The organism is Cohnella luojiensis (genome assembly GCF_004564235.1).
GTDB classification, from domain to species: domain Bacteria; phylum Bacillota; class Bacilli; order Paenibacillales; family Paenibacillaceae; genus Cohnella; species Cohnella luojiensis.
This window is the reverse complement of sequence record NZ_SOMN01000008.1, coordinates 1-57,671: the sequence shown is the minus strand read 5'-3', so window position 1 is coordinate 57,671 and position 57,671 is coordinate 1. Positions and strand designations below refer to the sequence as shown.

Here is a 57,671-nt window from a genome sequence, read left to right as displayed (position 1 = left end):
TCAAGTTCGGAATCGAAATGGGCGTCGATTTCATCGCGGCTTCCTTCGTTCGCCGCGCTAGCGACGTGCTTGAAATACGCGAGCTTCTGGAGCGTCACGAAGCGCGCCACATTCAGATCATCTCCAAGATCGAGAATCAACAAGGCGTCGACAACCTCGACGAGATTCTTGAGGTTTCGGACGGACTAATGGTTGCCCGCGGAGACCTTGGCGTTGAAATCCCCGCGGAAGAAGTGCCTCTCGTTCAGAAGCTCATGATCGAGAAGTGCAACCGCGCAGGCAAACCGGTCATTACCGCTACTCAAATGCTCGATTCCATGCAACGGAATCCTCGTCCGACCCGCGCGGAAGCTTCCGACGTCGCGAACGCGATCTTCGACGGAACGGACGCGATCATGCTGTCGGGCGAGACGGCTGCGGGCAAATATCCAGTGGAATCCGTTCTGACGATGTCCCGTATCGCGGAACGCGCGGAATCCGCTTTGCACTATCGCGAGATCTTCACTAAGCAAGCGAAAGCGCAACAAACATCGGTTACGGAAGCGATTAGCCAGGCTGTGGCGAATGCCGCATTGGATCTGGATGCGAAAGCGATCGTAACCTCCACGGAGAGCGGCTATACCGCGCGCATGATCTCCAAATACAAACCGAAATCCCATGTCATCGCAGTAACGCCTATTGATCAAGTATTGCGCCGTCTGCAGCTGGTATGGGGCGTTATCCCTGTGAAGGGCGTAACTGCGACGACAACGGACGAAATGTTCGAGATCGCCGTGAAAGGCGCGATGGACACCGGACTCGTGCGCCTTGGAGATACGATCATTATTACTGCGGGCGTACCGGTTGGCCGCTCGGGCACGACGAACCTAATCAAGATTCACAACGTCGGCGAACTGATCGCCAAAGGACAAGGAATCGGATCGCAAAGCGCTACCGGTAAAGTCGTTATCGCGAATACGCCCGAAGAAGCGCTTCGCAAGATGACTAAGGGAGCGATCTTGGTCGCGCCTTCCACGGACAAGGAATATATGCCGGCGTTCGAGAAAGCGGCGGCGGTCATTACGGAATGCGGAGGCATTACTTGCCATGCCGCGGTAGTAGGACTGAACCTGGGCATCCCGGTTATCGTCGGCGTTGACAATGCCATTCAGTTGTTGAAGGACGGCATGGAAGTCACGGTTTACGCGGAGCACGGCGTGATTTACTCCGGGCAAGCTAAAGTCATGTAAGTTATCGAACGATGAAATAGAATTCCCCGCAGCGTTGCTGTGGGGGATTTTTGTATCCAGTCGCCATCCTAAGGATGACGAAGCCGTTTATTCGGGAGGAAGTCATATGGCAACTTGGTTTTTGCACCCTTTACGCGTCAGATATCAGGAAACGGATCAGATGGGCGTCGTCTATCATGCCAACTATTTGAACTGGTTCGAGATTGGCCGTACGGAGTGGGTTCGTCAGGCCGGAATCGCCTATAAGGAAGTGGAAGCCCGGGGCTTGCTGTTGCCGGTAACCGACGTTGAAGCCTCATTCAAACAGCCTGCCTTATACGACGATTGGATTACGGTATGCACTCGGGTAGCGGAGATGACGAGCATTCGCGTTCGTTTCGAATCGAGAATCGTTAGCGGCGATATGTCCGCTAGTCATGGAATTCGTTATGAAGGTGAAGACCCGCCAGGATTGCTCCTCGTGCAGGGAGGAACGAGTCACGTTTGGGTAAACAAAGAATGGAAGCCCGTTCGCTTCGCGCGGGAAGCTCCGGATTTGTATCAACGAATGATGGGGCTAATTGGTTCGAAACCGTCTTGAGCGTTCGATCGTAATGGTTAGTAGGAGAGTGATGATGATGCAGAAAAAGCAAAGCAAACTTCCATTGGCCGTTTTCCTTCTCGCGCTAATGGAATTATGGTTTATATTCATGGTGGGCAAATGGATCGGCGGCTGGGCGACTTTGGCATTGCTGATCGGATCTGGGGCGTTGGGGGCATGGCTTATCAAGACGGAAGGACGCAAAGTATGGCAGCAAGCCCGGCAGCAGATGGAAGCAGGCCAAGCGCCCGGCCATTCCTTGCTGGAAGGCCTGTGCGTTCTGGCAGGCGGCATCCTCCTCATAGCTCCGGGATTTCTATCCGATATCGTAGGGTTGACGATGCTTCTTCCTTTTACTCGCCCTCTGTACCGGTTATATATATACCGATGGCTTGAACGCAAAGTGCGCAACGGTCAGTTCTCGATCTACGGAGGATCGAATCGCAGATAAGCGCGGATTTAACGGTTCCCGTGCCCAATGTATTTGCCGATATCCCGGAAAACGTTAGCCCTATGGCAAGCCATCAGCACGACGACGATGATGGGACCAATGATGAGTCCGAATATCCCGAACAGCTGAAGGCCTGCGAACATCGCGATCAAGGTAGGCAGGGGATCCAAGCCGACGCTGGAGGCAAGCACCTTCGGCTCGATGAATTGGCGGGCAATCAGGACAATCCCATAAAGAATGGATAAACCGGTTCCAAGCTGCCAGTCGCCAATGAGGAACATGTAGCCCAGCCAAGGAATCATTGCCGCGCCAACGCCTAAGTAAGGGAGCAAGTCTACGACGCCGATAAGCAATCCGATTGACAATGCATTTTCCACCCTTAGGATTAATAAGCCGATAATGACGACAACCATCGTAATGGAAATCATAATCAATTGCGCCCGCATGTAGCCAAATAAGGCGTGCTGCAAACCCTTCCAGACCGAACCGACCCTTTGAACCATGGCTATGGGAAACCATTCCTTCATGAGTATCCGATAACGGTTCCAATCCTTGCTGATGAAGAAGGAAGCAAGGAAGACGACGATCGCAATGGTAGCGATGGTAGGCAAGGAATAGAGAATGCTTACGATTCCGTTGAAGAATAAGCTGATCAGGCCGGTACCCGCTTGAGTGATGACTTGCGCCGTGTCGGAGATGCTGCTATTGATGGTTTCTTCGTAGTTGGGATTTTGTTTGTAAAAGTCGTTGATCCGGTTAATGAGGCCTTGAATGTCCGGACTGGCCAGCAGATCGTTGAAGGAATTTTCCACCCACGTCACCAAGTCCTGAAGCGAGCCGGACAAATTCATAACCTCTTCGACAAGACGCATGATTAGAGCGGAGATGATCGTAATCATTGCGGAAGCAAATAACAGCAAGGTGACGGTGACCGCTAGCCATCGGGGAAAACGGGCTCTACGGTGCAGCAAGTCCACCAACGGATTTAAGGCATATGCAAGAAGCCATCCGAGCAGGAAAGGATACAGGAGCGGAAGAGACCACCACGCCAGCATTAGGATCACGACACAAAGCGCAATGACGAGAAGTAATCTTAGCAGTTGACCGACGATTTTCCGATCCAGAGCAATCTCCCTCTTTCTCCTGCATATCCATTTCATTAAGAGTACTATTCCCATTATAAACCATGGCGACTTCATTTCGCGAAGGGTTGTCTTTCATTTAACCGTGCGTTAACGATTAGTTAACGTCTAGTTTACAATCGGGCAACATAATGAAAGAGAATGCCGGATCGGGTTATATGGTCATAGTCGCATGAGCAATGAACAGGGGGAAGCAACGTGTCTAGCTCCAAAAAATATATTAACCGTGATTTAAGCTGGCTGGAGTTCAATCGGCGCGTGCTTGAAGAAGCGGAAGACGCAGGTACGCCGCTTTTGGAGAGGCTTCAGTTTCTTTCCATCGTGCAAAGCAACCTAGATGAGTTTATGAGCGTTAGGGTCGCCGGATTACAAGCGCAGAGCAAAGCGGGGTTTATAAAAACCGATTTCACGGGATACACGCCCCAAGGCTTGATTAAACGACTGATGAAGCGCACGACGCGAATGGTTAAAGAACAATACCGTACTTACCGCGATTTACTTCGGCTATTGGCCAAAGAGGGCGTCTCGCTTACTGCCTTCCGGGAATTGAACGACGAACAGAAGACAACGATGACCTCCTATTTCAAGCAAATCATATATCCGGTGCTCACTCCGATGGCAGTCGACCAAAGCCGTCCTTTTCCGCTTCTGCATAGTAAAGAACTTTACCTGGCCGTTGTTCTGAAGCCGGAGGGCCAAGGCGTAACGGAAGGCGAAGAGGAGAAGACGTTCTGCGCGATCGTTCAAGTGCCGTCGATTCTTGCCCGCACAATCCTCGTTCCAGGGAGGAAAAACAGTAGAAAACTCTCTTATTTGCTGCTGGAGGACTTGATCAAGGAGCATATCGGACTCCTGTTCAGCGGATACAGGACGGTAGCGGTTCATGCGTTCCGCGTGACGCGGAATTCGGACTTGACGTTGAACGAGGAAGGCGCGGAGGATTTACTGCAGGAGATAGAGAAGGAGCTGCGACGGCGGCGGCGCGGATTGCCCGTAAGACTCGAGGTGGAAAAAGGAATCCATTTGGACGCGCTGGAGCTGCTTAGCGACGAACTGGAAATGGAAGGCGAGGCTTTCGACGAAATAGATGGACCTCTTGATCTGGGATTTCTGTCTAAGTTCGTGGCCATGCTTCCGAACTATGAGCACCTTCGTTATCCTAAGCACGAGCCGGTCTATCCCGCGGAATTCGACGGAGAGGACGATATGTTGACCGTACTTCGCGAGAAGGATGTCCTCGTCTATCATCCCTATGAGTCATTCGAGGTCGTTAACGATTTCATTCTGGAAGCCGCGGCAGACCCGAACGTGCTTGCGATAAAGATGACGCTTTATCGCGTGAGCGTGAATTCCGTGCTCATTCAGGCATTGTCCAGCGCGGCGGAATCGGGGAAGCAAGTCACCGTCGTCGTAGAGATCAAGGCTAGGTTCGACGAGGCGCGCAATATCGCATGGGCGCGCCAGCTCGAGAAGGCCGGCTGCCATGTCGTCTACGGACTGGTCGGGTTGAAGACTCACGCCAAGATCACTTTGGTCGTTCGCAGAGAAGCGAATAACTTGCGGAGATACGTGCATGTCGGAACCGGCAATTATAATGAAAATACGGCACGTTTGTATACGGATGCGGGGTTATTCACGAGCCATCCGGACATCGGGGCGGATGCTACCGCATTGTTCAACGAGATGACGGGATATTCGACTCCCCATCTATGGTCGTCCTTCGCCGTCGCGCCGATCGGCTTAAAGCCGAAGCTGTTCGAACTGATCGATCGGGAGATTGGTCATGCTTTGAGCGGGCGCCCTGCCCGGATAGTCGCGAAGATGAATTCTTTATCCAATCAATCGATGATCGATAAGCTCTATCAAGCCTCGCAGGCTGGCGTGAAAATCGAATTAATCGTTCGGGGAGTATGCTGTCTCAGACCCGGAGTGCCGGGATTAAGCGAGAATATCCGAGTGATCAGCATCGTCGACCGTTATCTCGAGCATGCCAGAATACTCTCCGTAGCGGGGGGCGGGGACGATGAGGTCTATATTTCGAGCGCGGATTGGATGACGCGGAACTTGAGCCGCAGGGTTGAATTAATGTGCCCGGTATACGATCCCGGTCTTCGAAGCACGTTGATGAACATATTGGAAATGAATTTGCTGGATAACGTCAAAGCGCGGGAACTGCTATCGACCGGCTCCTATGAGCGGGTGAAGAGCCCGGAGCCTCCATTGCGCAGCCAGTTCCAAGCGGCGGATATTCCGCTATGGAAGTCCATAGCGGCAGCGTTTGAGTAGAGTTAACGGGGGAATTACTTTATCCGGACCGAAAGTTCGGGGGTAATCCCCCAATTTTTTTTCATTTCCTTGGCGATGTTCTCTACTTCCATCTGCTCTACGGGAAGCGGATGGCGGGCATCGGCAATTAATCGAAGCTTGCTTCCTTTCACGGAAAGCTCAAGGGTCGTTATGGCCTGGGCTTCGCTGCGGTCGAGCGCGGCAGCCAGCTGCAGCAAAGAGCCGAGCTTGGCGATCGCTTCGAAATCGCCTTCCTCCAGCATTGAGCGGTACGCGGCTAGCTTTCTTCTAAGAGGATTGGAACCTCGATAAGAAGCGATGGCAGCCGTCAGAATCGTTTCCCTGTGGGATAAACCGTTCCAATTGGTATGCAGCAGCATATAGAAGGTATGGTCCGCGCAGTCGTTAAAATCGATTGTCGCTCCGATCCGGAATAGACGGGCAGCGGTTTCCAATAACCGGCGACTGGAAGCCGGCAATTTCGTATCCGCTGATAAGCGGTCATATAACGTTAAGGCTAATCTGCGAACTTGCTGAAGATGTTCTTCAGGCGCGACCGGATATAAAGCGCTCAGGTTACGAATGCTTTCCTCCAGAACGGAGTTTTCCGAATCGGAACGATGGAGGGGGAGGCAGGTTTCGTAGAACAATCCATCCCTTAGTCCCGCGCCGCATACGACGAGTCGAGAAGTATGGATATGCCCCATGACCCCAAGAAGAATCGCAAGTCCCGGCACGATGACGTCTCCGCGGTCTTTGGACAAGCCAGGAAGCTTCCGTCGTTGTTCGACCGTAATCATGGCCAGGTTATCCAAGGCCAAGCCGAGATCGGGTCTAATCATTTCATAGCCGTGCAGGTGGGGAAACGGATAATTCGTCTCCCTTTGACGAAGCTTGGCGAGGGCACGAACGGTGCCTCCCAATCCGATGAGGGGAAGCCCGGGGTGACTAGAAATCCACCGCTCCTTACCGAGCAAACGCCACACCTCCGATTGAATCTCGGATAGCATGGATTGGGGGGCAGGGCCTTCGCCTATCCCGTATTTGCTAGAAATGTTGACGCAGCCAATCGGGAAGGAAGCGGCAGACACGACACTCCTATTCTGAATGAGCGTGATCTCGGTACTTCCTCCGCCAATGTCCACGACGAAGCAATCGGCAAGGTTAAGGCTGTTCAGCATGGCTCTGCTGCCGATTCGGGCTTCGTCCTCCCCGGACAGTATCTCGACGGATAAGCCGGTTAAGTCGTATAGCTTCTTTATGATCGCTTCTCTATTAACGGCTTGGCGGATCGCGGCAGTCGCAACAGCCCGGATGTGCTCCGCGCCGTGCTTCTGGCATATGCGGCAAAAGTGCCGCAACACTTCCGCAAGCTCATCTATGGTTTCCATGGGTAATGTGCCATCCGAAGTCATTCGTTGGCTTAAGCGAGCCGGCCAGCGTCCTTGATCCACTACGCGATAAGCCCCGTTGTCCGTTAATTGATAAACGGACAATCGAACGGTATTGGAGCCGATATCGATGATTCCGGTGATCTGGTTTGTGGTTAAGTGCATTAAGTGGACCTCCTGCCGCGCAAACGCTTCGTTTCATTGTATCACAAATTAATTATTGGAATAATTAGAGGGTTTAAGCAAATGACTAAAGCTATGTGGATTCAAGAACGAATACTTATGGTGCCGATAAAACAATTTGATGCCCGTTTCGGTTCCATTCCCTGTAAAAATCGATTATCATTAAAAAAGGTCAAAAAATGTTAGGTTATTCGCGGTTTGCGTTCATTATTGAGCCGGGAGTGCGTCTTGCTCTCGCGCAGACTTATCTTGAGCGATTCGGCAGCACACATAGACAAGCCGATTGATCTGAATTTTCGGGACAAAGGAGAGAGAAAATATGACAGTAACCAAAGGCCTTGAAGGTATCGTGGCGGCGAAGTCGTCGATTAGCTCCATCATCGACGGCGTCTTGACATACCAAGGCATTAACATCGACGAATTAGCGGAAAAGGCCACGTTCGAAGAAGTAGCATACTTACTATGGCACGGCAAGCTTCCGACTAAAGCGGAACTGGACGGGCTGACCGCGAAGCTTGGAGACTATGCATCCGTTCCTGCCGAGGTTATCGATGGCTTGCGTTTGTACCCTAAAGCAAGCAATTCGATGGCTGCTTTGCGTACGGTCGTATCCAGCTTGGCATTGTACGATAGCGAAGCTAATGACATGAGCGCGGAGGCTAACTATCGCAAAGCAGTGAAGCTGCAAGCGCAATTGCCTACCGTCGTAGCGGCATACGCTCGTATTCGCGAGGGCAAAGAACCGATCGCTCCGAAGAAAGGCGTAAGCATCGCCCATAACTTCCTGTATATGCTTACCGGAGAAGAACCGGCACAGGTCGCTATCGAAGCCTTGGACAAAGCGCTCGTTCTGCATGCGGACCATGAGTTGAATGCCTCCACTTTCGCGGCGCGCGTAACGGTTGCGACCTTGTCGGATATTTATTCCGGCGTAACGTCCGCGATCGGCGCTCTGAAGGGGCCATTGCACGGCGGAGCTAATGAAGCGGTTATGGTCATGCTTGATGAAATCGGCTCCGTAGCTAACGTAGAGCCTTATATTCAGAACAAGCTGGACAACAAAGAGAAGATCATGGGCTTCGGTCATCGCGTCTATAAGAATGGCGACCCTCGCGCTAAGCACTTGATGCAGATGTCGCGTCAACTCGGCGAGTTGAAAGGCGACATGACGCTTTACGACATGTCCATTAAGATCGACAACCTTGTAACGAGTCAAAAAGGATTGAAGCCGAACGTCGACTTCTACTCCGCTTCTTGTTACACGATGCTTGGCATCCCGCGCGACTTGTTCACGCCGATCTTCGCGATCAGCCGCGTATCCGGATGGTCTGCTCACATCTTGGAGCAATACCAAGATAACCGCTTGATTCGTCCGCGCGCCGAATACGTCGGTCCGGTGAACCAGCACTACGTTTCAATCGAGAAACGCGTCTAAATTAAATGCTATTGCCGGCGGGTTGCCTCCAATGCCGTAAGGCGGAGGCAAGACGCCGGTTCTTTGCGAAAAATAACGTGAAAATCAGGAGGAGAAACAAACCATGAAACTCGAAAAATTCACAGCGCCGACTTCCGGCGAGAAAATTACGGTAGACAACGGCGTGTTGAAGGTTCCTAACAACCCGATTATCCCTTTTATCGAGGGCGACGGCACCGGCCGCGACATCTGGAAAGCATCCAAGCGCGTGCTTGATGCGGCAGTAAAGAAAGCATACAACGGCGAAAAACAAATCGCTTGGTACGAAGTTTTCGCCGGCGAGAAAGCATTCAATACTTACGGCGAGTGGTTGCCTGCCGATACGTTGACGGCCATCCGCGAAATGTTCATCGCAATCAAAGGACCTTTGACGACGCCAATCGGCGGCGGTATCCGTTCCCTGAACGTTGCGCTGCGCCAAGAACTGGATCTCTACGTATGCTTGCGTCCCGTTCGTTACTTCGACGGCGTACCTTCCCCGGTTAAGCGTCCCGAGCTTGTGGACATGGTTATTTTCCGGGAAAACACCGAGGACATCTACGCGGGCATCGAGTACCAATCCGGTACCGAGCAAGTGAAGAAAGTGCTCGAGTTCTTGCAGAAGGAAATGGGCGTTAACAAAATCCGCTTCCCGGAAACTTCCGGTATCGGCATCAAACCAGTTTCGGAAGAAGGCTCCAAACGTCTTGTTCGCGCGGCTATCGAGTACGCGATCAAACACGGCCGCAAATCCGTTACGCTCGTTCATAAAGGCAACATCATGAAATATACCGAAGGCGCGTTCAAAAACTGGGGTTACGAAGTAGCTGAACAAGAATTCGGAGACAAAGTATTCACGTGGTCCGAATACGACAACATCAAAGCGGACAAAGGCGAAGAAGCGGCTAACGCTGCCCAGAAAGCGGCTCTTGATTCCGGTAAAATCCTGATCAAGGACGCCATCGCCGACATCGCGCTTCAACAAGTTCTAACTCGTCCAACCGACTTCGACGTTATCGCTACGTTGAACCTGAACGGCGACTATCTGTCCGACGCATTGGCTGCTCAAGTCGGCGGAATCGGTATCGCACCGGGCGCTAACATCAACTACCTGACGGGACATGCCATCTTCGAAGCGACTCACGGTACCGCGCCTAAGTACGCGGACAAAGACGTCGTGAACCCGGGTTCCGTTATTCTTTCCGGCGTTATGATGCTGGAGCACTTGGGATGGTTGGAAGCTGCCGAGCTGATCTACAAAGGTTTGGAAACCTCGATCAACAACAAAGTCGTTACTTATGACTTCGCTCGTTTGATGGAGGGTGCTACCGAAGTAAAATGTTCTGCGTTTGCGGACGAAATAATTAAACATTTCTAACCCCCTAAGTCCCCCTTTCCAAGGGGGATTCCAAGGGCCTGCTGCCCTCTGGACACCCGCCTTCGAGCGAGGAGTTACCGACGAGCGGTCTGAGCGGGGCTTGTGCTGGGAGTTGCCCATCTTCTCGGATGTGCTGGTGCGACTCGCTTCGCTTGTCGCCCCTCCATCCGAATGATGGACTAGTGCGAGTTTATGGCTGTCGAGCTGCCTTCGCGCTCTCAAGGTCAAGTTCAGAGCTGCTGCGCGCTCTCAAGGTCAAGTTCGGAGCTGCTGAGCGCTCCTGGTGAATAGCTGCATATTTACAGTTATTCTATTGAGGAAGCTATTTTTCGGGAATACTTGATTCGCCTTCAAAATGGTTCATTCGCCTAGGTGCGGAAAGCACCGGGCTTAAGATTAAGGAGGAATTATTAAGTGGCAATCAAACGTGCGAAAATTACAGTTGTCGGTGCTGGATTCACTGGCGCGACTACTGCGCTTATGTTGGCTCAGAAGGAGCTTGGAGACGTCGTTCTTCTGGACATCCCTCAGTTGGAGAACCCGACTAAGGGTAAAGCGTTGGACATGATGGAATCTACGCCGGTGCAAGGAATTGATTCCAATATTGTAGGAACATCGAATTATGAAGATTCCGCTAATTCCGATGTTGTTATTATTACGGCCGGTATTGCCCGCAAGCCGGGTATGAGCCGCGATGACCTCGTGAACACGAACGCTGGGATTGTGAAATCGGTTTGCGAGAACGTCAAAGCGACTAGCCCGAACGCTTACGTGATTATCCTTTCCAACCCGGTTGACGCGATGACTTACGTGGCTAACAAAGCGCTGGGCTTTCCGAAAAACCGCGTGATCGGACAATCCGGAGTTCTGGATACGGCTCGTTACAACACGTTCCTCGCGCAAGCGCTGAACGTATCGGTTGAAGACGTTCGCGGAGTCGTGCTCGGCGGCCACGGAGATGACATGGTTCCGCTCGTTCGTTATACGACGATCGGCGGAATTCCGGTAGAGAAGTTGCTTCCTAAAGAGCAAATCGACGCCATCGTTGCCCGCACTCGCGTAGGCGGCGGAGAAATCGTTAACTTGCTGGGTAACGGCAGCGCGTACTTCGCACCTGCTGCTTCGCTCGTGCAAATGACGGAAGCGATTCTTAAGGACAAGAAACGCATTCTACCGATTATCGCATTGTTGCAAGGCGAGTATGGTTACGACAACCTGTTCATGGGCGTTCTAGCTGTTCTTGGCGGCGACGGCATCGAGAAAATCATCGAAATCGAGTTGACCGGCGAAGAGAAAACGGCGCTTGAGAAATCAGCGGAATCCGTACGAAACGTCATCAAGATCGTTGAGAACGCGTAATTCAACTAAACGAATAACGAAAGGGAGCCTGCGGGCTCTCTTTTTAACTATCAGGAAGTTTAATTTTTGACGGAACCGTTTTACTTGTTGTGAAAGATTCATGTTCTTTGTCCCGCCAAGGTTTTGTTCGCGTCTCTTTTTGTGTATACTGAGTTTGTCTCAGTCTGTTAACTATTGGAGGGAACGGCGAATGTTAACTGTTATGTTGTTTTTGCACGTAGTCGGTGCGGTGGGTATGGGAATTTATGCAATTATGCCTTTTGTAGTAGGGAGATTTAAGCAATTATCGGGAACCGCGCAAGAAGGATTGGCCAGCGGATTAATCCTGGGCGGAAGATTAGGCCAATATTCGCTCGTGTTGCAGTTGCTTACCGGCGGTTATTTGATCTCCAATTCGGAAATGCCGGATTATACCGTTGCTTGGATGGTAACGATTATCATCTTGTTCGTGGCGATCGGAGCATTGACGGGGATCGTGCAAGCTCCGCTTAAGAGAATTGCGGCTTCCTCCGTTAAAGGAGAGAGCGCGAGCAGTTCGATTGCAAGAGTTCAGACGCTTAGCTCGATCATCTTTGTACTGTTCCTTGTCATGATTTGGTTGATGCAAGATCCATGGATTGTAACGAATTAACGGAATCAATACTTTAAGAATGGCTGTCGAACCCTGCCTACGCATGTCGTAGACAGGGCTTTTTTGCTTAATAATGTACTAATTTCGTGTGCTATAATGATGCCTACAACTTCTACATAAGAACAGAGGATCAGGATGAAAATTAATTTTATTATGAATTTATTAGGAAGATACGATGGCGGGATATGGATTCGGGTGCTCGGAGCCGCCTTAACGACCATTACCGGTTTCATGATACGGCCATTTCTAGTGCTCTATCTGTACGATCAAATGGAGGGCTCGGTCATTCTGCCGATGATTATCGTCGGTTTGCAGCCGCTGTGCGGCTTGTTCGTAAGTTGGTTCGGGGGTGGGTGGAGCGATAGATACGGGCGAAAACCACTGATTATAATTGCATTATTCCTCCAAATGCTGTGTATGCTCGGTTATGTTTTCGCGGAAGATGTCTGGCAGTACGCTCTTATTTCCATTATAAACGGCATCGGATTTGCGCTTTATATGCCTGCTGCGAATGCTCAGATTACGGATATGGTGGCGGAAGAAAAACGCGCGGAAGTGTTTGCGTTGATGCATACGGCGTTTAATGTCGGAGCTGCCGTCGGTCCCGTGCTGGGATTGCTTATGTTCGGTTGGAATCCATCGGCCGTATTCCTCCTGTCCGCATTTTCCTTCGTACTCTATGGGCTGCTTGTCTGGTTCAAATTGCCGGAGACCGCTCCATTGTTAAAGGGTGAAGGATCAGGATCTAAAGCGATAGCCGCGCAACCTAAGCCTAAATTCTCTTGGGTCGAGCACAAAACCTTGCTGCTTATAACCTTGCTTAGCTTGCCGGTCGGACTGTTGTACGCGCAAGTGGAATCAACTTTTCCTTTGCATTTGCAAACTAGCTTCGACAATTACCGTACCGTGCTGGCGTCGATCCTTACTTTTAACGGGATCATGGTAATCGCCATGCAAATCTGGATAGCCAAGCGCACGGAAGCGATGCCTTCGCATCTTGTTATTGGATTGTCTTATGTTCTATATGCTATCGTATCTTTGGGCTATGGCTATTCGAGCATCATCGTATTGCTATTCGTGGCCGAATTTATCTTTACGATCGGAGAGATGATCTTCGGTCCCCACATCCAGAAGGCGGTTTCCGTCATGGCGCCGGTAGAGCAACGAGGTTTCTACTTCTCCGTATATGGGACCAGCCAGTTGCTATCCCGCGGAATCGGGCCGATATTGGGCGGCTTGGTGCTTAGTTGGAGCAATGGGGAAACGTTGTTCGCGGCGATTGCGGTATTGCTCGTTGTCGCTGGTGTCGCTCAGGTCAGGGTTCTTAAGAAATATGCTTTCGCAATGAACATTAATTCAAGGAGCTGACGATCGAATGAGTAAGGGTGACACGGCGCTGTTAATTGTGGATGTACAGAAAGCGATGTTTTCTTATGATTCGCGGTTATTCGATGAGGAGCTCGTGATGGATAACATCGAGATGCTTTTGTCGAAAGCCCGAGCGTCGAACGTTCCGGTCATTTTCATCCAACATACGAGCCATGAGGCGGGGGATGAATTCCTGGAAGGAAGTCAAACATGGGATATCCATCCTAGAATCCAACCTTTCGAATCGGAACCGGTTATCCAAAAATTCACCTGCGATTCCTTTCATGAGACGACGCTTGACGAGGAGCTTCGGAATAGAAACATTCGAAAACTTGTCATTGCCGGCATGCAGACGGAATTCTGCATCGATACGACTAGCAGAAGGGCGTTTAGCCTAGGATACGAGGGTACGTTAGTTAAAGATGCCCATAGCACATTCGATAGCAAAAACCTTTCGGCAGCCCAGATCGTGGAGCATCACAATTACATTTTGGGCGGGGGATTCGTTCGGCTTAAGGCGACTAAGGATATCGAATTTTAAGGATAAGGGGTAGACGATTAGACATGAGTCTGATCATCTACCCCTTATTATTTTAGTTATTCAGAATTTATAAGTTTCAAGTTTATCCATTTCTGAATAACCTCCGACATAAACGTATTGTCACCATCGCTAAGGACGGCGACAGACGTTTATGCTTATGCCAACCATTCATCCCAGTGGCGCTCGAGATATCCCTTCATCCACAAGCAAACTTCCCACAAGTCGGAAACGGGAACATTGGTGAAAGGCAAAGTTTGGAGATAGCCGGGAGGGCCGAATTCCGGAACGATAATGAGCGATTCCGCACCCTGATCGCGTCTGCTGCGGGCAATGTCCCGCCACCACGCGGAATGCGCGGCGAGTGCTGCGGCATGCTCAGGCGCGGCAGGATGATTAACCTGCGGACCTTCCTGGTACCCGACGCGGGAATGGACATGGATGGCTCGTTTTGAGGCTATTTGCATCCTTGGACCTTGGTCCTCTAAGAGGGACTCGCATACGCAGCACCAATGGCTGAAATCCGCGCAAATGCTCAATTCGGGTACGTCTTTAAGCAATTGCTCCGTCACCCAAGGCGTAAACATCGCGCGGCCGCGGTGGGTTTCATGAGCGATGGGGATACCGGCTTCGCGTTCGACATTCACCGCATGACGGTAGAAGTCCAACTGTTGCTCGTAGGGCGCGTCGTCCTTGGAACTGTGAGCGTTAATCATGACCGCAGAGAATGTGGCCGCACGCTCGACTTGCTCCTTGAAAGATTGCTTGTGATCGCCCCCAGTGAAAACCATGGCGGAATATTCCAGTCCGTATTGCGCGAGTAGATTGCGGAATAACGTTTCATTCGCGGGCTCAGGCATCGGCGATTCAATGCCCGCGTAACCGGCTTCGGAAATTTGTTTGAATTGTTGCTCAAGCGGCAGACGTTCCATCCCCCAAAGGGCTTTGAAAATTTTCAGCTTCATGACAACACGTCTCCTTCTTCGATTTCTGAAAGCTCATCAATGGTTTTCTCGAACCCTGGCGCCAAATGGGTCAGAAACCATTCGACTTCGGGCATGTCGAGCTTCCTCAGCTTCTCTTCGCTTTGGCGACGAGCCGTCGTAAATTCCTGGTTTCCAGCGGAAATCTCGCTAATGCATTTTATGTAGGCATCGATCAGGTCTGCTGCTTTCAATAGCTTCTCGAGCTCCGGGTTAGTTGGCTTGCCGATCAGCAACGGGCGATAGGTTTCTTCCAGTTCCGGCGGGACTGTCGCGAGCAGCCTTTCAGCAGCCAGCGCCTCGATCTCGCGAAAATTGGCTAATAGGCGAGGATTATGATGTTTGACCGGCGTAGGAATATCTCCCGTAAACACTTCCGTGGCATCATGGAATAAAGCGTACGTGACTACTTCATCGGGATTAATGTCTCGCTTGAATATTTCCCGCGCAATACTGCCTAACGCGTGCGCGATGAGCGCGACATGATAGGAGTGTTCCGCCACGTTCTCGCTTGTCGTGTTGCGCATGAGACTCCAGCGTTCGATATACTGCAGCCGGTACAAATAAGCCAAATAATGATTTGCCATGAACTTGACTCCTTTTCTCCCTCCACATATCTGTATGCTATTATATAATGAATAGAGTATAACGAACAGAGAGGGGATTCAGCACTTATTATGTCTTCAACTTTCGAACAAAGCGTCTATCAACTTATCGTGGAAACCTCCACTAACCTTCCGGCGGACGTACGCCGTGCCATTACCGCTGCCAGAGAACAGGAAGATCACGCTACTCGCGCAGGATTGTCCTTAACGACGATTGCCCAAAATATCGAAATGGCGGAATGCAACGTTTCGCCTATTTGCCAAGATACCGGTATGCCGACTTTTGTCGTACATACCCCCGTAGGCGCGAATCAAATCATCATGAAGAAGGAAATCAAGAATGCAATCGCTAGAGCAACTAAGGATGGCAAGCTTCGTACGAATTCGGTGGATTCCCTGACAGGGGCGAATACGGGGGACAACTTAGGTCCCGGCACGCCGGTCATACACTTCGAGCAATGGGAGCGGGATGAGGTAGACGTTCGTCTTATTTTGAAAGGCGGCGGCTGCGAAAATAAAAACATCCAGTATAGCCTGCCTTGCGAAGTCGAGGGATTAGGCAAAGCCGGACGGGATCTGGACGGAATCCGCAAATGCGTGCTTCATGCGGTGTATCAAGCGCAAGGCCAAGGCTGCAGCGCCGGATTTATCGGCGTTGGCATCGGCGGAGACCGCACGACGGGGTACGAGTTGGCGAAGCAGCAATTGTTCCGTACGGTCGATGACGTGAACCCGATTCCTGAGCTTCAGCAGCTCGAGGAATATATTTTGGACAAGGCTAATCAGCTTGGCATCGGCACTATGGGCTTCGGCGGCAACGTGACGTTGCTCGGTTGCAAAGTCGGCGTGAATAACCGTTTGCCGGCCAGCTTCTTCGTATCCGTTGCTTACAACTGTTGGGCATACCGTCGCCAAGGCGTCGTATTGGACGGTTCCACGCATGAGATCAAAAGTTGGGTGTACGAAGGCGGTTCCGCGGTTTCGATGGCCGATGCTGCAGGGGATACTGTCGATGAGGCGGTCGACGTAGCTTCCAAGCCTAAGGAAATCGTGCTCCAGATGCCTCTGACGGAGGAAGACGTTCGCGGACTTAAGGTCGGCGACGTCGTTATCCTCAACGGTGAAATGCACACGGGACGCGATGCCCTGCATAAGCACTTGATGGACCATGACGCTCCGATCGACCTGAACGGCGGCGTTATCTATCACTGCGGACCCGTTATGCTTAAAGACGATTCAGGGTGGCATGTTAAAGCCGCAGGACCGACGACAAGCATTCGCGAAGAGCCCTACCAGGGAGATATTATGAAAAAATTCGGTCTTCGTGCCGTAATCGGCAAGGGCGGCATGGGGCCGAAAACGTTGGCCGCCCTTCAAGAACACGGAGGCGTTTATTTGAATGCCGTTGGCGGAGCCGCCCAGTATTACGCGGAATGCATCAAGAACGTTAACGGAGTAGATTTTATGGAGTTCGGCATTCCCGAAGCTATGTGGCATCTGCAGGTTGAAGGCTTTGCCGCGATCGTGACCATGGACTCCCATGGTAACAGCTTACATGCCGACGTTGACAAGGATTCCAAAGCGAAGCTAGCCCAATTCAAGGATCCGGTATTTGTATAACTCCGAAGGAGCCGCTATCCGCCCATGACTAAATTTCGATTGAAGCTGACTGCCTTGTTCGTCATCATGATAGGATTATCCGTGTTGGCCGCTGGGTTGCTGATGGGAAATTCCTATCAGAAAAATCATCAAGCCGCCTTGCGGGATCATATGATACGGGAACTGCATGTCTTGAACGCGGCGGTGCCATGGCCGGATAAGGTGGATGAGGCCGGGCAAATATCCTATTTGCAGGAGCAAGCCCAGCGGTTCAAGAAAATAGCGGGCATGCGCTTGACCTACATTCGACCGGACGGCAAAGTCATGGGGGATTCCGATCATGACCCGGCATCGATGGACAATCACCTCAATCGCGAGGAGATTCAGCAGTCGCTGATAGAAGGAACCGGAAGCAGCATTCGCTACAGCGATACTTTGAATCAGAACATGATGTATGTTTCGATTACGGTAAAAAAAGCCGACAGCAACGAAAAACAGGGCATTATTCGGCTAGCCATGAGCTTAGGCGACGTTGAACGCAGTCTTAATAATATGTGGATCGCTCTCATATTCGCATTGCTTTTGTTGTTCATTGTTGCTGGAATCGTGAGTTATCGCGTCGCGCTCAGCGTCACTCGCCCCATCGAACGAATGACTTCCGCGGCCAAGAGAATGGCGAGTATGGATTATGCCATTCGCGTGCCTGATGGCGGCAAGGACGAGGTAGGAGAGCTTGCCCGCGCGCTAAATGCCATGGCGGGAAGCCTGCAGGAGCAATTGCATGAAATTAGGCAGAACGGTACACGTTTGCAAAGCGTCTTGGACAATATGACAAGCGGAGTCGTCATGATTGCTCACGATGGGCGGATCATTCTGTATAACCGCGAAGCCGAGCTGCTGCTCGGCAGCACCGTTCGGGAGCGAGTGGGGAGAAGCTATACGGAAATCAGGCAGCATTTCGAGCTGGTGGGATTGATACGGGAAGGGCTTGAAAACCCGGTTACTTTACACGAGGAATTGACGGTGTATTATCCGGAGGAACGACTGCTCGAGATCAACCTCGTTCCGATGACGATGAGCGGGGAAGAGGAGCCTGGACTGTTACTCGTCCTGCAGGACGTATCGGCTATTCGGCGATTGGAGCGGATGCGCAGCGAATTCGTGGCCAACGTATCCCATGAGCTGAAGACGCCGGTAGCGGCCGTTAAAGGGTTCGCCGAAACTTTGCTGTCCGGAGCCATGAACGATCCGGAGACGGCAAAATCCTTCCTCACGATCATTCAAGACGAGAGCGAACGGCTAAACCGGTTAATCGGCGACATTTTGGAATTGTCCAAGATTGAATCCAGGAGATCGCCGTTGCAGTTCTCGCCTATCGATCTGCCGATATTCCTAGGAAGAATGCAGGAGCTGCTGTCCGCGGAAGCCGCGAAAAAGAATATCGAGCTGGACGTTCATGCGGAAGAGGGGTTATTCCTCGAGGCGGACGAGGATCGATTAGGACAGATTATGATGAATCTCATGCAGAACGGGATCAACTATACGCCTGAAGGCGGCAGAGTAAAAGTCCGTGCGGAAATTATCGAGGCGGACGAAGACAATGAGGAGCTTGTGCGGATTACCGTTTCGGATACCGGAATCGGCATTCCCAAGAAAGATATCCCGCGGATCTTCGAGCGGTTCTACAGGGTTGATAAAGCTCGTTCGCGCAGCTCGGGAGGAACGGGTCTGGGATTATCTATCGTCAAGCATTTAACCGAGCTGCACCATGGGACGATCCGCATCGAAAGCACGGTTGGCGTAGGGTCGAAGTTTATTTTGGAGCTGCCTCTGATACAGCCGTAACATACGGTTTTACCGATTTTACGCTGCGATAACATTTGCATGATGTTGCGTTTACAGTGGTATGATAAAACTAACATGAGAGCCCAAATAGGCAGGACTGCCTGCTAGACCGGAGGAACGCATGTCGGACAAAGTACTGATAATCGAGGATGAACCGACACTTGCACGTCTAGTTATCTATAATCTCTCACAAGAGGGGTATGAGACTGAAGTCGTCGGGAACGGGGCGGAAGGACTTCATAAGGCGATTCATGATCAATACGCGATTATCTTTCTTGATTTAATGCTCCCGGGCATGAATGGATTCGAAGTGTTGCAGAAGCTGCGTCAGAACGGAGTTAAGACGCCCGTCATCATTCTGACCGCGAGAAACGCGGAGGAAGAAGTAGTGCAGGGGCTGAAGCTTGGCGCCGACGATTATATTACGAAGCCGTTCGGAGTAGCGGAACTGCTTGCCCGTACATCCGCCGTGCTGCGGCGCTCCCGCAACGAAGAGAGCAAGTCTTCCACAGCCTCGGGAGGAGATAAAGTAATCGTCCTCGGGGATCTGCAAATTTTCCCGGATAAGTACGAGGTCTTCTCCAACGGTCAATGGATCACGCTGCGTCCTAAAGAATTCGAAGTGCTGCTTTATTTGGCGGAACGTCCGGGGATCGTCATCACGCGAGACGACCTAATGAACGTCGTATGGGGCTTCGACTACATCGGCGGCCAGCGTACGGTCGACGTTCACGTGAGCTCCCTTCGCAAGAAGCTCGAATTAAGCCAACAAACCGTCCAAATCGACTCAATCCGCGGCGTCGGCTACAAATTGTTCATCAACCGCAAAGCATCCTCGTCCAGCCGTTAGGCTTGGATCTTTCAATTAACGACCCGTTCAGCCGAAAAAGGCGATGGACGGGTCGTTTGTTGTTTTCAAGGGTAATGTTATTATTCATGAGAAAAGTCTATTGGGATGACTTTGTAACGTACAACTCTAGAAGAGCCATTATTCTGAGGGACCAGTAGGCCTTTTTTAGACAATGAATGGAGATACTTGGCCGCTGTTCTTCTATGTACTCCCAATAAGGAGGCCGTGGAGGTAGGGGTTACCGGTTGATCGCTTGCGCAAGCGGAAAAGTAAATGACCTTCTCAATGGGTGAGATTTCGATACCGCGAATATTGCTTGCGCTGCTTAATCTCCCTAACAATTGTTGAATCACTTGCTGGCAACGACGCGGTTTCTCCATAATATCATCCAAAGAAAATCTTAATACTATCCACCCATCAATGACGAGATGATTCTGGCGCATGAGATGATCCGCAAACTGATATCGATTCAGATCCCGTCCGTGAGGGCCAAAACCATCAATTTCAATACAGATCTTGTAACCTTCGGTTATTTAAGCGAAGTCAATATACCTCCAGCCATCCTTGAATTTTCTTCAAACTCTGCTTGCAGACTAGAGAAGTGTCGGAAAGAAGGCCACCATACGTGCTGGATAAACATTTTCTCCGCATGATTGGCTGCCTCCGCTAACCTGCGTTTCCGCTCGCCCTTACTAGTTCTCTTCTGTTTGTCCATCCAGGATACGTAAGACGTTTCAAAAGATTCACTCATCATTCATTCTCCTCCGCCAATTTGATTTAAAAACAAAAGCCGCCCAGTCCGGACGGTTCCGGATTGAGCGGCGTGTGCTTCACGACCGATTAATAGATTGTTTTCTATGATCAAGATAACATATGAAATATTGATTAACAAGGAAATTTTGTTATTTTTTTCTTCTCAATCTCTCACAAAGGACAAAAAAGTGCCTTTGAGGGGCGGGCTAGTAGAGATGGAATGGCGCGGAGGCTAAAAAAGTGCCTTGGCAGAGCGAGTGTGTGTTGGGGTAATGGCGCGAAGGCTAAAAAAGTGCCTTGGCAGAGCGAGTGTGTGGTGGGGGGATGGCATGAAGGCCAAAAAAGTGCCTTGGCAGAGCGAGTGTGTGGTGGGGGAATGGCGCGGAGGTTAAAAAAGTGCCTTGGCAGAGCGAGTGTGTGTTGGGGTAATGGCGCGAAGGCTAAAAAAGTGCCTTGGAAGAGCGAGTATGTGGTGGGGTAATGGCGCGAAGGCTAAAAAAGTGCCTTGGCAGAGCGAGTGTGTGTTAGGGGAATGGCATGAAGGCTAAAAAAGCGCCTTGGGAAGGGGAAGAAGGCAGCAAACCTGCCAATTACCCCCGGCCCCAAGCGAGCATTTTGCGTTGGAATTCCTTCGGCGAACAGCCATTGAAACGCTTGAACATTTTGTAGAAGTGGGCCATGTTCGCCATGCCGATCTGGTCTCCGACCTCGCTAACGCTCATATCGCGGGTGAGCAGCAGCTGCTCGGCACGTTTGATTTTGCGAAAGTTGACGTATTCCGTGAAGGAGAGGCCCATAATCTTCTTGAAAAACTTCACGAAGTAATAATAGCTCATGTTCGCCAGGCCGCAAGCATCCTCAACCGAAATCTTCTCTACGATGCGCGATTCGACAAAATCAAGAACCGGCTTGAGTCGAATCCGTTCGACGCGATCCTGATCGGCTAATAAGCCTCGGTTGTCGTTACGAATGAGAATGAGCAGTATCTTCTTGATCAACATGTTGACAGCAAGTTCGTAACCGCTTTCTTTGCGTAAAGCTTCTTGATGAATTTGGCGAATGCACTCGGCCGCGGCATTGCGAGCTTCCGTATTCTCCCGAAAGATATAATTCATTGAGCTGAGAGGAACTTTGGTTTCATTAAAATATTGCAAATAGGGAATCGTACTTTGGTCGAAATAAGAATGAAGATCGAATTGAAGTACGATATACTCAACGGCGTTTCCCGGATTTCGATCGCGATGGAGCTGCGAATTTCCTAGTATGACCACGTCGCCTTCTTGCATCGAGTAGGTCTCATTGCTCAGATCGACTTCAAGGCGCCCAGCTTGTACAAGGAATAGTTCGCATTCGGGATGATAGTGCCATGTGATGGATCCGACGTCGTTGCGCGACGTTTGCCATATTTTCAAGGAAAGCAACGGATTTTCGTACTCTATATTTTCTCTGACAGCTTGCACGGGTTCATCCCCTTTTATGACAATATCGCATAATTTCCTCGCACCTGAGCGGATGGGATTTCTAATATTATATGGTACACTAATTGTAGAATGAATACTGAAAACTCGCAAGGAGGACAAGCATTTTGACAAAGGTTAACGTTGGGATGATCGGATGCGGCGGAATCGCAATGGGGAAGCATTTACCATCTCTCGCCAAAATCCCGGAAGCTCAAGTGGTTGCGTTCTTCGACGTGGCACTGGACAGAGCTCATGATGCGAAGAACAAATTCGGTACTCATGACGCTAGAGTGTATACCGATGTGTATGAGCTGTTGCGCGATAACGACGTCCATGTCGTTCATGTATGTACGCCAAACGACACGCATGCCGAAATTTCGATAGCGGCGCTTGAAGCCGGTAAACACGTGTTGTGCGAGAAACCGATGGCCAAAACGGCCGAGGATGCCCGGCGTATGCTAGAGACGTCGCAAAGAACGGGACGTAAGCTGAGCATCGCTTACCAGAACCGTTTCCGCGCGGATAGCCGTTGGCTCCACCAAGCCTGCCGTGCCGGCGATTTAGGAGAAATTTACGTAGCTAAAGCCCATGCGGTTCGCCGTCGCGCGGTGCCGACATGGGGGGTATTCCTCGACTTGGAGAAACAGGGCGGAGGCCCTTTGATCGATATCGGAACGCATGCGCTGGACTTGGCTCTTTGGATGATGGACAATTACGATCCGAAGACGGTGCTGGGAACTTCTTATCGCAAGCTTGCCGAGCAAGGAAGCCAAGCGAATATGTGGGGCAATTGGGATCCGTCCAAGTTCACGGTCGAAGATTCCGCATTCGCGATGATCACGATGAAGAGCGGGGCTACGGTGTGGCTGGAGTCCAGTTGGGCGCTGAATACGCTTGACGTAGATGAAGCAAAAGTATCTCTCCATGGTACGAAGGCCGGAGCGGATATGAAGAGAGGCTTGCGCATTAACGGTGAGGAGCACGGACGCCTGTATACCCAAGAAATCCAGATGTCCGGGGATTTCGGCGGCAATCCGCTTCCTGACGATGCGGCGGAGCAAGAAGCCCGGGCTTGGATCGGATCCATCATCCATGACCGCGAGCCTGTCGTTACCGCCAAGCAAGCACTTGTCGTCCAAGAAATACTCGAAGCCGTGTACGAGTCGGCGAATAAAGGGCAAGCGATCAGTTTCGTTTAGCTTCCACCGAAATGGATCATCACGAGGCGACTCGCCTTTTGCTAGAAACTAGCTCTCCTAATTGCAAATTAGGGGTGGCAAAAGGCAAGCGTTTTCATGTAAACTATAGCTAGGCTTCAAATGAACACGCGTACATATTGCGTACAAAGAAAGACGATAAGATTAAGAAAGGTTTGGTGGATAACAAGTGAAATCAGGAGTATTTATCGTTCTATTCGGCCAACAGTCTTTCGAGCAAGCGTTGGATACCGCTAAAGCTGCCGGACTTCAATCCGTAGAGATCGGCACAGGAGCCTATCCCGGAACCTCTCACGTTAATGCGCAAACCGTTCTCAACGACGATGCGGCCATTCGCCGTATTCGCGATGCAGTCGATTCTCGCGGCCTGACGATCAGCGCGCTTAGCTGTCACGGCAATCCGCTTCATCCGGATGCCTCCATTGCCAAATCCCATCATGACGATTTCGTAGCTACCGTCCAATTGGCGGAGAAGCTCGGCGTAGATACAGTTATCACTTTCTCGGGTTGCCCCGGGGAATCGCCGAATTCCAAATATCCTTCATGGGTTACATGCCCATGGCCGCCGGATTTCTTGACGGTGCTCGAATGGCAATGGAATGAAATCGCAATCCCCTATTGGAAAGAACAATCCGCATTCTTGCGTAAGCATAACGTCAGAGTGGCTATCGAAGCCCATCCGGGTTTCCTCGTATACAATACCGAGACCGCAGTTCGCCTCCGCGAGGAAGCGGGAGACAACATCGGCGTGAACTTCGACCCTTCCCATTTGTTCTGGCAAGGCATGGATCCGATTGAATGCGTTAAAGCACTCGGCAAATCCATTTATCACGTGCATGCCAAGGATACGAAGATCGACAAGCGCAACACGGCGATTAACGGCGTTCTCGATAACAAAAACTACGGCGATATTCTGCAACGCTCGTGGGTATTCCGCACGGTCGGTTATGGCCACGACGATGAATTCTGGAAAGATCTCGTCAGCACGCTCCGTCTCGTCGGCTATGACGGAACGATCAGCATCGAGCATGAGGACGGCCTGATGAGCGTGAACGAAGGCTTCACGAAAGCTGCTAATTTCCTTAACAGTCTCATTCTTAAGGAAAGCGCGGGTGAAATGTGGTGGGCATAAACAAGAAGAAAATCAACGTCGGCATGGTGGGCTACAAGTTCATGGGTAAAGCCCACAGCCACGCTTATAAAGACGTAGGTATGTTCTTTGAGCCGACAGCGGACGTCGTGATGAAAGCAATCTGCGGACGCGACGAAAACGGGGTTAAGGAAGCAGCCGAGAAATTCGGCTGGGAATCCTATGAGACGGATTGGCGGAAAATGATTGCCCGCGAGGACATCGATTTCGTCGATATTAACGCTCCAAGCGACGCGCACAAGGAAATCGCGCTTGCCGCAATTGCGGCAGGCAAACATGTTTTCTGCGAGAAACCGTTGGCGCTTAACCTGGCGGATGGACGCGAGATGCTGGCAGCGGCGGAGAAAGCCGGCGTTAAGCATGCGGTCTGCTTCAACTACCGCTTCTTGCCGGCCGTTCAATTGGCCAAACAAATTATCGACGAAGGTCGCCTGGGCGAAATTCATCACTATCGTGCGACCTACTTGCAAGATTGGCTTGTGGATCCGAACACGCCGCTGGCATGGCGCTTGAAGAAGGAAGTCGCAGGCTCCGGAGCTCACGGCGATATCAACGCGCACAGCATCGACCTTGCCCGGTTCCTGATCGGCGAGTTCGATCGCGTAGTCGGTCATAGCCGCACTTTCGTGAAGGAGCGTCCGGTACTGACCGGATCCTCCGGACTCTCCGGCACGGGCTCCGCGACGGAGAAGGGCGAAGTTACCGTAGATGACGCGACGGGTTTCCTGGCCGACTTCAAGAACGGCGCTATGGGCATGTTCGTGGCTTCCCGTTTCGCGGCCGGACGCAAAAACCATAACACGTTCGAAATCCACGGAAGCAAAGGTTCGATCCGTTGGGATCTCGAGAAGCTCAACGAGCTTGAAGTTTACTTCCGCGAGGACGAGCCGAACCTGGCTGGATTCCGCCGCATTCTGGCAACGGAACCCACGCACAAATACGCCGGCAATTGGTGGCCGACCGGACACATCATCGGTTACGAGCATGCCTTCGTGCATATCGTGTACGAATTCGTCCAGCACATGACGACGAATTCTCCGTTCGCTCCAACGTTCCTCGACGGCGTGAAATGCCAAGAGGTTCTGGAAGCGGTAGATCTGTCGATCGAACGCGGTGCATGGGTCAGCGTTGACGAGGTATAATCCAATATAACTATTTAGACCGCTCTATTCGTCTTAGACGAGGGGCGGTTTTTTCGTGCTATCGTAGAATAGATCCTCAATTATTTTACATAAAAAGACATTTTCGCGCACGTTCCATTAACATTGCCCGTGTATGCTTGTCTATGGAGAATCTATTTTCTATAGAGGAGCGAGCGAGTAAATGGAAAAGCAAATGGATCGTCGCGCGTTTTTAACGTATCTAGGTACGGGAGCTGCGGCACTAGCGGCAGTATCTACCGGGTTAGGCGTTCTGGAGGGAAAAGCTTCGGCTGCATCCAAGACGGCCGACCACCTGTTCGGGTACAATTCCAATCGGGTCAGCGGGCACTTCGATCCGATATCCCCCTCCAAAGAAGATCAACTGATCGTTCCAAAAGGCTACAGGTACGATGTCGTCGCCGCTTTCGACGATGTGATCAACCAAGCCGGCGATAAGTTCGGACAAGGTTGCGATTACAATGCTTTTCTCCCGATCAATGGCGCCAACCACCGCGGGCTGCTTGTTACCAACCATGAATATACGAACATTTTCCTGCACGGGCCGATCAAAGACGATAAAATGACGCCGGATCAATTGAAGGACGCGCTCTATTATCAAGGAATGTCCGTCATCGAAGTATACCGGGATACGGACGGCTCATGGAAGATGGATAAATCATCGGCCTATGCACGCCGCATTAACGGCTTTTCCAAATTCGAGCTGACGGGACCGGGTAAAGGCTCGGCTGCGCTAGGCGGCAAAACAAGCGTAACCGGCACGTTCGCGAACTGCTCGGGCGGAGTAACGCTTTGGAACACGGTACTGTCCTGCGAAGAGAACTTCTCGGATTTGGCAACGGCAGCTTCATTGCCGTTAACCCATTACGGCTGGGTCGCAGAAATCGACCCGTTCGATGGCTCTTTCCTTCGCAAGCATACTGCGCTTGGAAGGTTCAACCACGAAAACACGGCGATGGGTCTTGCCAAAGACGGACGCATAGTCGTATACATGGGCGACGATAAGAAGAATGCCTGTATCTACAAGTTCGTTAGCAATGGCAAGTATGACAAGAACAAAGGACGCGCCAATTCCGATCTGTTGGCTGATGGAACGCTTTACGTGGCTAGCTTGAAGAGCGGCACCTGGATCGCCCTCACTTACGATGCCGTAAAGAAAGCGTTGGATAAACCAAGCTTTAAGACGCCGGCCGGACTTAAGGGAACGAAGGAAGATTTCCTGAAAATGTTCCAAAATCAAGCGGACATCGTTACGAATTGCCACGAGGCAGCCATTCTGCTCGGCGGCATGCCGACGGATCGTCCGGAGGACATCGAGATTTCGCCATTCGATAACACCGTCTTTATCTGCCATACGAACAATGATTCCCATGGGAATATTCATGGGCATATCACCCGAATTTTCGAGAAAGACGATGATCTGGGATCCCTAATTTTCGACTTCGAAATTTTCGCGGCCGGCGGACGCCAAGCGGGCTTCAGCTCGCCGGACAACCTGTCGTTCGACGGGAACGGGAATCTATGGGTCGTTACCGATATCTCCTCGAGCAGCATGAACAAAGGGATCTATACTTCGTTCATGAACAATGGATTGTTCGTCATTCCAACATCCGGTCCGAGCAAAGGCCATGCGATGCAATTCGCATCGGGTCCGAACGACTGCGAGCTAACGGGACCTTTCTTCACGCCGGACGAGAAGACGTTGTTCCTCTCCGTTCAGCATCCGGGAGAGAACACCACGGACTTGAACATGCCTACAAGCGTGTGGCCGCATCGCCCGGGAGACAAGAAAGCACGTTGCGCGGTCGTAGCCATCACCGGCTTTAAGTTGGGCTAATGTTTCTGATGCAACCAATATCATTAAATCTTAAGGAGATGAGCACATGCCTTTCGGAAATATAGGAATCGGCGGACTTATTCTAATCCTGATTATCGCGTTGATCATATTCGGTCCTTCGAAGCTGCCAGAGCTAGGACGCGCATTCGGACGTACGCTGAGCGAATTCAAAACCGCGACTCGCGAGATGGTTAACGGCTCCGATGACAAGGACAAGGATGCGAAAGATTCGGATAAGGGCGTCCTGCCAGCAAACGGCGAATCCCCCGCAAGATTATCCGTCGTCGAGAAGTCGAACGGGTAAGGCGGGGATCGCATGGAATCCTCGACTTCCCTTCCGCAAGATAAGCTCGGTAAAAGCTTCGTAGGCCACTTGGACGAATTAAGAAGCAGAATTATCTTTACGCTTATTGCTTTCGTTGTTTCCTTATGCGGCGCGTTCGTGTATGTCAAAGATCTGTACAAATGGCTTGTAAGGGATCTGGAGCAGAAGCTTGCAATATTGGCGCCTTCGGACGTGATCTGGGTTTACTTCATGCTGGCTGGGGTCGTTGCGATCGCCGTGACGATTCCCGTCGCCGGCGTACAAGTATGGCGATTCGTTAAACCGGCAATGTCTGTCAATCAGCAGAGGACGACGCTTGCCTATATCCCGGCTCTTGCTCTGCTGTTCATCCTTGGTCTGTCTTTCGGGTACTTCATCATTTACCCGATGGTGATCGGTTTCTTGGAGAAAATGGCGGATGATTTCGAAACCGTCTATACGGCGCAAAAGTATTTTGCTTTCATGCTCAATATGACGGTTCCATTCGGTTTCTTATTCGAAATGCCGGCGATCGTCATGTTCCTTACCTCCATCGGTATTCTAAGCCCCAAGCGGTTAGCCAAAGCGAGGAAACTTTCCTATTTCCTGCTGACGATCACCGCGGTCATGATAACGCCGCCGGATATCGTATCCGATTTACTCGTGGTTGCTCCGCTTTTGCTGCTTTACGAGATCAGCGTGACCTTGTCGAAGTGGGTATTCCGAAACCGATCCAGAGATGCCCTTCATTAAGCCCGCAGAGTGCACCCTCTAGAACAGACATTGGAAAAACCCCTTGGGTTAATTCGATGGAATTCTAAGGGGTGCATTTTTATGACCTGCGACCGTCAGCCGAAGTGCGATGCGAAAGGTGACCGGATACTTTACTTCAAAAATGCTACAATAGAAGAATCGATCCTTGATGAAAGGAGAACATCTGGGTTGCGTGATTCTTCAAACGACTCAAAATTTGTTCAGCAGCATCTTGCCAATGAACGGACATTCTTAGCTTGGGTCAGAACAAGTCTAACGATTATAGGTATAGGTTTCTTGGCTGCAGGACTTGTGTTTCAATCAAGTCCATATAATCATTTTGCACATTGGCTAGCTTCGATTGTAGGATTCGGGGCAGTTATTTTGGGTGTCTGCATTTTGACTCTGGCGACTAGAGATTTCTTTATGAAACAGAAAGGGATTAACTCTGATAACTTCCGATCTCCGACAACATTAATATGGCTTATTTTTGTCTCTCTTGGAATAATCGGCATGTTGCTTATCGGCTTAGTATTTATAATGTTGTCTTGACTGAAGGAGGTAATTCTGCAGCGGCCGTTTCCCGGTACTTTACCGGGGGACGGTTATTTATTTATTCTCGGGAGATTAGAGTATTTTTATAATCCGTTAACAAAACAAGAATAATGTCGAAACAACGGAATGTTAATTTTAGACAATAGGATCAATAGGGGAGGAAAGAAATGTGGGGATTGCCTTGTTGGAACAAGAAACTGGGATTCGGGGATCTTCATCTAAAGACCTAGGGGCAACGTATCATTCCTTGCACATTAAGGAATGGATTAAAAGCTGTCCTGTCGTTCAATGGCAATTGCCTTGCCAAGAACTCGTTGCTCTGTTCCGCTTAAGAAGCGATGTGGAATGCGTTGTTGTTTGCGAAGAAAACGACAAACCCATCGGATTGATTATGAAGCATGTGTTTTTTCGCAGACTGGGATCTTTATATGGAATGTCTTTATTTAGCGATAAGCCGTCGTCCTTCTTAATGGATCATCACGCCCTTCAGGCTGAAGCGGACATACAACCCCAAGAATTGATCGATAAGGCTCTTTCCCGCGGTGACGATACATTGTATGATGCCGTGATTATCACTGAAAACCATAAATTTATTGGAGTTCTAACCGTAAGCGATATGCTGAATATTTCGCGTCTCATACAAAAACAAGCCGTGGATATTCAAATGCAAACTGTCAATAGCACGGGAACGATGATTGAAAATATACGCGAGACGGTTGACGGCGTTATGGAAAAGGCCAAGCACACTCATTCCTGTACGGATAAGATTACGTCAATGACGGTGCAGGGAAGAAGTCAGCTTGAATTGATGATGCAAGGCTTTCAAAAGTGGACGGATTATGCGAACAAACAAGCCGTATCCGTAGACGATCTGCTCGGTCGGGTGAATTCGGCTTCCGGAATTACGGGGTTAATAGGAGAAATAGCTGACCAAACGAACCTGCTAGCCGTGAATGCAACGATAGAAGCCGCAAGAGCCGGGGAACATGGAAGAGGCTTCACAGTCGTTGCGAATGAAATCCGATCATTAGCCGATCAGACCAAGAAGTCCGTCGGGCAAATTCGTAAGTTGCTCCAAGCAATGACCGAAGCAGCCGAAGGGGTAGCTAAACTGGTGAACGAAGGGAAAAAAGAAGCTTTGACGGGGATTGATCATGTCGAAGAAGCAAGATCTACCTTTAAGGAAATGTGGAATACAGCCGAGGAGAATGCGGGAGCTGCTTTGTTATTAACTGAAGCTTCTGCGTTTGCGCACGAGACTACGCTCCAGGTAAGCAGAGAATTCGAGAAGCTTTCCATGCAAATGAATAGCGAATTGCGATAAATCTTGTGCTTTACAATGAACAAAAACTTTTCGGATTTTTTACATTGCGTTAACAAAAGTAGAAAACGAAGTTTACACATTGCCTGTAACATTACAACTGTACCGAAAAACAAGAGAAGATTAGGAGTGGGTTTAATTGTTTAAGAGAATGGGTCGCAAAAGTTTGTTTATCCTCGCTACATTGGTATTAGTGTTCGTTACGGCTTGTGGTAACAATGGTAATAACACAACAGGTGCTAGCCCAAGCGAAAGCCCAGCCCAGAGCGCATCTCCTTCCGAGAGCGCATCTCCTTCCGAGACTGCAGTTAAACTTTCAGGCAACATTGAGATCGATGGATCTTCTACTGTATTCCCCGTAACGGAAGCTGTAGCTGAAGAATATAAAGCCGTGCAACCTGATGTGAAGCCGGCTGTCGGTGTATCCGGTACAGGTGGAGGCTTTAAGCGCTTCTGCGCAGCCGAGACCGCGATTAGTAACGCTTCCCGACCTATCAAGGATGAAGAAGCAGCGCTTTGCAAAGATGCGGGCGTTGAATATACAGAACTGAAAATCGCATTTGACGGCTTGTCCGTTATCGTGAGCAAGGACAATGATTTTATCGATTCCTTGACTTTAGAAGAGTTGGTTAAAATCTTCAGTGCGGAAAGCACTGCAAAGACTTGGAAAGATGTACGCGATTCCTTCCCGGCCGAACCGATCGCTGTATTCTCGCCAGGTGCTGATTCCGGTACTTTCGATTACTTCAATGAAGAAATTTTAGACAAAAAAGGCGTGCGCAAAGATGCCACTTTCAGCGAAGATGACAATACGCTTGTAACGGGCGTAGCGGGAAGCAAAAATGCAATTGCATTCTTCGGCTTCGCTTACTATGAAGAAAACCAAGACAAGCTGAAAGTTATTCCTATCGACGGCGGCAACGGCCCGATCGAACCGACGTTCGATACAATTAAAGATGGTTCTTATGCACCTTTGTCTCGTCCAATCTATATCTACTTCAGCAAGAAAGAGTATGGACGTGCGGAAGTGAAAGACTTCGTGAAATTCTACATGGATAATGTAAAAACTCTTTCCGCAGAAGTAGGCTACATTCCGCTTCCGGATGAAACTTACGATGCTGAAAAAGCAAAGCTGTAAAATCGCTTGACATCAAGTAGTAGCTGAATAATCGGCGATGATCCCCTGTCGTACCCCCACTGTCAATGCTGAGGTGGGTGGTTCGTCTGGGGACGTGCCCTTTATTGCACAAAGTTTCGAAACAAGGAGCGAACAGCGATGCGGGAAGAGGGAATCCCATCAGGGAAAACCGCGATAGAAGGCATTCAGAAAGACAAACGAACATTTAAAAATAGTCGAAACAGCATAATGGATAAAACCATGCCTGCTTTTTTGTTGTTTTGCGCCGTTATCTCCATTTTAACCACCGTAGGCATTGTCTACATTTTATTTACCGAAACGTATCATTTCTTTCAGAAGGTTCCCTTTAAAGAGTTTATTGCGTCAGGTACTTGGTCTCCTCTGTTCGAGCCGAAACAATTCGGCATATGGCCGCTTCTAAGCGGTACTTTGCTAATTACCGTTATCGCATGCTTGGTTGCGATTCCTCTTGGACTGGCTGCTGCGATTTACCTTAGCGAATATGCTCCTAAAGCTGTTCGCAAGGTGATTAAGCCGATCTTGGAAGTGCTGGCGGGCGTACCTACGATCGTTTACGGATATTTTGCTTTAACCTTTATGACACCGATAATTCGCGTGTTATTTCCTGATGTAGGGATCTTTAACGCGCTTAGCGCCGGCATCGTTGTCGGTATAATGATAATTCCGATGGTATGTTCCCTAAGCGAGGACGCGATGTCTGCAGTTCCGCGTTCTCTAAGGGACGGAGCCTACGCTTTGGGCGCTACTAAATTCGAGGTAGCGTTGAAGATTGTTGTCCCAGCTGCTTTCTCCGGTATTGTGGCTTCCTCCGTATTGGCTTTCTCGCGGGCAATCGGAGAGACGATGATTGTTACCGTTGCGGCAGGAGCTACTCCAAAGCTAACGGCTAATCCGTTCGATAGCATCCAGACGATGACTGCTTATATCGTTCAAGTGAGCTTGGGCGATACGCCGCATGGAACGGTTGAATACGGCTCTATCTTTGCGGTTGGGGCTACGTTGTTCCTTATCACGTTCGTTTTGAACATTGTGGCACAATACTTGGCTAAACGCTTCCGGGAGGAATATTAATCATGAAGGAGTGGAAGCAGGACGATCGCAAACGGGTAGCTAATCGACGCAGAATGGATACTACGCTTAAGCTCTTATTTTTAGCTGCTACCTCCATAGGCATTCTTGCGTTAATGGTCCTAATCATTGACATTGTGATGGATGGGTTGGGTCACTTCACGCCTGATCTATTCACGAACTATCCTTCGCGCAGACCTTCGTCGGCGGGGATGAAATCGGCGATTGTCGGTTCCATTTATATGCTGCTGATTATTCTTCCCGTATCTTTCGTATTCGGCGTAGGGGCTGCCATATATTTAGAAGAATACGCCAAGAAGAATCGCTTGACTCGTATTTTTCAATTGAATATTAGCACGCTTGCCGGAGTACCCTCTATTGTTTACGGAATCTTGGGACTCACGTTGTTTGTTCGATGGTTTATGCTAGAGCGCAGTCTGATCTCCGGTGCATTTACGATGACCTTATTGGTTCTGCCGATCATCATCGTGGCAGCGCAGGAGGCACTTAAAGCAGTACCTAAGGCAAGAAGGGATGCATCCTTCGCGCTAGGCGCTACCAAGTGGCAGACGGTATCCCGGTCCGTTCTTCCTTCCGCGTTGCCTGGTATCTTGACCGGGGTTATTCTAGCCATGTCCCGGGCCATCGGAGAAACGGCTCCGCTTGTCATGATCGGTGCCTTGACTTACGTTGCCTTTTTACCGGAGAAATTGACGGATCAATTCACCGTTATTCCTATTCAAATTTACAATTGGATATCTAGACCGCAGACGGAGTTCCACGAGTTAGCTGCGGCAGGAATCATGGTCTTGCTTATTATGCTCATAATTATGAATATTACGGCTGTCCTGCTTCGCAATAAATTCCAGAAAAACATATAAGGGGACTAGACGATGAATACCATTATCGAGATTGATAAACTGAATTTGTTCTATAGCGACTTCCATGCGCTGCGCAACGTTTCTCTTGAGATTCCGGAGAAAGCGATCACGGCCTTTATCGGCCCTTCCGGTTGCGGTAAATCTACATTGCTTAGGACGTTCAACCGAATGAACGACATGATTCAAGGAACTCGTATTGAAGGCGTGTGCGCCATCGGCGGAACGGATATTTATTCCGACGAAGTCGATGTGGAGACGCTGCGTAAACGTGTTGGAATGGTGTTCCAACAGCCGAATCCATTTCCAAAATCCATCTATGACAATATTGCTTATGGACCGCGTTTGCACGGGATTAAAGATCGCAAGAAATTGGATGAAATCGTAGAAACAAGCCTTAGATCCGCTGCTTTGTGGGAAGAGGTTAAAGATCACCTTAAACGTTCCGCGTTCAGTATATCGGGCGGTCAACAGCAGCGCTTGTGCATTGCTCGCGCATTAGCAGTCGAGCCGGACATCTTGCTTATGGATGAAGCGACTTCCGCTTTGGATCCGATCTCTACGCTAAAGATCGAAGAACTTGCACAGGAGCTTAAAGATCGTTATACAATCGTTATGGTGACGCACAACATGCATCAAGCAGCTCGAGTCTCTCAACAAACCGTCTTCTTTCTTAACGGGGAAGTCGTAGAATATTCGGATACGGAGCAGTTATTCTCCAATCCTAATGACCAGCGCACGGAAGATTACATTAGTGGACGGTTCGGTTGATCCCGAGAGAGGATGGTTAGGAACAATGGTTAAACGTTTGGAATTCGACCATGGATTACGAGAGATGACGCAACTGCTTTGCGAGATGGGTAATCGAGTAGAGAAAGCACTTGTTGAATCAATGGAAGCACTTAAGAACGGCGACGTAGAAACCGGTAAAAGAATCGTGAAATCCGATTCCGAGTTAAATCAAATAGAAGAGAAGATTAGCGAAATCGGCTCCAAATTAATCGCTACCCAGCAACCGGTTGCCAAGGACTTGCGTCGAATTCTGATTGCTTTCAAGATCTCATCCGATCTGGAGCGAATGGGAGATCTGTCCGTTGATATCGCTAAGGTCGTTATCCGCTTAGATGGCCAAACGCTAATCAAGCCATTGATCGATTTACCTCGAATGGCTGAAATCGTTGCGATCATGATCCAAGAATCTCTGCAATCCTACGTAGATGAGAATGTCGACCTTGCCTATAAGAGCGCCAAGGATGATGATCAGGTTGATGCTCTCTACGCGCAGATCATCCGAGAGCTGTTCGCTCTAATGGTCGAGAATCCTAAGACGGTCGGACAAGCGATGCTTCTAAGCTTCGTAGGTCGATACATTGAACGGATCGCCGACCATGCGACTAACATCGCGGAAAGCGTCGTATACCTGGTAACAGGCAAACGCCCGGATTTGAACCAGTAATAATGAGTGTGGAAAAGGACTTTCAGATTTTCTGAAGGTCCTTTTCATTTTTTAAATGCGTAATATTAAATCTTGCGAAATAATACGTAAATATATATAATAACATCGAGCAAATAAAAGCGCTTACATTACATACTTTTTACAAATACATTAAACCGGTTTAATGTAAAACGATTATGCTTGTTTTAGAGGAGGACTTATCCAACAGGACTTATCCAACCTTAGCATTAAATCGGTTTAATTTACTTGAGGAGGTGATCCCTCGGTAAGGCGTTATTGCAGTTTTGCGAACAAAGAATGCAAACCGTTAATTCATTTTATGGAGGGGTCATTTTGAAAAAGTCCAGGATTCTTTTGGCACTGCTAATCGTTATATCAGTCATCGCTGCAGGATGCACCAACAATAATACCGCGAAGCCTAGCGCTTCCAAGACTCCGGCGGAAACGAAAGCCGTGCAGGAAACGCCTGTTGCCACCAACGCGGGAACGGGCTCTAAAGAAGCGCCGGTGCTGGCGACGCTTGTCGGCGAAAGCAAACTGCCTCCATTGGCAGAACGGTTGCCTTCCGCGTCGGATATCATGGTGGAGGATGTCGTCGACGAGCTAGGGCAATACGGCGGCGATTGGACGATGTCCTGGACGGGGCCAGGCGACAAATGGGCCGTCGGTATGCCTACGGAAGAAGCGCTCTTCCGCTTTAACAAGGAAGGAACAGCGATCGAACCGAACGTAGCTAAAAGCTACGAAGTTAATGCGGATTCTACGGTATTCACGATCCATTTGCGGGAAGGCATGAAGTGGTCGGACGGCATGCCGTTCACGGCCGACGATGTTTTATTCTATTGGGAGCACATGCTCACGAAAGAAACGTTCGGCAAAAAAATCTACGACGCTTATTATTCTGTTGATCCGGTTACGGGAGAAAAAGCGTTGGCCGAAGTGAAGAAGGTTAACGATTATACGTTTACCGTTACGCACAAATATCCGAGCGTTCAATTTCTGGAGCGCGTCGCTATCGACAATAAGTGGTTTTTCGCGCCTGCTCATTTCCAGAAAACTATTCTTCCTGAATTCGTAGGCGAAGCCAAAACAGCCGAAATTGCGAAGGACTGGGGATTCGAGGATCCGAAGGCGTTCCTGGTCGACACCGGATACTACTTCTGGCTGCACCAGAAAATACCGACGCTTCGGGCTTGGGTGGCTACAACGGATCCGAACAGCGACCAATTCATCATGGAACGGAATCCTTATTACTGGAAAACGGATTCGGAAGGCCATCAGTTACCTTATATGGACCGCATCGTCGTGACGAAAATCCAGGATCCGAGTCAGGGCCTTCTTGGCACGCTTGCGGGCGACTACAACCTGAAGAGCTTCGAAGCCAAGGATTTCACGGTATTGAAGGAAAACGAGGCGAAGGGGAATTACCGGGTACTGCTATGGACGCAGCCGAGCTGGACAAGCGCGGGCGTGCAGCTGAACCAAACCACGGAAGATCTGAAGCTCCGTCAATTGTTCCAGGATATCCGATTCAGGGAAGCTCTTTCGGTCGGCGTTGACCGTAATGAAGTGACGGAAATCGTGACGAACGGGCTTGCCGAGCCAATTCAGGCCTCGGTTCCGGAGGGCGTGTTTGGATATCAGGAAGGCTGGGCTCAACAGTGGGCCCAATTCGATCCGGATCGCGCCAACAAACTGCTGGACGAGATCGGCTTGACGAAACGGGACAAGGACGGATTCCGCACGTTCCCGGACGGTTCCGACTTGACGCTGACCGATATCGAATCAAGCACGAATGCCGACACGTTCCTGGAGCTGCTCAAAAAATATTACGAAGACCTGGGTCTGAAGTTCAACGTGAAGGTAGTTGAATCAGGCGCGTTTAACGACATGAAATACGCGAATCAGGTTCCGATGAACACGGAAGCGATTTCCGTCACCAACGTGGCGTTCCGCCCCGATGCGCTCGTTCCGCTGCGTGTCATTACCCCGTGGTTCGGACAGTATGGCCTCTATTCGGAGACAGGCGGCAAAGAAGGCGTGAAACCGGAAGGCGACGTGGCTCAAATCCTAGACTTATGGAACCAACTGAAGGCGAGCTCATCGAAGGAAGACATCAGTCGGCTGGCCAACGAGATCTACAAGATCCATATGAAAAATCAATGGCAGATTGGCTATGCGGGACCGACGCCGGTGCCGGTTGCGGTTTCCAACAACATGCGCAATGTTCCGGAAAAGCTGGTAATGGCCGACGAAACCCGTGGAATCGGCCAGGCACATCCGGCTCAGTTCTATCTCAAACAGTAGTCCGTTCTCCGGTTGAGGCGACAGCGGGAATGCTATTCCCCGCTGTCGCTTCCCGTATAAAAACGCCATTCGCGCGGGAGAGGATCGGAAAAAGATGCTTCGGTATACATTCAAACGAATCCTATTGGCCATTCCGGTCGTTTTCTTCATTTCGTTCATCGTTTTCTATATCATTCAGCTTCCTCCCGGGGATTACGTGTCTACGTACGCGGCTCAGATGGCAGCCTCCGGCGATAACATGACGGCTGCGGAAATGGATCAGATGAGAGAATACCTGGGCTTGAATGGCTCGGTGATCGAGCAATACGCCGTATGGATCAAAAAAATCGCGCTGCACGGGGATTTCGGGTTCTCGTTCAACTACAATAAACCGGTTACGGAAGTCATCAAGCAATACATGGGATTAACGCTCGTCGTTTCGCTGGTTACGATGGTCTTCCATTATGTCGTGGCGATTCCGATCGGGATCTATACGGCCGTCAAACAATATACGGCGGGAGACTATATCTTCTCCGGGATAAGCTTCATCGGGATGGCGACCCCTAATTTCCTGCTGGCGATCATTCTGATGTTTCTCTCTTACAAATGGTTCGGCGATCCGCTGCTCGGACTGTTCTCGAGCGAATACGTGAATGCCGCGTGGTCCATGGATAAAGTGATGGACATGCTGAAGCATATGATCATCCCGGTGATCGTTATCGGGGTCGCGGGCACTGCGGACCTCATTCGCGTCATGAGAGGGCAGATGCTCGACGAGATGAATAAGCCGAACGTGGTAACCGCACGGGCTAAGGGCTTGTCCACCATGAAAATCTTGTTCAAATATCCAACGCGCGCCGCCTTGAATCCGATCGTCAGTACTTTCGGTTGGTCGCTGTCTTCCATATTCACCGGTTCTACCATTACCGCGATCGTATTGAATCTGCCGATTCAAGGACCGGTAATGTATAACGCCTTGCTAGGACAAGACATGTATCTGGCCGGTACATGGCTGTTGTTCATGGCGTTGCTGACCGTTCTGGGGACATTGATCTCGGACATTCTGCTCGCATGGCTTGATCCAAAAATCCGCACAGAGTTCAGAGGTAGCTGACGATGAGTACACTTCCTTTATTCAGAAGACCAAAGACGGCAGCCATTAAGCCGGAAGCTAGCTTGGATGCCAACTACAGCTCGCAGTGGCGGCTCATTTACTTGCGATTCAAGAAGCACAAGCTGGCGAGGATCAGCATGGTCATACTGGGCGCGCTTTACGCGATCGCCTTGTTCGCGCAATTCCTAGCGCCCTACGGACTAGAGAGCTATGACAGCAAATACGTGAACGCGCCACCGATGATGCTTCGATTCGTGGACGCCGACGGCAAATTTCATATTCGGCCGTTCGTCTATGAACTCAAGTCGGGCCGCGATCCGGAGACCATGCGCAAAATATTCGAAACGAATACGGAAAAGCGTTATTCGCTGCAATTTTTCGCCAAGGGCGAGGAATATAAGTTCCTTGGACTCTTCCAGACGACAACGCGCCTGTTCGGCGTCGAACAGCCCGGAAGGCTGTTCATTCTGGGCACGGACGCAATGGGCAGGGATTTGTTTTCCCGGATCGTACTGGGCAGTCAAATTTCGCTTTCGATTCCTCTAGTCGGAGTCGGAATCAGCTTCGTGATCGGCCTGATTATCGGGAGCATATCCGGTTACTTCGGCGGATGGCTCGACTCTCTTATCCAACGAATTATCGAGATCATCCGTTCGTTCCCGACGCTGCCGCTCTGGATGGCTTTATCGGCGGCCATTCCGCCGCGTATTCCTATCGTCACTTTGTATTTCTATATCGTCCTCATTTTTGCGTTAATCGGCTGGACCGACTTGGCAAGGGTCGTCCGGGGCAAGTTTATCTCTCTCAAAAACGAGGACTACGTCGTGGCGGCGAAGATCGCCGGCGTCGGGGACGCGAAAATCATTATGAAGCATCTTCTGCCCGGTTTCATCAGCTACCTGGTCGTCGCGACCACGCTCGCCATTCCCGGAATGATTCTCGCCGAGACGGCGATGAGCTTCCTTGGTCTAGGTATTCGCTCGCCCGCTACGAGTTGGGGCGTGCTGCTTCAGGAGGCACAGCAAATCGAGAACATCGCCTTGTATCCCTGGAAGCTGTTTCCGCTGGGCATCGTCATTCTGACCGTGCTGACTTATAACTTCCTTGGCGACGGATTGCGGGATGCCGCCGACCCATACAAGAAGTAACCGACTTAATAATGAAGCGAGCGAGGGGATAGCATGACGACTCAGGCGATTCGAACCGAGCAGCCCCTTTTGTCCGTGAAGGATCTGAAAATCCGGATTCAAATGGATAACGGGGAAATGAAAGCAGTGGACGGAGTTGATTTCGAAATCAAAAAAGGGAAGACGTTAGGGCTAGTCGGCGAATCCGGCTGCGGCAAAAGCCTGACCAGCAGAGCTCTTCTTGGCATCAATCCCAAAGAATGCGAAACCTCGGGGGCGGTCCTGTACCGGTCCGCAACGGATCAACCGTCGGAGCAACTGAATTTATTGTCGCTGGACCCGAACGGCAAACAAATCCGTTCGATTCGCGGACGGAAAATCTCGATGATCTTCCAGGAGCCGATGACGGCGTTCTCGCCTATGTATACGATCGGCAATCAGATCATGGAAGCGATTCTCATCCATCGCACCAAGAACAAGAAGGAAGCGAAGCGGATCGCGCTCGATATGCTCGGCAAGGTAGGCATCTCGGACCAGGAGAAACGGTTCGATCAATATCCGCACGAGTTTTCCGGGGGCATGCGTCAGCGGGCGATGATTTCCATGGCGCTGTCCTGCAATCCCGAACTGCTCATCGCCGACGAGCCTACGACGGCGCTGGACGTTACGATTCAAGCGCAGGTGCTTGAGCTGATGCGCTCCCTTCAGGCGGACTTCGGAATGGCGATTCTGCTCGTCACTCACGATCTGGGCATCATCGCGCAAATGTGCGACGAGGTCGCGGTCATGTATTTAGGCAAGATCGTGGAACAGGCGCCGGTGAAAGAGCTGTTTTACAATCCGAAGCATCCTTATACGAAGGGTTTGCTTAGATCGATGCCGCGATTGGGCGGAAACAAGAGCAAACGGCTCGAATCGATCGAAGGATCGGTTCCGATGCCGATCAACATGCCTCCGATGTGCGGCTTCTATGATCGCTGCAAGGATCGAATCGAAGGCGTTTGCAACGTCCGAGACGTCCCCAAGACCCAAATTTCCGAGGATCATTCGGTTCGATGTTTTTTGTATTCTGATCCGCACGGAGGAGAGTCGCAATGACCAAACCTATTCTCGACGTCGTTCATTTGCACAAGGATTACCAAACGAAGTCCAAAACGGCGTTATTCGGCAAACCCAAGAACGTCCGGGTACTGAACGATATTTCTTTCGAGCTGTTCGAAGGCGAAACTTTGAGCATCGTCGGCGAGTCCGGCTGCGGCAAAACGACGCTGGGCCGGTGCATCGTGAAGGGAATAAGCGCGTCCTCAGGCGAAGTGATCTATCATACCGAAGAAGAGGAGCGGGTCGACTTCCTGAAGCTGAAGGGCAAGGAAGCGAAGAAGCTCAGAAGAGATATCCAAATGATTTTCCAAGACCCGTATTCTTCGTTAAGCCCGCGGATGAGCGTATACGATATTATTTCCGAGCCGCTCGTTGCCAATTTCAAGCTCAAGAAGTCGGAAATCGACGACAAAGTAGCGGACATCGCGGAGAAGACGGGGTTAAATACCAGCTATTTGAAGCGGTATCCACATGCTTTCTCAGGCGGCCAGAGACAGCGGATCGCCATCGCCCGCGCGCTTATCACGCAACCAAGGCTGATCGTCTGCGATGAAGCGGTGTCCGCTTTGGACGTATCGATTCAAGCGCAGATCATTAACTTGCTTAAAGACCTGCAGGAGCAGTTCCGGATCACGTATATTTTCATCTCGCACGATCTATCGATCGTTCAGAATATATCCGACCGGGTCGCCGTCATGCATTTGGGCAGAATCGTGGAGCTGGCGTCCACGGACGCACTGTTCGGCAGCCCAAAACATCCGTATACGGAAGCTCTAATGTCCGCCGTGCCGCAGCCCGATCCGGAACGGCAAAAGAGCAGGATTATTCTCGAGGGCGAGGTGCCGAACCCGGCCAACCCGCCAAGCGGCTGCCATTTCCATCCGCGCTGCGTTTATCGGACAGATAAGTGCGTCCAACAGGCGCCGGAGCTTCGCGAGATCGGCGATCGCCATTATGCGGCCTGTCATTATGCCGAAGAACTTAACTTAAGAGGTGTTCAAGATGAGTCAGCAAGCATCGGATGACCCGAAGCCTAGGAACTTAATCATTTTTCTGGATTGCGGAGATACGATCATCGACGAAGGGACCGAAGTCCGCGACGCGGAAGGTACGGTCATTAGCGGTAATGTCATTCCCGGAGCGGACGTCATGGTGAAGACGTTGGCGGAGCGCGGGTTTAGACTGGCGATCGTCGCCGACGGAACCGCTCAATCGTTCAAGAACCTGTTGACCCTGAACGGCCTTTACGACTGCTTCGAAACGTTGATCTATTCTGAGACGATCAAAGCCTCGAAGCCGAGCCCCCGCATGTTCAAGGCGGCGGTCGGCGCCATGGATCTGCGCGAGGAGGATTATTCCCGAATCATCATGGTCGGCAACAACCTGAGCCGGGATGTGAGAGGGGCCAATAAGCTCGGCATTACGAGCGTTTTTCTCGGTTGGACGCCCCGGTATCCGAAAACGCCGGCGGACGAAACGGAGATCCCGAGATATTCGATCGGCAGTCCGCTTGAGCTGATCGAGCTGGCCGAAATGCTGGATCGCGGGTTAACCGCGAATGCGTCTTGAGAGGAAGCTGTTAATGTATGGCCAAAATCGATGACGTAGCCCGTCAGGCAGGCGTCTCCAAAGGCACGGTATCCAACGTGTTCAGCCAGAAGCGACCCGCGAGCAAGCAAGCGACCGAAAGAGTCATGAAAGCCGCGAGAGAATTGAACTATGTGCCTAATCATATCGCGAGAAGTCTGGTAACGAAGAAAACGATGGCGATCGGTCTGACGATACCTCATGGCAAGTTTTTCTTCAGCGCGTTCCATAACCAGTTTATTAACGGAGTCGTTCTTGAAACCTCCAATTACGGATATCGGGTGCTGCTCGACATGATTCCCGCCCTGGAGGTCAAGACGCCTTCGTTAGCTAGTTATCCGATCGACGGAGCTATCGTGCTCGGCCCGGAGGAAGAGGATGAGCGGATCAACCTGCTTTACCAGAGCCGGATTCCTTTCGTTACGGTAGGTAAAATCATCAACTCGAACGTGGCCGACGCTCCCATGGTAAATAACGACAATAATCAAATCATTCGCGAAATTTGCCGCTACTTGATCGGCCTGGGCCATCGCGACTTCCTGTTTCTTAACGCGGGAGAGCGAAAGACCGTGTCTCTTGAAAGGACAGCGGCGTTCATGGAATCGTTAAGCGAGAATCGGATCGATCCTCAGCCGCACCTGATCCGCTACAAGCCGGAGATTCATTCCAGCGAATATATGCAGTACGGCTATGACGAATCCGTTCAAGCGTTGAACTCGCCGGAGCGGAAAGTGACGGCGATCATCGCAGATGACGATCGCACGGCATTTAGCGCGATGAACGCGATCAAAGATTTAGGCTTGAGAGTGCCCGACGATATTTCGATATTCGTCATCTGCGGCGATCTCTCGATGATGAATCAGGCGACGCCGGCGCTCACGGGCATGGATTTGCAGCCTTCGGAGCTCGGGGTACAAGCCGTGAAGCTGCTAATGCGCAAACTGAACGTTCTCGAGGGCGAACATACGGGCAATTGTATCGTAAGCAGCAGAATTATCGAGCGAAGCTCTTGCTCATCGATCGGAGGGCAAGCCGAATAGGAGGAGGTACACGCGACGAATATTAAAGCTTTGTTGGAATAGATCAATGATCAAAATAAAAGGAATGCCATAGGTATCGGCATTCCTTTTTATTAATTCGGGAACAGTTTCTTGAGGGCATCTTTCTGAACAGGTTTAATGTCGATAATAGGGAAAATCAAATTATTTTGATTAAGCATTGATTTATCCACATCGCAATGTTACGATTAACTCACGATAAATAAATCAATAAAAATTGATTAAATAAGGCGTAGATGGAGGGGGACTTAGCAATGATTAAAGAACTTCCGTTATATGTGAAGGACGTTAAGGCGGTTGACTTTTCAAGATACGAGTCCAAGTTTAAGGCACTTGCTGACCAAAAGCGGTTGCAAATCATGTATGAACTCACCCAAAGAGGCAGCGTGTGCGTATGCGATCTGACTGAAATCGTGGATATGCCCCAATCAAAGCTGTCTTATCATCTGAAGATCCTGCTGGATGCTGGATTAATCCTAAGAGAGACTAAAGGGACTTGGAGCTATTACGAATTGAACCCATCCGAAGTAAATAACTTGCTCTCTCCGGAGCTTTGCTGTATTTTCCGCAAAGATGAAGCAACAACCAACGGTGACTGTTGTTAAAACTAGAATAGCTTCAGAAGATCTCTGCTGATGCTGTTCTATTTTTATATATAATAAATCAAAAAAAATTGATTAAATAAGATTGGGGGAGACTAGATGGGCTTATTGAATCCGTTCGTTAGCGAAATTGCTGAAACTTGTTGCAGCTGTTGTTAAACGAATGCATGAAAGTGATTATTTTTTTCGGTATTACATCAAAAAAAATTGATTAATTTGACGGAGGTATTAGCTATGAGTGGATGCTGTTCGGTTTCGGGTAATCAGGTTGTTCAAACGAAAAGTGGATGCGGTTGTGGAGATAAGGAAAATTTACCCCCAGTAAATAATAGACGACTACCGGTTGCCATTATCGGTGGCGGACCGGTAGGGTTTGCTGCGGCGGCACACCTCGTTTCTAAAGGAGAATCCTTCGTTTTATTCGAGGCTGCAGGCGAAGTGGCCGGCAATATCAAACAATGGAGCCACGTTCGACTCTTTTCTCCTTGGCAGTACAATATCGATAAGGCAGCAAAGAAATTGCTCAAGGTACATGGATGGATGGAGCCAAACGAAAGCGAGCTTCCAACCGGCGGAGAATTGGTTGAACAATATTTAAATCCGCTTTCCGAGCTGCCGTTGATTAATCCGCATGTTCACTATAACGCGAAAGTAATTGCGGTAAGCCGCAAAGGCTTAAGCAAAGTAAAGACTGCCGGCCGAGAAACATTGCCTTTTGTCCTGCATGTCGTTAAAGACGACAAGAGAATCGTATTCGAAGCTAAGGCGGTTATTGATGCATCCGGAACTTGGTCAAGTCCAAATCCGGCAAATTCCGAAGGGATCTGGACGGATGATGAATTAGCTTTGAGCAAACAGATAACTTACGAAATCCCCGATGTGTTAGGGAAGCATAGAGAACGGTACAGCGGAAAAAACGTACTCGTAGTCGGCAGCGGACATTCCGCGATTAATGCGTTGCTCGATCTTGAGCGTCTTAAGAAACAGGTGCCGACGACGAACATTGTATGGGTAATACGCAAGTCTAATGTTAAAGACGTGTACGGCGGACAGGAGAACGACAGTCTGCGCGAACGCGGAGAATTGGGCATCCGTCTTCAGAAGCTCGTGGTTTCCGGTACAGTTCAGGTATTTACTTCTTTCTATATTCAGAACTTCAATAAAGAAGCTGAGCAAATTACGGTTACCGGCAGAAGTAATGAAGATACAATTCGGATTGAAGGCATCGACGAAGTGATCAGCAATACGGGATCCCGTCCTGACATGAGCTTTCTGAGGGAAGTCAGAACTGGAATGGACTCTGCTCTAGAAAGTGTGGATGCATTGGCGTCCCTTATTGATCCGAACATCCACAGTTGCGGCACAGTTAGGCCTCATGGGGAAAAGGAATTACGGCAACCCGAACATAATTTCTATATCGTAGGATCGAAAAGTTATGGCAGGGCGCCGACATTTCTCATGGCTACCGGATACGAGCAAGTTCGATCCATTGTCGCAGCACTAACCGGGGATTGGGAAGCGGCGGAGAAAGTTGAGTTGGAGTTGCCGGAAACGGGAGTATGCAGCGTCGGAACCGCACCAAGCGTCGGCACAAACGCAAATTCATCTTGCTGCGGTTAACCATGGGACAGAGTCACGTAAGGGACAGCCGACGTAAGCCGATAATTTTAATGGCGCTTATAACGGCTGTCTCGTTATTCGGAGATTCCATGCTCTATATCGCCTTGCCCATTCATTGGAAAGAAGCTGGTTTAAACTCATTGGTTGAGGTGGGAATTTTACTTTCTGTAAATCGATTTATTCGTTTGCCGTTAAATCCATTGATATCTTGGCTGTATACCAAAATGAGTATCCGGTTTGGTTTGATTATAGCCATTATCATTGTCGGGTCAACGACTGTACTCTATGGTTGGGCGCAAGGATTCGTCTTTTGGCTTATCTTACGATGTATTTGGGGGCTGGCTTGGTCAATCATTCGTTTAGGCGCTTATCTCATGATTATTGAATCGTCCACGAATGAGAATCGCGGGCATTTCATGGGGACTTTTACTGGGCTTTCCAAGATCGGCACTCTGGTCGGAATGCTCACGGGAGGATTCTTTGTCGAATGGTTCGGTATTCGGGATGTAACTTTTGTCTTCGGTGTCTTGGCCTTTATGGTGCTGCCGGTCGTTTTTCAAATCCCAAACTCCAGAAATCGAACCGGTTCGGAGAGATCAAAAGTAACCCGTTCTTTTTTGATAAAACAGCCAATGCTGACGTGGATATTACTGACAGTGTTTCTTGTGATGCTATGCTTGGACGGTATGATCACGGCAACTTTAAGCCACTTGATCGATGTCCGGCAATCGAATTTGAGCCTCTACGGGGCTATTATAGGCGCAGCTGCGATGGCCGGTATTCTACAAGCGTCTCGATTAGCTATCGGCGTGTTTCTGTCCCCGTGGGTTGGTAAAAAATCCGATGGAAAATGGGGACGCAGACCTGTCCTGATAATAGCGCTGCTGCTTGCTTCCGTTTTCGTGTCGATCGTTCAATTCGATCTTCCTCTTGCTGTCTGGCTCTTTAATTTGTTAGCTATACTGCTTACGTCCTCGATCTTGTTTGTGGTGATGGATGCTTTCACTTCGGACATCGTAGCGGATAAAGCGAAAGCAGCGACGATAACATTGTATTTGATTGTTTCCGATATCGGGGCAGCTTTCGGACCCGTTCTTGGCTACTTATCAGAACGTTCGTTAGGCTTATCGACAACGTACTGGATCTCAGCTGCCGTATTGTTTCTCCTTAGTGTTGGATGGGCGTTCTCAGCTAAAATGAAATCGACAAACTTAGTACCCTTAGCCCAGTAATTCTAAGACCGGAAATAGACCGTATATCTCGTACGAGGAGACTGTTCCTAATCGGAATCGCTCCTCTATTTTGTGCGCAGGAAGGAAGTAAAGACGCTATTTTACACAGAGTTAATATTACGTAGGAATTAAGTAGATAAGTCTATGTTACGGTAAAGCGAAAGAACAATCCTACTCTTGGATTGTATTCCGGAATCGTCGGTCGGGGGATAACGAGAATGAGTTTGACTAACGGATGGTTAGATCCGAATCTTGTGACTCAATGGATTGGCAATGAAGGTGCCCGAAGCAGCTTGGGGATGTTCATCGTACGTTGGGACGGCAATCAGACGCAGGCTCATAAGGAAACCGCAAGCATTCCCCTTCGTATTAAGAGATCGTTAAAGGCTGTCGCTATGCGGTTCGCCAAGCTGTCGGACGCCGTGCATGGATGGACGTTATCCTCTTCTAGTCTCATCTTAATGGTATCCGTCGCGGAAAATGAAGCTGAAAGCAACAATGAAGATGAGATTGCCGCAGGGAGAATGACTTTCCTGCTCAGGGATTTGTCCATTCGGGCTTTTACCGATTTCCGGGGGTCGCCAAGCTTGGAATCCGGGAGCAGCATACGGTATGGGTTCGGTTGGATATTGAAAAGCACCGCCATGGCTATTCAATCCGATTCTGATTCGCGACTCGCCTTAGAGAATGCTTTATTATCGGCCTATGAAACCGCATGGCATCGAATGTTCTTCTCCGGCAGTCCGATCATCCGGTTTCCTTTGCCCGAGTATCCGGTTATTCCGAGCGATTTCGATTTCAAAGTGAAATACAAACCAATCGTGTCGCTCTTGGATGGATCTCTCTACGGATTCGAAGCTATTCCGGTCAAAGCCCATAGCGGTGCCGCAATCAATGTAACTGACTTCTATCGCAATGCGGATCAAGCGGGCCAATTGTTCGAGGCGGATCGGCGCTTTCGCGAAGCCGCCATTCGCGGGTTTCCCTCCCGCAACGGAGACGTAAAGCTCTTTCTTCCCGTTCCGGCGAAAATAATATACGATCCGAGACTGTACCCGGGAAGCACTTTACGCCGGATTGAAGCCGCTAACCTAAGGGCCGAGCATGTGGTGCTGGTCTTGATCGGAGGCGAAGAAGAGCAGGCCGCGACGATCAAGGCAGCCCTTAGCCATTATCGAAATCAAGGATTCCGGATCGCGTTATCGGGTATTATACCTAGCTTTACCTCCCTGCGCAGGATGGTTGAACTGCATCCCGACTATGCTCAGATGAACGTAGATTGGGTCAGCGGCAAGGGGATGAATCCGGTCGAGGAAAGCTTCCTGCAGGGGCTGACCTCCCTTACGCGCAAGGAACAGATCGTCTTGATCTCCAATGGTCTAGATCGCGAAGAATTGCTTCCCGCTCTCGTTGCAAGCGGGATGAATTATGCCCAAGGGGAATGGTTCGAACAAGGTCTTAACGAAGCCAAGGCTTTGGCCCCTCATATCTCGGCAAGTATTCGCGCAGAGATCAACAAACGGTACCAAGGAGCGACCGGAACTTTATCCGAATTAGTCGTTCCGGTGAAGCTTTTCAGCCGCGAAACGTCCGTCTCCGAAATATCACGGCATTTCGAGCTGCATCGGGAAAGCCAGGGGATCGTCATCGCCGATAACGAAAGACCGATCGGCTTATTAATGAAGGAGAAGCTCCACCAGATGTTATCCGGCCAATTCGGCTTGCCGCTCTATTGGAATCGTGCCGTCGGCAAGATCATGGATACCCATCCGATGATCGTTGATGAGTCCACTTCGGTTGAACAGGCATCGCATATGGCGATGGCGCGCGAACCGGACAAGCTCTACGATGCGGTAATCGTAACTCGCGAAGGGCTTGTGACCGGTATTACCTCCATCCGCTCCATCCTGGAATGGGTGACTTTGACTCGGATGAACGATGCACAGTGGGCGAATCCCTTATCCGGATTGCCGGGAAACGAGCCCATACGCCGCGAACTGATCCGCAGGTTAGCGGAAGGACGCCCGTTCGCTGTTTTGTACGCGGATTTGGATCATTTTAAATGGTACAACGATCAGTATGGCTTTCATAAGGGAGACGACGTTATCCGGTTTACCGGAGAGACATTGCTTGCAACCATGAGAGCGCAGTTGAAATGCGATTGCTTCGTCGGGCATATCGGCGGGGATGACTTCATCGTTCTTTCGTCGGGCACGGATCCGGTGGAGTTAGCCAGGGACGTTATTAGAAGGTTCGAGCAAGGGATAGAGGCTTATGCCGGGAAATCCGCAGGACCGGTTCTCGACCGGTCGGGGCATCCTCTGGAAGCGACCGGACTGTCGCTATCCTTGTCCTTGCTGCAATGCCATTCGACCGAGGGCTGGACCCCTGAGCACCTCTCAGAAAAAGCAGCTCTTCTAAAGAAGAAAGCGAAACAGGTGAGCGGAAACTCGCTTGTGTGGGAAACCATTTCGGAAAATGTCGAATTAAGTCCGGAGGCTGCGGATTTAACCGCTCATTAACAAAATAACGGCATTGCGTTTACATAATTTTGGTACATTTAAGGTCATCGAAGAATCTTTGGAAGATGGTGTTCAATCGAATGACGACGTCTTGGTTTGGCATGGAGCGAGTGCTCGAGAGTATCGAGCATCATAAATATATCGGCTTAATCGGGATCGACCTATCGGAGTGGAAGAACGGATTGTCGACGGGATTTCGCGAGGAAGGTTTTAATTGGGTAAATTGGTTAGCCCTCTCCATGGGTCGCGGAGACATTTGGTTCGGCGATGTGGTTTCTAGCCATCTATGGCTGTATGCCGCAATACCGAATTCCCTAAGAGAAGAGGAAAGCGAAGCCTATTTACGCGGTTTAGCCAGGCGCGTGCGCGAAGCCATAGTCGCCGAGACCGGGAGCGTCTACAAAGAAGCTTCCCAATCTCCGCGCCTTCGGGAAAGAGGAATCGGGTACGCCCGGTTGCAAGCATGGCAGTCCGGAACGGAGTCGGTTAAAGACATCGTCTATGAAGGCGTGCTGAAGGCGACCGGCCAGATCCGGGAGTCATTGGACGACCAAGACGAATGGGAATTGCGGTACGAGCTTGACCGGCTGCTATCGGAGAGCAGCATTAAGAGCGTCTACCAACCGATCATGCGGCTCGGGGACGGCAGGGTGTTCGGCTATGAAGCGCTCACGAGATGTCCGGAGGGAAGCTTGTTCGACGGTCCGCTTTCCTTGTTCCAATTCGCCGAAAGGCACAACATGGCTTTCGCATTGGATCGTTTGGCTAGGGAAAAGGCGATACGCCATTGCCCGACTCTATCGTCGATACAGAAAATCTTCATCAACGTGACGATGGGCATTATTAACGACCCGCATTTCGTATCCGGTCAAACCTTGCGTTGGCTGAACGAGCGGGGCTTGTACCCGGGGCAAGTCGTATTCGAGTTAACGGAGCGAAGCTCGATCGACGACTTCGACGCGGCCAAGAAAATATTAGCCCATTACCGAAGCCAAGGTTATGAGATTGCCATTGACGACGCCGGTGCTGGATATTCCTCTTTGCAGTCCATCGTCGAACTAAGCCCTGACTACATTAAGGTTGACCGCTCTCTAGTCCGAATGGCCGACAAGGACGAGATGAAGAAGCACATGCTGCGCACCTTCGTCAGATTCGCCAAGAAGATGAACATCCGCACCGTAGCGGAAGGAATAGAGAGGCCGGAGGAGCTCCGTCTTCTCCGCGCGATGGGCTTCGATTACGCGCAAGGTTACTTAATCGGGAGACCAAGCGAATATCCAGCGGCAGCCATTATCGGAGCCATCCCCAAGGTATAAAGGGGAGGCTCCGTTTTCTATTGGAAAGAAGCGACGGGGTGCGACACCAGAGGCAGTATGTTATGATTATTCTATGAATAAAGTCGGGTGAGGTGGACGTACGGTCATGAGCAATGAAATGGACAAGCTGGTATTAATCGATGGCAATAGCATTATTTTTCGGGCTTTTTATGCGATACCTCCTTTGACGAGCAGCAGCGGATTGCATACGAATGCCGTGCTCGGATTTACGACGATGTTGCTTAGGGTGCTGGAGGAAGAGAAACCTACCCATATTCTCGTCGCGTTCGATGCGGGCAAAGTGACCTTTCGTCATGAAGGATACGCCGAGTACAAAGGCGGCCGCCAGAAAACGCCGCCGGAGCTGTCGGAACAATTCCCGTTGCTCAAGGAGCTTCTTAAAGCTTTCTCGATTCCGCAATTCGAATTACCGGGTTACGAGGCGGATGATATTATCGGAACGATGGCAAGGCTCGCGGAAGAGCAAGGCAAATCCGCCATCGTCGTATCCGGGGATAAAGATATGCTGCAATTGGCAACGGACCGGGTTAGCGTTCTGATTACCCGTAAAGGGGTTAGCGAGGTAGAGCGTTATACTCCCGAAGCGATCGGAGAGAAGTATGGCATTACCCCTGCCCAGATCATCGACTTGAAGGGCCTCATGGGAGACGCAAGCGATAATATCCCCGGCGTTCCCGGAGTCGGCGAGAAGACGGCGTTAAAGCTGTTGCAAGAATTCGGCACGGTTGAGAACGTACTGGAGAAGATCGAAGAGATTAAAGGCAAGTTGCGCGAAAATATAGAATCCCATTCGGACGATGCCCGGATGAGCAAGAAGCTTGCGACGATCTTCCGCGAGGTGCCGCTGGATTATTCCCTGGATGACGTCGCTTGGAAAGGATACGATACGTCAGCGCTAGGAACGGCTATGCGCAAGCTGGAGTTCAAGACTCTCGCGGAGCGTTTGAACTTAGGCGCGGTCGACGAAGCGACCAAAGCGGAAAGCGCGGAGACGGCGACCCATTACGAGGTCGTCAGAGTCGAAACGTCGGGATGGGCAGGTTTGAACGATGCGCTTGCGAACGCCGAGGCGGTATTGGTCGAATCGTTCGGAGACAACCCGCACCATGCGCAAGGCGTCGGTATTGCCATCGTAAACGGCGACAAGTGTCATGTCGTCGATTACAATCTATTGTCATCGCCGGAAGCTTCCGCTCTTCGCGATTGGCTCGAAAGCCTGGAAACGCCTAAGGTAAGCTACGACCTGCATCGCGTAGAGCTCGTATTGGCCCGTTCCGGAATCGCCTTGAAGGGGCAAGCTTTCGACGTGCAATTAGCGGCTTATTTGCTAGACCCGACGGAAGCGGACCCCTCCCTGAACGGATTGCTGCAACGCCATGGACTGGCTCCGATTCTCTCCGACGAAGCTGTGTACGGCAAAGGCGCCAAGTTCCGTGTGCCGGCAGGCGAGGAGCTAGCGAAACATGTCGCCGCGAAAGCCGATGCCGTGCGCAGATTAAAGCCCCTGCTCGCGGAGCAGCTTGAGAAGCTGGGGATGAACCGGCTATATTATGAGCTGGAGCAACCTCTATCCGGAGTGCTGGCGGGCATGGAGAAGCAAGGAATCACGGTGAACGGGGATGCGCTCAAGGATCTCGGGACCGAATTCCAGCGGCGCATCGAGGAAATAACGAAAGGAATCTACGAATCGGCGGGGTTCGAGTTCAACATCGGTTCGCCTAGGCAATTGGGCGAGGTGTTATTCGATCGGCTCGGGCTTCCCGTTTACAAGAAAACCAAGACGGGTTACTCCACGGATGCGGAAGTGCTTGAGAGACTTGAGCCGCATCACGAGATCGTACGTTTGATCTTGCATTATCGTCAGCTTACGAAGCTGCAATCAACCTACATCGAAGGATTGTTGAAGGAGATTCGCCCGGAAACGGGCAAGATTCATACGTTCTACAAGCAGACGATCGCGGCGACCGGAAGGCTGTCGAGTCAATTTCCCAACCTGCAGAATATTCCGATTCGCTTAGAGGAAGGACGCCAAATCCGCAAAGCCTTCGTTCCGTCGGAACCGGGCTGGACGATTCTGGCGGCCGACTATTCGCAGATCGAGCTTCGCGTGCTGGCGCATATTTCCGGCGACGAAGGACTTAAGGAAGCTTTCCTGAACGACATGGACATTCATACCAAAACGGCGATGGACGTGTTCGGCGTTCAAGCCGATCAAGTAGACAGCAACATGCGCCGCCAAGCGAAAGCGGTTAACTTCGGTATCGTTTACGGCATAAGCAGCTACGGTTTATCTCAGAACCTGGACATCTCGCGCGATCAAGCCGCCGCGTTCATCGAGCAATATTTCGAGGCATTCCCCGGGGTAAAACGTTATATGGTTTCTATCGTGGAGCAAGCGAAGCAAGACGGTTACGTGACGACGCTGCTGGAACGCCGGCGTTATTTGCCGGAAATCCGTCATTCCAACTTCAATCTTCGCTCTTTCGCCGAACGGACGGCGATGAATACTCCGATTCAGGGCACCGCGGCGGATATTATTAAGCTAGCCATGATGCGAATGAGCGAAGCGTTGATCGAACGCGGTTTACGCAGCCGCATGCTGCTGCAAGTACACGATGAATTGGTGTTCGAGGTGCCGTCGGAAGAGCTCGAGCTTATGAAAAAGCTCGTGCCGGAAGTCATGAGCAATGCGCTTCAGTTGGATGTTCCGCTATTGGCCGAGGTCAGCGACGGGAACAATTGGTACGAGGCGAAGTAAGGCATCCAGAGGAAGGAGGATCGGCATGCCGGAATTACCTGAGGTGGAAACCGTCCGCAGGACGTTAAATCAACTTATCACCGGGAAAAAGATCAGCCATGTCACGGTCAATCTCCCGCGCATCCTGCAGAAGCCGGACGATCCGCTGGCTTTTGCTGCAGAGCTCGAAGGAAGAACGTTTCAATCCGTCGAACGCCGCGGCAAATTTCTAAGATTGGTCATGGATGGGCTAGTTCTCGTCTCGCATCTTCGGATGGAAGGACGATACGGCTTGTATAACCAAGATGAGCCTACGGAAATCCATACGCACGTCATTTTTCATTTTACGGATGGAACGGAATTGCGCTACAAAGACGTCCGCCAGTTCGGAACGATGCATTTGTTTTTGCCGGGAGAAGAATTACAGGCCCCTCCGTTGAATAAACTGGGGTTGGAGCCTTTGGAGGACGGGTTTACGCTTGATTCGTTCAGGCGTGAGCTCGGCAAACGGTCGACGAAGATCAAGCCGTTGCTGCTCAATCAGGAGATCGTGGTCGGATTGGGTAATATCTACGTAGATGAAGCGCTGCATACGGCGGGCATTCATCCGGAGATGCCGGCGAACGAGCTGAAACGGAAGGAGCAAGAGCTTCTTCATCAAGCTATCGTTAAGACTTTGTCGGCTGCCGTGGAAGCCGGAGGCTCTTCCATTAAGTCTTATGTTAACGGTCAGGGCGAGATGGGGCTGTTTCAGCATAGCTTAAAAGCATACGGCAGAACCGGCGAGCCTTGCTTGAATTGCGGTACGCCCATCGAGAAATCGGTCGTCGGCGGACGGGGAACCCATGTCTGTCCGATATGCCAGAAGAGGCCGCGAAACGTCGGTCCATCACAAGTCGTTACTTCGTCGAAAAACCGAAATCATGCAGTCAAACGTCGGCTTGAGGGCGAGAGCAAGTAGGCATTCGCTCCTAAAAGTTTAGGCGGTCGGGGCATTCAGACCCCCCCGTGCATAGGATGAACAGATCCTGGCTTCCGTTAGCGGAGGCTCGGAAAAGCATCCATGCAGGGGGAAATTCGCTATGATGGCACCTGTCGCATCGCTTATTTTATTGTCTTTCGCTGTCAGTCTTGATGGTTTCGGAGTCGGCATTACTTATGGAGTAAGAAAAATAAAAATTCCCGTCTTTTCTATTCTCATTATCGCGGCGTGCTCGGGACTTATCATCCTGTTATCGATGATGCTTGGCGTTGCTTTAACGAGCTGGATGTCGCCTCATGGCGCTTCGATTCTGGGCGCGGTAATTCTAATCGGAATCGGATTGGCGGCACTTATCCAATTCGTCCGTGGCGGCGATCGCGAGGATAACGGCCAACGAACGAATAGCGGCGATAGCAATGGCGTGATTCTGGGTACGATAGTACCGATGTCTCCTGCGCCTGTCTTGAAGATGGAGCTTAAGTTATTTGGAATCATCATTCAAATTCTTCGCACGCCATCGGCTGCCGACATGGACCGATCCGGTACGATCAGCGCGGGGGAAGCTTTTTTCCTCGGTACGGCTCTTTCCTTGGATGCTTTCGGCGCGGGCATCGGAGCCGCATTGGTAGGATTTCCTCCTTTGCTAACGGCGATTCTCATCGCGGCGGCAAGCGGATTATTCCTCTGGTCCGGAACTCGCGTGGGCTTCTGGGCATCAGGCTGGCGGTGGGTAAGGCAGCTGTCCATGCTGCCCGGAATCATCCTTATCGCGATGGGCATATTTAAATTGTTTCTATAAGGAAGAGATCACATGAACATCGGTTTAACAGGCGGAATCGCCACCGGCAAAAGCACGGTCGCCGGATTGCTCACGGAACGCGGCGCGATATTGATTGATCTGGACGGAATAGCCCGGGAAGTCGTAGAACCCGGGCAGCCGTCTTTGCTTGCCGTCGCAGAGCGATTCGGACAAGCCGTTCTGCAGGCGGATGGCACGCTGGATCGCAAGAAATTGGGTGCCGTCGTCTTCGCGGATCCAGCCGAGCGCAAGGCGCTTGAAGAGATATTGCATCCGGCCATCCGGGCTGTCATGAAACAAAGAATGGACTATCATCAGGCTCATACTCCGAAGAAACTCGTCGTCGTTGACGTTCCTCTTTTATACGAATCGGGTTTGGAGTCCTATTTTGAACAGGTAATGGTCGTTTACGTCCCTCGGCAGGTTCAATTGCTGCGTTTGCTTGAAAGGGACAAGCTTAGCATGGAAGAGGCGCTTAAGCGCTTGGAAGCTCAGATGAATATCGAGGAAAAGAAGCAGCGCGCTGATATTCTGATCGATAATAGCGGTAGCCTCGAGCGGACGGAAGAGCAAATCGATCGCTACTGGCGGGAAAAGGGGTTGGGATGAAAAAACGGTTAAAGAGAAAGCGAATAGTCCTCCCCCTCATCCTCATTATACTAACCGGATTATTCGTGCAGTCGGAATGGCTCGGACGATGGATTTACCCGATTTCTTATAAGGAAGAAATCTTGATGAACGCGGAGAAATACGAACTAGACCCCCTGATCATCGCGGCCATCATCAGAGTCGAATCCAATTATAAGTTGGAAGCGGTATCGCCCAAAGGGGCCGTTGGCATCATGCAGATCATGCCGGAGACGGCGGATTGGATTTTGCGGCAAGAGGACTTTGGAAATCTAAAGGCCAAGGACGTTGGCAAGGAAGCGCATGCGGGAATCACTCTGGGCTCATGGTACGTGAAGGAGCTTCAACGCCAATTCGATGAGAACTTAGTCGTATCGTTAGCGGCTTACAATGCAGGCCCGGGAAAAGTACGGCAGTGGCTCGATGATGGGGTTTGGAACGGGAAAGAGCAAACTTTACGCGATATTCCTTACGGTGAGACTAGACATTACGTCCAACGTGTGATGTATTATTATAAGAAATACCAGAAGCTTTACGATTCGGATACTTTGACGTAGCTGAAGAAGAAGAAGCCCTGAAGCAAACCGCTTCAAAGCTTCCTCGGTATTAAGTGCCATCAGTTGTTGACGCTGATTTATTTACCAGCAAGTTGCTGTTCAGCAATTTGCACCAAAGTACGAGTGATGTTACCACCAATCGAACCGTTGTCTTTCGTAGTCATGTTACCTTGGTACCCATCTTGTGGGATGGCGATGCCAAGCTGTTGCGCTACCTCGTATTTCAGTTGGTTCAGTCCTGCAGTCGCTTGGGGAACGAGCAATTGATTGCTGTTGTTTCTTTGTCCGGCCATTTTTGTTCACCTCCTTGCGGTTGGTAACTGTATTATGTGCTTTAATTTTCTGTTCATGTAAGGTAAGGTATGGAAAAATAATAAAATTGCGAAGGAGTCGAAATCGACGCCATGAAATGCCCTTTTTGCGATTACAGCGGAACGAAGGTTTTGGATTCCCGTCCTGCCAATGACAACAAATCGATCCGCCGCCGTCGGGAGTGCGAGAAGTGCAGCCGTCGGTTCACTACGTTCGAGACCGTCGAGGAAACTCCGCTGATCGTCATCAAGAAGGACGGAAGCCGCGAGGAATTCAGCCGTGACAAGGTATTGCGGGGTTTGCTCAGAGCATGCGAGAAACGTCCCGTTTCCGTCGGACAGCTGGAAGTGATCGTTTCCGACGTGGAACGAGAACTTCGCAATACTGCGCACGCCGAGGTTGAGAGCCGTATTATCGGAGAGCTTCTGATGGAGCATATTTATTCCGTGGACGAGGTAGCTTACGTTCGTTTCGCGTCGGTATATAGACAGTTCAAGGACATCAACATGTTCCTGAAGGAGCTTAACACGCTCATGAGCAAACACGGGATTTAAGAGCGATGTCGTTTATAAATAAGCCGTTGACATCGCTCCTTAACCTGTGATAAACTCATTTTTGTCGCCAATTACGGGCCCTTAGCTCAGCTGGGAGAGCGCTTCGCTGGCAGCGAAGAGGTCAGCGGTTCGATCCCGCTAGGGTCCACCAAATTAAAAATTCGAGCAACCCGGCAGGGTTGCTTTTTTAATTGGTGGCCTGGCGAGATTGAACCAAACTGGGTCGTTCCGCACGGACGGAGCAATACTTCGGGGTCCCCGCAAAGTACTCGGAATAAGCTTCGATGACTGATCTTCACTTTGTGGGGTACAGCATGGAGTACGGCATTGAAATTTACCGCTAAGATCGTCATCGTTGAATGTTCTTCGACAGCAAGTTAATCGAAATTTCAATATCCCGCTAGGGTCCACCAAATTAAAACTTCGAAGGGGCTGTCCCAAAAGTATGAACTTTTGAGCAGCTTCTTTTTTTATCTTGGACCAGGTCGAACTTGGTGCAGGAATAGTTGCTGCTACTATTAAGAATTCGTTCTTATTTACGTAGGTCAAACTAAATTGGTGCTCGAAGTCAGCGC

The 57,671-nt window shown here is 50.5% G+C and carries 51 protein-coding genes and 1 tRNA gene (1 of these 52 running past the window's edge); 45 read left to right on the top strand and 7 right to left on the bottom strand.

Annotated features, from left to right (window positions below):
• From pyk to E2980_RS08605, 3 genes are all read left to right on the top strand, one after another.
• Positions 1-1,229 carry the 3' portion of a pyruvate kinase gene (gene pyk, locus E2980_RS08615; RefSeq protein WP_135151775.1) on the top strand. Its footprint begins 526 nt before the window's first position, so the window shows 1,229 of its 1,755 coding nt (coding positions 527-1,755); its start codon lies beyond the left edge, outside the window; it ends in the stop codon at positions 1,227-1,229.
• Positions 1,230-1,335: 106 nt separating this feature from the next.
• Complete coding sequence (locus E2980_RS08610; protein ID WP_135151774.1) at positions 1,336-1,809, top strand: acyl-CoA thioesterase; 474 nt, start codon at positions 1,336-1,338, stop codon at positions 1,807-1,809.
• A gap of 37 nt (positions 1,810-1,846) precedes the next feature.
• Positions 1,847-2,260: an FxsA family protein gene (locus tag E2980_RS08605; protein ID WP_240702940.1), complete on the top strand. Its 414-nt coding sequence runs from the start codon at positions 1,847-1,849 to the stop codon at positions 2,258-2,260.
• 8 nt (positions 2,261-2,268) lie between these two features.
• Here the strand turns inward: E2980_RS08605 and ytvI are convergent, their stop codons facing one another.
• Positions 2,269-3,384 carry a sporulation integral membrane protein YtvI gene (gene ytvI, locus E2980_RS08600; protein WP_135151857.1) on the bottom strand — a complete coding sequence of 372 codons (1,116 nt, stop codon included), beginning with the start codon at positions 3,382-3,384 and terminating at the stop codon, positions 2,269-2,271.
• Between the two features lie 216 nt (positions 3,385-3,600).
• Here ytvI and ppk1 point away from each other — a divergent pair, with 216 nt between their 5' ends.
• A complete protein-coding gene (gene ppk1, locus E2980_RS08595; RefSeq protein ID WP_135151772.1) occupies positions 3,601-5,688 on the top strand; it encodes a polyphosphate kinase 1 in 2,088 nt (695 codons plus the stop codon).
• A 14-nt stretch (positions 5,689-5,702) separates the two neighbouring features.
• Here the strand turns inward: ppk1 and E2980_RS08590 are convergent, their stop codons facing one another.
• Entirely contained in the window at positions 5,703-7,244 is a 1,542-nt protein-coding gene (locus E2980_RS08590; RefSeq protein ID WP_135151771.1) for a Ppx/GppA phosphatase family protein, read from the bottom strand.
• A 337-nt stretch (positions 7,245-7,581) separates the two neighbouring features.
• Here E2980_RS08590 and citZ point away from each other — a divergent pair, with 337 nt between their 5' ends.
• The 6 genes from citZ (at position 7,582) to E2980_RS08560 (ending at position 13,992) form a co-directional block, all read left to right on the top strand.
• Positions 7,582-8,697, top strand: coding sequence for a citrate synthase (gene citZ / locus E2980_RS08585; protein WP_135151770.1), 1,116 nt, complete (start codon positions 7,582-7,584; stop codon positions 8,695-8,697).
• 103 nt (positions 8,698-8,800) lie between these two features.
• Positions 8,801-10,093: an NADP-dependent isocitrate dehydrogenase gene (gene icd / locus E2980_RS08580; RefSeq protein WP_135151769.1), complete on the top strand. Its 1,293-nt coding sequence runs from the start codon at positions 8,801-8,803 to the stop codon at positions 10,091-10,093.
• A gap of 414 nt (positions 10,094-10,507) precedes the next feature.
• The gene (gene mdh / locus E2980_RS08575; protein ID WP_135151768.1) at positions 10,508-11,452 is read left to right on the top strand and encodes a malate dehydrogenase; all 945 of its coding nucleotides are present in this window, start codon (positions 10,508-10,510) and stop codon (positions 11,450-11,452) included.
• A 190-nt stretch (positions 11,453-11,642) separates the two neighbouring features.
• The gene (locus tag E2980_RS08570) at positions 11,643-12,083 is read left to right on the top strand and encodes a DUF2269 family protein (RefSeq protein ID WP_135151767.1); all 441 of its coding nucleotides are present in this window, start codon (positions 11,643-11,645) and stop codon (positions 12,081-12,083) included.
• A gap of 135 nt (positions 12,084-12,218) precedes the next feature.
• Positions 12,219-13,451, top strand: coding sequence for an MDR family MFS transporter (locus E2980_RS08565; RefSeq protein ID WP_135151766.1), 1,233 nt, complete (start codon positions 12,219-12,221; stop codon positions 13,449-13,451).
• 7 nt (positions 13,452-13,458) lie between these two features.
• Positions 13,459-13,992, top strand: a complete 534-nt coding sequence (locus E2980_RS08560) for a cysteine hydrolase family protein (RefSeq protein WP_135151765.1) — start codon at positions 13,459-13,461, stop codon at positions 13,990-13,992.
• Between the two features lie 155 nt (positions 13,993-14,147).
• On the opposite strand, the gene E2980_RS08555 is transcribed toward E2980_RS08560, so the two are convergent.
• Complete coding sequence (locus tag E2980_RS08555; RefSeq protein WP_135151764.1) at positions 14,148-14,954, bottom strand: sugar phosphate isomerase/epimerase family protein; 807 nt, start codon at positions 14,952-14,954, stop codon at positions 14,148-14,150.
• A complete protein-coding gene (gene yfbR / locus E2980_RS08550; RefSeq protein ID WP_135151763.1) occupies positions 14,951-15,559 on the bottom strand; it encodes a 5'-deoxynucleotidase in 609 nt (202 codons plus the stop codon). The genes E2980_RS08555 and yfbR overlap by 4 nt, the downstream gene beginning before the upstream one ends.
• Positions 15,560-15,649: 90 nt before the next feature.
• Between yfbR and E2980_RS08545 the strand changes: the two genes are divergently transcribed.
• The 3 genes from E2980_RS08545 (at position 15,650) to E2980_RS08535 (ending at position 19,871) form a co-directional block, all read left to right on the top strand.
• Positions 15,650-17,197 (top strand): fumarate hydratase, encoded by a 1,548-nt coding sequence (locus E2980_RS08545; RefSeq protein WP_135151762.1) that lies wholly within the window; start codon positions 15,650-15,652, stop codon positions 17,195-17,197.
• Positions 17,198-17,221: 24 nt separating this feature from the next.
• On the top strand, positions 17,222-19,021 hold the full coding sequence (pnpS, locus tag E2980_RS08540; protein WP_135151761.1) for a two-component system histidine kinase PnpS: 1,800 nt from the start codon (positions 17,222-17,224) through the stop codon (positions 19,019-19,021).
• A 121-nt stretch (positions 19,022-19,142) separates the two neighbouring features.
• Positions 19,143-19,871: a response regulator transcription factor gene (locus E2980_RS08535; RefSeq protein WP_135151760.1), complete on the top strand. Its 729-nt coding sequence runs from the start codon at positions 19,143-19,145 to the stop codon at positions 19,869-19,871.
• 529 nt (positions 19,872-20,400) lie between these two features.
• Here the strand turns inward: E2980_RS08535 and E2980_RS08530 are convergent.
• Positions 20,401-20,622 carry a hypothetical protein gene (locus E2980_RS08530; RefSeq protein WP_135151759.1) on the bottom strand — a complete coding sequence of 74 codons (222 nt, stop codon included), beginning with the start codon at positions 20,620-20,622 and terminating at the stop codon, positions 20,401-20,403.
• Positions 20,623-21,214: 592 nt separating this feature from the next.
• Positions 21,215-22,084: a helix-turn-helix domain-containing protein gene (locus tag E2980_RS08525; RefSeq protein ID WP_135151758.1), complete on the bottom strand. Its 870-nt coding sequence runs from the start codon at positions 22,082-22,084 to the stop codon at positions 21,215-21,217.
• A 146-nt stretch (positions 22,085-22,230) separates the two neighbouring features.
• Here E2980_RS08525 and E2980_RS08520 point away from each other — a divergent pair, with 146 nt between their 5' ends.
• The 30 genes from E2980_RS08520 to E2980_RS08380 all read left to right on the top strand — a co-directional run bounded on the left by E2980_RS08520 (position 22,231) and on the right by E2980_RS08380 (position 56,230).
• The gene (locus E2980_RS08520; RefSeq protein WP_135151856.1) at positions 22,231-23,283 is read left to right on the top strand and encodes a Gfo/Idh/MocA family protein; all 1,053 of its coding nucleotides are present in this window, start codon (positions 22,231-22,233) and stop codon (positions 23,281-23,283) included.
• Positions 23,284-23,470: 187 nt separating this feature from the next.
• Positions 23,471-24,433: a sugar phosphate isomerase/epimerase family protein gene (locus tag E2980_RS08515; RefSeq protein WP_135151757.1), complete on the top strand. Its 963-nt coding sequence runs from the start codon at positions 23,471-23,473 to the stop codon at positions 24,431-24,433.
• 23 nt (positions 24,434-24,456) lie between these two features.
• The gene (locus E2980_RS08510) at positions 24,457-25,593 is read left to right on the top strand and encodes a Gfo/Idh/MocA family protein (RefSeq protein WP_135151855.1); all 1,137 of its coding nucleotides are present in this window, start codon (positions 24,457-24,459) and stop codon (positions 25,591-25,593) included.
• Positions 25,594-25,774: 181 nt separating this feature from the next.
• Positions 25,775-27,448, top strand: coding sequence for a PhoX family protein (locus E2980_RS08505; protein WP_167747039.1), 1,674 nt, complete (start codon positions 25,775-25,777; stop codon positions 27,446-27,448).
• A 46-nt stretch (positions 27,449-27,494) separates the two neighbouring features.
• A complete protein-coding gene (tatA, locus tag E2980_RS08500; RefSeq protein WP_135151756.1) occupies positions 27,495-27,752 on the top strand; it encodes a twin-arginine translocase TatA/TatE family subunit in 258 nt (85 codons plus the stop codon).
• Positions 27,753-27,764: 12 nt separating this feature from the next.
• Entirely contained in the window at positions 27,765-28,505 is a 741-nt protein-coding gene (tatC, locus tag E2980_RS08495) for a twin-arginine translocase subunit TatC (protein ID WP_135151755.1), read from the top strand.
• 81 nt (positions 28,506-28,586) lie between these two features.
• Positions 28,587-29,057: a YidH family protein gene (locus tag E2980_RS08490; RefSeq protein ID WP_135151754.1), complete on the top strand. Its 471-nt coding sequence runs from the start codon at positions 28,587-28,589 to the stop codon at positions 29,055-29,057.
• A gap of 172 nt (positions 29,058-29,229) precedes the next feature.
• On the top strand, positions 29,230-30,384 hold the full coding sequence (locus E2980_RS24900) for a methyl-accepting chemotaxis protein (RefSeq protein WP_135151753.1): 1,155 nt from the start codon (positions 29,230-29,232) through the stop codon (positions 30,382-30,384).
• Positions 30,385-30,520: 136 nt separating this feature from the next.
• Positions 30,521-31,519 carry a PstS family phosphate ABC transporter substrate-binding protein gene (locus E2980_RS08480; RefSeq protein ID WP_240702939.1) on the top strand — a complete coding sequence of 333 codons (999 nt, stop codon included), beginning with the start codon at positions 30,521-30,523 and terminating at the stop codon, positions 31,517-31,519.
• Positions 31,520-31,747: 228 nt separating this feature from the next.
• Positions 31,748-32,611: a phosphate ABC transporter permease subunit PstC gene (gene pstC, locus E2980_RS08475; RefSeq protein ID WP_240702945.1), complete on the top strand. Its 864-nt coding sequence runs from the start codon at positions 31,748-31,750 to the stop codon at positions 32,609-32,611.
• Positions 32,612-32,664: 53 nt separating this feature from the next.
• Positions 32,665-33,489 carry a phosphate ABC transporter permease PstA gene (gene pstA, locus E2980_RS24140; RefSeq protein ID WP_420808634.1) on the top strand — a complete coding sequence of 275 codons (825 nt, stop codon included), beginning with the start codon at positions 32,665-32,667 and terminating at the stop codon, positions 33,487-33,489.
• Positions 33,490-33,501: 12 nt separating this feature from the next.
• Entirely contained in the window at positions 33,502-34,257 is a 756-nt protein-coding gene (gene pstB / locus E2980_RS24135) for a phosphate ABC transporter ATP-binding protein PstB (RefSeq protein WP_167747037.1), read from the top strand.
• Between the two features lie 25 nt (positions 34,258-34,282).
• The gene (gene phoU, locus E2980_RS08465; protein ID WP_135151751.1) at positions 34,283-34,942 is read left to right on the top strand and encodes a phosphate signaling complex protein PhoU; all 660 of its coding nucleotides are present in this window, start codon (positions 34,283-34,285) and stop codon (positions 34,940-34,942) included.
• Positions 34,943-35,275: 333 nt separating this feature from the next.
• Positions 35,276-37,249 (top strand): ABC transporter substrate-binding protein, encoded by a 1,974-nt coding sequence (locus tag E2980_RS08460; RefSeq protein WP_135151750.1) that lies wholly within the window; start codon positions 35,276-35,278, stop codon positions 37,247-37,249.
• Positions 37,250-37,343: 94 nt separating this feature from the next.
• On the top strand, positions 37,344-38,342 hold the full coding sequence (locus tag E2980_RS08455; RefSeq protein ID WP_135151749.1) for an ABC transporter permease: 999 nt from the start codon (positions 37,344-37,346) through the stop codon (positions 38,340-38,342).
• 2 nt (positions 38,343-38,344) lie between these two features.
• Positions 38,345-39,490, top strand: a complete 1,146-nt coding sequence (locus tag E2980_RS08450) for an ABC transporter permease (protein WP_135151748.1) — start codon at positions 38,345-38,347, stop codon at positions 39,488-39,490.
• Between the two features lie 33 nt (positions 39,491-39,523).
• Positions 39,524-40,567 carry an ABC transporter ATP-binding protein gene (locus E2980_RS08445; protein WP_135151747.1) on the top strand — a complete coding sequence of 348 codons (1,044 nt, stop codon included), beginning with the start codon at positions 39,524-39,526 and terminating at the stop codon, positions 40,565-40,567.
• Entirely contained in the window at positions 40,564-41,595 is a 1,032-nt protein-coding gene (locus tag E2980_RS08440; RefSeq protein WP_135151746.1) for an ABC transporter ATP-binding protein, read from the top strand. The genes E2980_RS08445 and E2980_RS08440 overlap by 4 nt, the downstream gene beginning before the upstream one ends.
• Positions 41,573-42,139, top strand: a complete 567-nt coding sequence (locus tag E2980_RS08435; RefSeq protein ID WP_135151745.1) for an HAD family hydrolase — start codon at positions 41,573-41,575, stop codon at positions 42,137-42,139. Before E2980_RS08440 ends, E2980_RS08435 begins: the two co-directional genes overlap by 23 nt.
• A 17-nt stretch (positions 42,140-42,156) precedes the next feature.
• On the top strand, positions 42,157-43,197 hold the full coding sequence (locus E2980_RS08430; RefSeq protein WP_135151744.1) for a LacI family DNA-binding transcriptional regulator: 1,041 nt from the start codon (positions 42,157-42,159) through the stop codon (positions 43,195-43,197).
• A 272-nt stretch (positions 43,198-43,469) separates the two neighbouring features.
• Complete coding sequence (locus E2980_RS08425) at positions 43,470-43,820, top strand: ArsR/SmtB family transcription factor (protein ID WP_135151743.1); 351 nt, start codon at positions 43,470-43,472, stop codon at positions 43,818-43,820.
• A 231-nt stretch (positions 43,821-44,051) separates the two neighbouring features.
• On the top strand, positions 44,052-45,437 hold the full coding sequence (locus tag E2980_RS08420) for an NAD(P)-binding domain-containing protein (RefSeq protein WP_135151742.1): 1,386 nt from the start codon (positions 44,052-44,054) through the stop codon (positions 45,435-45,437).
• Positions 45,377-46,669: an MFS transporter gene (locus E2980_RS08415; RefSeq protein WP_135151741.1), complete on the top strand. Its 1,293-nt coding sequence runs from the start codon at positions 45,377-45,379 to the stop codon at positions 46,667-46,669. The genes E2980_RS08420 and E2980_RS08415 overlap by 61 nt, the downstream gene beginning before the upstream one ends.
• A gap of 218 nt (positions 46,670-46,887) precedes the next feature.
• Positions 46,888-49,191: a GGDEF domain-containing protein gene (locus tag E2980_RS08410; RefSeq protein WP_135151740.1), complete on the top strand. Its 2,304-nt coding sequence runs from the start codon at positions 46,888-46,890 to the stop codon at positions 49,189-49,191.
• An 80-nt stretch (positions 49,192-49,271) separates the two neighbouring features.
• A complete protein-coding gene (locus E2980_RS08405; RefSeq protein ID WP_167747034.1) occupies positions 49,272-50,507 on the top strand; it encodes an EAL domain-containing protein in 1,236 nt (411 codons plus the stop codon).
• A gap of 118 nt (positions 50,508-50,625) precedes the next feature.
• The gene (gene polA / locus E2980_RS08400; protein WP_135151852.1) at positions 50,626-53,286 is read left to right on the top strand and encodes a DNA polymerase I; all 2,661 of its coding nucleotides are present in this window, start codon (positions 50,626-50,628) and stop codon (positions 53,284-53,286) included.
• Positions 53,287-53,311: 25 nt separating this feature from the next.
• Positions 53,312-54,226 (top strand): DNA-formamidopyrimidine glycosylase, encoded by a 915-nt coding sequence (mutM, locus tag E2980_RS08395; RefSeq protein ID WP_135151738.1) that lies wholly within the window; start codon positions 53,312-53,314, stop codon positions 54,224-54,226.
• Positions 54,227-54,350: 124 nt separating this feature from the next.
• On the top strand, positions 54,351-55,046 hold the full coding sequence (ytaF, locus tag E2980_RS08390; protein WP_135151851.1) for a sporulation membrane protein YtaF: 696 nt from the start codon (positions 54,351-54,353) through the stop codon (positions 55,044-55,046).
• Between the two features lie 12 nt (positions 55,047-55,058).
• Entirely contained in the window at positions 55,059-55,655 is a 597-nt protein-coding gene (gene coaE / locus E2980_RS08385) for a dephospho-CoA kinase (protein ID WP_135151737.1), read from the top strand.
• A complete protein-coding gene (locus E2980_RS08380) occupies positions 55,652-56,230 on the top strand; it encodes a lytic transglycosylase domain-containing protein (RefSeq protein WP_135151736.1) in 579 nt (192 codons plus the stop codon). The genes coaE and E2980_RS08380 overlap by 4 nt, the downstream gene beginning before the upstream one ends.
• A 77-nt stretch (positions 56,231-56,307) precedes the next feature.
• On the opposite strand, the gene E2980_RS08375 is transcribed toward E2980_RS08380, so the two are convergent.
• On the bottom strand, positions 56,308-56,523 hold the full coding sequence (locus tag E2980_RS08375) for an alpha/beta-type small acid-soluble spore protein (protein ID WP_135151735.1): 216 nt from the start codon (positions 56,521-56,523) through the stop codon (positions 56,308-56,310).
• Between the two features lie 111 nt (positions 56,524-56,634).
• Here E2980_RS08375 and nrdR point away from each other — a divergent pair, with 111 nt between their 5' ends.
• Both nrdR and E2980_RS08365 read left to right on the top strand, forming a co-directional pair.
• Positions 56,635-57,096: a transcriptional regulator NrdR gene (gene nrdR / locus E2980_RS08370; RefSeq protein WP_135151734.1), complete on the top strand. Its 462-nt coding sequence runs from the start codon at positions 56,635-56,637 to the stop codon at positions 57,094-57,096.
• 75 nt (positions 57,097-57,171) lie between these two features.
• A tRNA-Ala gene (locus tag E2980_RS08365) sits at positions 57,172-57,247 on the top strand.
• Positions 57,248-57,671: the final 424 nt, after the last annotated feature.

Coding starts and splice junctions, on each gene's coding strand:
- E2980_RS08610 (WP_135151774.1), top strand. CDS start 1,336: ATGGCAACTTGGTTTTTGCACCCTTTACGCGTCAGATATCAGGAAACG.
- E2980_RS08605 (WP_240702940.1), top strand. CDS start 1,847: ATGCAGAAAAAGCAAAGCAAACTTCCATTGGCCGTTTTCCTTCTCGCG.
- E2980_RS08590 (WP_135151771.1), bottom strand. CDS start 7,244: ATGCACTTAACCACAAACCAGATCACCGGAATCATCGATATCGGCTCC.
- citZ (WP_135151770.1), top strand. CDS start 7,582: ATGACAGTAACCAAAGGCCTTGAAGGTATCGTGGCGGCGAAGTCGTCG.
- icd (WP_135151769.1), top strand. CDS start 8,801: ATGAAACTCGAAAAATTCACAGCGCCGACTTCCGGCGAGAAAATTACG.
- E2980_RS08570 (WP_135151767.1), top strand. CDS start 11,643: ATGTTAACTGTTATGTTGTTTTTGCACGTAGTCGGTGCGGTGGGTATG.
- E2980_RS08565 (WP_135151766.1), top strand. CDS start 12,219: ATGAAAATTAATTTTATTATGAATTTATTAGGAAGATACGATGGCGGG.
- E2980_RS08560 (WP_135151765.1), top strand. CDS start 13,459: ATGAGTAAGGGTGACACGGCGCTGTTAATTGTGGATGTACAGAAAGCG.
- E2980_RS08555 (WP_135151764.1), bottom strand. CDS start 14,954: ATGAAGCTGAAAATTTTCAAAGCCCTTTGGGGGATGGAACGTCTGCCG.
- yfbR (WP_135151763.1), bottom strand. CDS start 15,559: ATGGCAAATCATTATTTGGCTTATTTGTACCGGCTGCAGTATATCGAA.
- E2980_RS08545 (WP_135151762.1), top strand. CDS start 15,650: ATGTCTTCAACTTTCGAACAAAGCGTCTATCAACTTATCGTGGAAACC.
- pnpS (WP_135151761.1), top strand. CDS start 17,222: ATGACTAAATTTCGATTGAAGCTGACTGCCTTGTTCGTCATCATGATA.
- E2980_RS08535 (WP_135151760.1), top strand. CDS start 19,143: ATGTCGGACAAAGTACTGATAATCGAGGATGAACCGACACTTGCACGT.
- E2980_RS08530 (WP_135151759.1), bottom strand. CDS start 20,622: ATGAGTGAATCTTTTGAAACGTCTTACGTATCCTGGATGGACAAACAG.
- E2980_RS08520 (WP_135151856.1), top strand. CDS start 22,231: ATGATCGGATGCGGCGGAATCGCAATGGGGAAGCATTTACCATCTCTC.
- E2980_RS08510 (WP_135151855.1), top strand. CDS start 24,457: ATGGTGGGCTACAAGTTCATGGGTAAAGCCCACAGCCACGCTTATAAA.
- E2980_RS08505 (WP_167747039.1), top strand. CDS start 25,775: ATGGAAAAGCAAATGGATCGTCGCGCGTTTTTAACGTATCTAGGTACG.
- tatA (WP_135151756.1), top strand. CDS start 27,495: ATGCCTTTCGGAAATATAGGAATCGGCGGACTTATTCTAATCCTGATT.
- tatC (WP_135151755.1), top strand. CDS start 27,765: ATGGAATCCTCGACTTCCCTTCCGCAAGATAAGCTCGGTAAAAGCTTC.
- E2980_RS08490 (WP_135151754.1), top strand. CDS start 28,587: ATGACCTGCGACCGTCAGCCGAAGTGCGATGCGAAAGGTGACCGGATA.
- pstC (WP_240702945.1), top strand. CDS start 31,748: ATGGATAAAACCATGCCTGCTTTTTTGTTGTTTTGCGCCGTTATCTCC.
- pstA (WP_420808634.1), top strand. CDS start 32,665: ATGGATACTACGCTTAAGCTCTTATTTTTAGCTGCTACCTCCATAGGC.
- pstB (WP_167747037.1), top strand. CDS start 33,502: ATGAATACCATTATCGAGATTGATAAACTGAATTTGTTCTATAGCGAC.
- phoU (WP_135151751.1), top strand. CDS start 34,283: ATGGTTAAACGTTTGGAATTCGACCATGGATTACGAGAGATGACGCAA.
- E2980_RS08455 (WP_135151749.1), top strand. CDS start 37,344: ATGCTTCGGTATACATTCAAACGAATCCTATTGGCCATTCCGGTCGTT.
- E2980_RS08450 (WP_135151748.1), top strand. CDS start 38,345: ATGAGTACACTTCCTTTATTCAGAAGACCAAAGACGGCAGCCATTAAG.
- E2980_RS08445 (WP_135151747.1), top strand. CDS start 39,524: ATGACGACTCAGGCGATTCGAACCGAGCAGCCCCTTTTGTCCGTGAAG.
- E2980_RS08440 (WP_135151746.1), top strand. CDS start 40,564: ATGACCAAACCTATTCTCGACGTCGTTCATTTGCACAAGGATTACCAA.
- E2980_RS08435 (WP_135151745.1), top strand. CDS start 41,573: ATGAGTCAGCAAGCATCGGATGACCCGAAGCCTAGGAACTTAATCATT.
- E2980_RS08430 (WP_135151744.1), top strand. CDS start 42,157: ATGGCCAAAATCGATGACGTAGCCCGTCAGGCAGGCGTCTCCAAAGGC.
- E2980_RS08425 (WP_135151743.1), top strand. CDS start 43,470: ATGATTAAAGAACTTCCGTTATATGTGAAGGACGTTAAGGCGGTTGAC.
- E2980_RS08420 (WP_135151742.1), top strand. CDS start 44,052: ATGAGTGGATGCTGTTCGGTTTCGGGTAATCAGGTTGTTCAAACGAAA.
- E2980_RS08415 (WP_135151741.1), top strand. CDS start 45,377: ATGCAGCGTCGGAACCGCACCAAGCGTCGGCACAAACGCAAATTCATC.
- E2980_RS08410 (WP_135151740.1), top strand. CDS start 46,888: ATGAGTTTGACTAACGGATGGTTAGATCCGAATCTTGTGACTCAATGG.
- E2980_RS08405 (WP_167747034.1), top strand. CDS start 49,272: ATGACGACGTCTTGGTTTGGCATGGAGCGAGTGCTCGAGAGTATCGAG.
- polA (WP_135151852.1), top strand. CDS start 50,626: ATGGACAAGCTGGTATTAATCGATGGCAATAGCATTATTTTTCGGGCT.
- mutM (WP_135151738.1), top strand. CDS start 53,312: ATGCCGGAATTACCTGAGGTGGAAACCGTCCGCAGGACGTTAAATCAA.
- ytaF (WP_135151851.1), top strand. CDS start 54,351: ATGGCACCTGTCGCATCGCTTATTTTATTGTCTTTCGCTGTCAGTCTT.
- coaE (WP_135151737.1), top strand. CDS start 55,059: ATGAACATCGGTTTAACAGGCGGAATCGCCACCGGCAAAAGCACGGTC.
- E2980_RS08380 (WP_135151736.1), top strand. CDS start 55,652: ATGAAAAAACGGTTAAAGAGAAAGCGAATAGTCCTCCCCCTCATCCTC.
- E2980_RS08375 (WP_135151735.1), bottom strand. CDS start 56,523: ATGGCCGGACAAAGAAACAACAGCAATCAATTGCTCGTTCCCCAAGCG.
- nrdR (WP_135151734.1), top strand. CDS start 56,635: ATGAAATGCCCTTTTTGCGATTACAGCGGAACGAAGGTTTTGGATTCC.